This window comes from Bradyrhizobium genosp. A, assembly GCF_049949275.1.
In the GTDB taxonomy this organism is placed as follows: Bacteria; Pseudomonadota; Alphaproteobacteria; order Rhizobiales; family Xanthobacteraceae; genus Bradyrhizobium.
Genome location: NZ_CP188196.1, coordinates 4,288,625 through 4,346,295, shown reverse-complemented (window position 1 = coordinate 4,346,295; position 57,671 = coordinate 4,288,625). Strand labels below are relative to the sequence as shown.

Annotated in this window: 41 protein-coding genes (2 of these 41 running past the window's edge); 16 read left to right on the top strand and 25 right to left on the bottom strand. The window is 62.9% G+C overall.

Going from position 1 to position 57,671, the window contains the following annotated elements:
- The 4 genes from ACP2YP_RS20095 to ACP2YP_RS20080 all read left to right on the top strand — a co-directional run.
- Nucleotides 1-433 carry the 3' portion of an MBL fold metallo-hydrolase gene (locus ACP2YP_RS20095; RefSeq protein WP_426418107.1) on the top strand. The gene continues 365 nt to the left of window position 1, outside the view, so 433 of the gene's 798 nt are visible here — the last part of the coding sequence; its start codon lies beyond the left edge, outside the window; the stop codon is at nucleotides 431-433.
- Nucleotides 434-595: 162 nt separating this feature from the next.
- Nucleotides 596-1,195, top strand: a complete 600-nt coding sequence (locus tag ACP2YP_RS20090; protein WP_426418106.1) for a TRAP transporter small permease — start codon at nucleotides 596-598, stop codon at nucleotides 1,193-1,195.
- Nucleotides 1,196-1,197: 2 nt separating this feature from the next.
- Complete coding sequence (locus ACP2YP_RS20085; RefSeq protein WP_426418105.1) at nucleotides 1,198-2,511, top strand: TRAP transporter large permease; 1,314 nt, start codon at nucleotides 1,198-1,200, stop codon at nucleotides 2,509-2,511.
- A gap of 39 nt (nucleotides 2,512-2,550) precedes the next feature.
- Nucleotides 2,551-3,528, top strand: coding sequence for a TRAP transporter substrate-binding protein (locus tag ACP2YP_RS20080; protein ID WP_426418104.1), 978 nt, complete (start codon nucleotides 2,551-2,553; stop codon nucleotides 3,526-3,528).
- A 338-nt stretch (nucleotides 3,529-3,866) separates the two neighbouring features.
- Here the strand turns inward: ACP2YP_RS20080 and ACP2YP_RS20075 are convergent, their stop codons facing one another.
- Genes ACP2YP_RS20075 through ACP2YP_RS20065 form a run of 3 tightly spaced genes read right to left on the bottom strand, consistent with a single transcriptional unit; the run spans nucleotide 3,867 to nucleotide 8,477 of the window.
- Nucleotides 3,867-5,528, bottom strand: a complete 1,662-nt coding sequence (locus tag ACP2YP_RS20075) for an acyl-CoA synthetase (protein ID WP_426418103.1) — start codon at nucleotides 5,526-5,528, stop codon at nucleotides 3,867-3,869.
- A gap of 24 nt (nucleotides 5,529-5,552) precedes the next feature.
- Nucleotides 5,553-7,442, bottom strand: a complete 1,890-nt coding sequence (locus ACP2YP_RS20070) for a TRAP transporter large permease subunit (protein WP_426418102.1) — start codon at nucleotides 7,440-7,442, stop codon at nucleotides 5,553-5,555.
- A gap of 15 nt (nucleotides 7,443-7,457) precedes the next feature.
- Nucleotides 7,458-8,477 (bottom strand): TRAP transporter substrate-binding protein, encoded by a 1,020-nt coding sequence (locus ACP2YP_RS20065; RefSeq protein WP_426418101.1) that lies wholly within the window; start codon nucleotides 8,475-8,477, stop codon nucleotides 7,458-7,460.
- 600 nt (nucleotides 8,478-9,077) lie between these two features.
- Between ACP2YP_RS20065 and ACP2YP_RS20060 the strand changes: the two genes are divergently transcribed.
- The 3 genes from ACP2YP_RS20060 to ACP2YP_RS20050 are packed head-to-tail and all read left to right on the top strand — an operon-like array spanning nucleotide 9,078 to nucleotide 11,936.
- Nucleotides 9,078-10,106 (top strand): TniB family NTP-binding protein, encoded by a 1,029-nt coding sequence (locus ACP2YP_RS20060; RefSeq protein WP_426418100.1) that lies wholly within the window; start codon nucleotides 9,078-9,080, stop codon nucleotides 10,104-10,106.
- A 7-nt stretch (nucleotides 10,107-10,113) separates the two neighbouring features.
- The gene (locus tag ACP2YP_RS20055; protein WP_426418099.1) at nucleotides 10,114-11,040 is read left to right on the top strand and encodes a hypothetical protein; all 927 of its coding nucleotides are present in this window, start codon (nucleotides 10,114-10,116) and stop codon (nucleotides 11,038-11,040) included.
- A complete protein-coding gene (locus tag ACP2YP_RS20050; protein ID WP_426418098.1) occupies nucleotides 11,037-11,936 on the top strand; it encodes a tyrosine-type recombinase/integrase in 900 nt (299 codons plus the stop codon). Before ACP2YP_RS20055 ends, ACP2YP_RS20050 begins: the two co-directional genes overlap by 4 nt.
- A 215-nt stretch (nucleotides 11,937-12,151) precedes the next feature.
- Here the strand turns inward: ACP2YP_RS20050 and ACP2YP_RS20045 are convergent, their stop codons facing one another.
- Nucleotides 12,152-18,076, bottom strand: a complete 5,925-nt coding sequence (locus ACP2YP_RS20045; protein ID WP_426418097.1) for a hypothetical protein — start codon at nucleotides 18,074-18,076, stop codon at nucleotides 12,152-12,154.
- The gene (locus ACP2YP_RS20040) at nucleotides 18,073-26,634 is read right to left on the bottom strand and encodes a hypothetical protein (RefSeq protein ID WP_426418096.1); all 8,562 of its coding nucleotides are present in this window, start codon (nucleotides 26,632-26,634) and stop codon (nucleotides 18,073-18,075) included. The genes ACP2YP_RS20045 and ACP2YP_RS20040 overlap by 4 nt, the downstream gene beginning before the upstream one ends.
- Nucleotides 26,635-27,382: 748 nt before the next feature.
- Here ACP2YP_RS20040 and ACP2YP_RS20035 point away from each other — a divergent pair.
- The gene (locus ACP2YP_RS20035; RefSeq protein ID WP_426418095.1) at nucleotides 27,383-28,009 is read left to right on the top strand and encodes a hypothetical protein; all 627 of its coding nucleotides are present in this window, start codon (nucleotides 27,383-27,385) and stop codon (nucleotides 28,007-28,009) included.
- A 361-nt stretch (nucleotides 28,010-28,370) separates the two neighbouring features.
- On the opposite strand, the gene ACP2YP_RS20030 is transcribed toward ACP2YP_RS20035, so the two are convergent.
- The 5 genes from ACP2YP_RS20030 to ACP2YP_RS20010 all read right to left on the bottom strand — a co-directional run bounded on the left by ACP2YP_RS20030 (nucleotide 28,371) and on the right by ACP2YP_RS20010 (nucleotide 31,778).
- Nucleotides 28,371-28,901, bottom strand: coding sequence for a hypothetical protein (locus ACP2YP_RS20030; protein ID WP_426418094.1), 531 nt, complete (start codon nucleotides 28,899-28,901; stop codon nucleotides 28,371-28,373).
- A 631-nt stretch (nucleotides 28,902-29,532) separates the two neighbouring features.
- Complete coding sequence (locus tag ACP2YP_RS20025; protein WP_426418093.1) at nucleotides 29,533-29,742, bottom strand: hypothetical protein; 210 nt, start codon at nucleotides 29,740-29,742, stop codon at nucleotides 29,533-29,535.
- Nucleotides 29,743-30,056: 314 nt separating this feature from the next.
- Complete coding sequence (locus ACP2YP_RS20020; protein WP_426418092.1) at nucleotides 30,057-30,656, bottom strand: TorD/DmsD family molecular chaperone; 600 nt, start codon at nucleotides 30,654-30,656, stop codon at nucleotides 30,057-30,059.
- Between the two features lie 26 nt (nucleotides 30,657-30,682).
- Nucleotides 30,683-31,315 (bottom strand): DUF3306 domain-containing protein, encoded by a 633-nt coding sequence (locus tag ACP2YP_RS20015; protein ID WP_426418091.1) that lies wholly within the window; start codon nucleotides 31,313-31,315, stop codon nucleotides 30,683-30,685.
- Nucleotides 31,308-31,778 (bottom strand): DUF3305 domain-containing protein, encoded by a 471-nt coding sequence (locus tag ACP2YP_RS20010; RefSeq protein ID WP_426426207.1) that lies wholly within the window; start codon nucleotides 31,776-31,778, stop codon nucleotides 31,308-31,310. The genes ACP2YP_RS20015 and ACP2YP_RS20010 overlap by 8 nt, the downstream gene beginning before the upstream one ends.
- A gap of 204 nt (nucleotides 31,779-31,982) precedes the next feature.
- Here ACP2YP_RS20010 and ACP2YP_RS20005 point away from each other — a divergent pair, with 204 nt between their 5' ends.
- The gene (locus tag ACP2YP_RS20005; RefSeq protein ID WP_426418090.1) at nucleotides 31,983-33,977 is read left to right on the top strand and encodes a 4Fe-4S dicluster domain-containing protein; all 1,995 of its coding nucleotides are present in this window, start codon (nucleotides 31,983-31,985) and stop codon (nucleotides 33,975-33,977) included.
- Nucleotides 33,978-34,025: 48 nt separating this feature from the next.
- On the opposite strand, the gene ACP2YP_RS20000 is transcribed toward ACP2YP_RS20005, so the two are convergent.
- From ACP2YP_RS20000 to ACP2YP_RS19980, 5 genes are all read right to left on the bottom strand, one after another.
- Nucleotides 34,026-35,024: a formate dehydrogenase subunit gamma gene (locus ACP2YP_RS20000; RefSeq protein WP_426418089.1), complete on the bottom strand. Its 999-nt coding sequence runs from the start codon at nucleotides 35,022-35,024 to the stop codon at nucleotides 34,026-34,028.
- 58 nt (nucleotides 35,025-35,082) lie between these two features.
- On the bottom strand, nucleotides 35,083-35,685 hold the full coding sequence (gene fdh3B / locus ACP2YP_RS19995; RefSeq protein WP_426418088.1) for a formate dehydrogenase FDH3 subunit beta: 603 nt from the start codon (nucleotides 35,683-35,685) through the stop codon (nucleotides 35,083-35,085).
- Nucleotides 35,686-35,697: 12 nt separating this feature from the next.
- Nucleotides 35,698-38,649: a formate dehydrogenase subunit alpha gene (locus ACP2YP_RS19990; RefSeq protein ID WP_426418087.1), complete on the bottom strand. Its 2,952-nt coding sequence runs from the start codon at nucleotides 38,647-38,649 to the stop codon at nucleotides 35,698-35,700.
- Between the two features lie 12 nt (nucleotides 38,650-38,661).
- Complete coding sequence (locus tag ACP2YP_RS19985; protein WP_426418086.1) at nucleotides 38,662-38,865, bottom strand: formate dehydrogenase; 204 nt, start codon at nucleotides 38,863-38,865, stop codon at nucleotides 38,662-38,664.
- 176 nt (nucleotides 38,866-39,041) lie between these two features.
- Nucleotides 39,042-39,869 (bottom strand): hypothetical protein, encoded by an 828-nt coding sequence (locus ACP2YP_RS19980; protein WP_426418085.1) that lies wholly within the window; start codon nucleotides 39,867-39,869, stop codon nucleotides 39,042-39,044.
- Between the two features lie 199 nt (nucleotides 39,870-40,068).
- Here ACP2YP_RS19980 and ACP2YP_RS19975 point away from each other — a divergent pair, with 199 nt between their 5' ends.
- Nucleotides 40,069-40,641 (top strand): helix-turn-helix domain-containing protein, encoded by a 573-nt coding sequence (locus ACP2YP_RS19975; protein WP_426418084.1) that lies wholly within the window; start codon nucleotides 40,069-40,071, stop codon nucleotides 40,639-40,641.
- Here the strand turns inward: ACP2YP_RS19975 and ACP2YP_RS19970 are convergent.
- Together ACP2YP_RS19970 and ACP2YP_RS19965 are read right to left on the bottom strand one after the other, a co-directional pair.
- Nucleotides 40,638-42,632 carry a primary-amine oxidase gene (locus ACP2YP_RS19970; RefSeq protein ID WP_426418083.1) on the bottom strand — a complete coding sequence of 665 codons (1,995 nt, stop codon included), beginning with the start codon at nucleotides 42,630-42,632 and terminating at the stop codon, nucleotides 40,638-40,640. The two genes, ACP2YP_RS19975 and ACP2YP_RS19970, sit on opposite strands and share 4 nt — an antisense overlap.
- 15 nt (nucleotides 42,633-42,647) lie before the next feature.
- Entirely contained in the window at nucleotides 42,648-43,844 is a 1,197-nt protein-coding gene (locus tag ACP2YP_RS19965) for a serine hydrolase domain-containing protein (RefSeq protein WP_426418082.1), read from the bottom strand.
- 179 nt (nucleotides 43,845-44,023) lie between these two features.
- Between ACP2YP_RS19965 and ACP2YP_RS19960 the strand changes: the two genes are divergently transcribed.
- Nucleotides 44,024-45,007 (top strand): helix-turn-helix domain-containing protein, encoded by a 984-nt coding sequence (locus ACP2YP_RS19960; protein ID WP_426418081.1) that lies wholly within the window; start codon nucleotides 44,024-44,026, stop codon nucleotides 45,005-45,007.
- Nucleotides 45,008-45,013: 6 nt separating this feature from the next.
- Here the strand turns inward: ACP2YP_RS19960 and ACP2YP_RS19955 are convergent, their stop codons facing one another.
- The 3 genes from ACP2YP_RS19955 to ACP2YP_RS19945 form a co-directional block, all read right to left on the bottom strand.
- Nucleotides 45,014-45,679: a methionine ABC transporter permease gene (locus ACP2YP_RS19955; RefSeq protein ID WP_426418080.1), complete on the bottom strand. Its 666-nt coding sequence runs from the start codon at nucleotides 45,677-45,679 to the stop codon at nucleotides 45,014-45,016.
- The gene (locus tag ACP2YP_RS19950; protein WP_426418079.1) at nucleotides 45,669-46,790 is read right to left on the bottom strand and encodes a methionine ABC transporter ATP-binding protein; all 1,122 of its coding nucleotides are present in this window, start codon (nucleotides 46,788-46,790) and stop codon (nucleotides 45,669-45,671) included. The genes ACP2YP_RS19955 and ACP2YP_RS19950 overlap by 11 nt, the downstream gene beginning before the upstream one ends.
- Before the next feature lie 230 nt (nucleotides 46,791-47,020).
- Complete coding sequence (locus tag ACP2YP_RS19945; RefSeq protein WP_426418078.1) at nucleotides 47,021-48,496, bottom strand: DASS family sodium-coupled anion symporter; 1,476 nt, start codon at nucleotides 48,494-48,496, stop codon at nucleotides 47,021-47,023.
- Nucleotides 48,497-48,711: 215 nt separating this feature from the next.
- Here ACP2YP_RS19945 and nthA point away from each other — a divergent pair, with 215 nt between their 5' ends.
- From nthA to ACP2YP_RS19930, 3 genes are read left to right on the top strand one after another with little or no spacing between them, the layout of a single operon-like run.
- Nucleotides 48,712-49,341, top strand: a complete 630-nt coding sequence (gene nthA / locus ACP2YP_RS19940; protein ID WP_426418077.1) for a nitrile hydratase subunit alpha — start codon at nucleotides 48,712-48,714, stop codon at nucleotides 49,339-49,341.
- On the top strand, nucleotides 49,338-49,997 hold the full coding sequence (nthB, locus tag ACP2YP_RS19935) for a nitrile hydratase subunit beta (protein WP_426418076.1): 660 nt from the start codon (nucleotides 49,338-49,340) through the stop codon (nucleotides 49,995-49,997). The genes nthA and nthB overlap by 4 nt, the downstream gene beginning before the upstream one ends.
- Nucleotides 49,997-50,374 carry a nitrile hydratase accessory protein gene (locus ACP2YP_RS19930; protein ID WP_426418075.1) on the top strand — a complete coding sequence of 126 codons (378 nt, stop codon included), beginning with the start codon at nucleotides 49,997-49,999 and terminating at the stop codon, nucleotides 50,372-50,374. The genes nthB and ACP2YP_RS19930 overlap by 1 nt, the downstream gene beginning before the upstream one ends.
- Nucleotides 50,375-50,476: 102 nt before the next feature.
- Here ACP2YP_RS19930 and queC read toward each other — a convergent pair whose 3' ends face one another.
- Complete coding sequence (gene queC / locus ACP2YP_RS19925; RefSeq protein ID WP_426418074.1) at nucleotides 50,477-51,190, bottom strand: 7-cyano-7-deazaguanine synthase QueC; 714 nt, start codon at nucleotides 51,188-51,190, stop codon at nucleotides 50,477-50,479.
- Nucleotides 51,191-51,316: 126 nt separating this feature from the next.
- Between queC and mazG the strand changes: the two genes are divergently transcribed.
- Both mazG and ACP2YP_RS19915 read left to right on the top strand, forming a co-directional pair.
- The gene (mazG, locus tag ACP2YP_RS19920; RefSeq protein WP_426418073.1) at nucleotides 51,317-52,174 is read left to right on the top strand and encodes a nucleoside triphosphate pyrophosphohydrolase; all 858 of its coding nucleotides are present in this window, start codon (nucleotides 51,317-51,319) and stop codon (nucleotides 52,172-52,174) included.
- A gap of 1 nt (nucleotide 52,175) precedes the next feature.
- Entirely contained in the window at nucleotides 52,176-52,634 is a 459-nt protein-coding gene (locus ACP2YP_RS19915; RefSeq protein ID WP_426418072.1) for a GNAT family N-acetyltransferase, read from the top strand.
- A gap of 10 nt (nucleotides 52,635-52,644) precedes the next feature.
- Here the strand turns inward: ACP2YP_RS19915 and hflX are convergent, their stop codons facing one another.
- The 4 genes from hflX to ACP2YP_RS19895 form a co-directional block, all read right to left on the bottom strand.
- Nucleotides 52,645-54,027, bottom strand: a complete 1,383-nt coding sequence (gene hflX, locus ACP2YP_RS19910) for a GTPase HflX (RefSeq protein ID WP_426418071.1) — start codon at nucleotides 54,025-54,027, stop codon at nucleotides 52,645-52,647.
- Between the two features lie 11 nt (nucleotides 54,028-54,038).
- On the bottom strand, nucleotides 54,039-54,287 hold the full coding sequence (gene hfq, locus ACP2YP_RS19905) for an RNA chaperone Hfq (RefSeq protein ID WP_007591126.1): 249 nt from the start codon (nucleotides 54,285-54,287) through the stop codon (nucleotides 54,039-54,041).
- A gap of 247 nt (nucleotides 54,288-54,534) precedes the next feature.
- On the bottom strand, nucleotides 54,535-55,905 hold the full coding sequence (locus ACP2YP_RS19900) for a sigma-54-dependent transcriptional regulator (RefSeq protein WP_426418070.1): 1,371 nt from the start codon (nucleotides 55,903-55,905) through the stop codon (nucleotides 54,535-54,537).
- 17 nt (nucleotides 55,906-55,922) lie between these two features.
- Nucleotides 55,923-57,671 carry the 3' portion of an ATP-binding protein gene (locus ACP2YP_RS19895; protein WP_426418069.1) on the bottom strand. Its footprint extends 696 nt past the window's final position, so the window shows 1,749 of its 2,445 coding nt (coding positions 697-2,445); the start codon falls outside the window, past its right edge — the gene reads right to left on this strand; its stop codon occupies nucleotides 55,923-55,925.

Below are 57,671 nucleotides of genomic sequence, written 5' to 3'. Positions count from 1 at the left end.
CTTCATCTCGCCGGAGGGCAGCGACTACCCGCCGATCCTCAACAGGCATTCGATCGAGGCCGGCCATAGCCAGACTATTGGCGGCAAGGGCGGGGAGGTGACGATGACCGCGTTCCTGGTCCAGCACGGCCAGATCCCGGCGCTCGGCTATCGCATCGGCAACGCCGCCTACACGCCCGACCTCAACGACATCCCGCCGGAGAGTTTTGGCGCCCTAGAAAACCTCGATCTCTGGATCGTCGATGGCCTGCGCTACACCGGCCATCCCAGCCATTTCAGCATCAACGACGCGCTGTCCTGGATCGAGCGCTTCAAGCCGAAGCGTGCCGTCATCACCAACATGACGGCGGACGTCGATTACGAGGTGATCCGGCAGAAGCTGCCCGCGGGCGTGGTGCCGGCCTATGACGGCATGCGGCTCGATACGGTGTAAAATACCCGGGGGGCACCGACGCAGACCGGCATGGTCCTTGCCTGCATGGTCGCGATCGTGTTGGTCTAACGTCTCAAAGACAGCCGTGGAACGGCAGCGATAATCAGCCAGCACCAACTGGCTCAGAAGTCGTGTGGTCCGGTTGAGCTGTGGCGCGTGAGGATGGGGGCCGCATTGGCGGAGCATGACGATGATGTGGCGGCGCCGGGATTGCTCCGGCGCGCTCTCGACCTTCTCTACCTCGGCGCGGGCTACGCAGCCGGCGCCTTCCTGGTTGCGATCTTCGCGATCATGATGGTCATGTCGGTCGGCCGGCAATTTGCCATCAACATTCCGGCAGGCGATGATTTCGCGTCCTGGTGCATGGCCGCGATGGCCTTCCTCGGCCTCGCTCACACATTCAAGCGTGGTGAGATGATCCGCGTCGGTCTGCTGCTCGAGCGCCTGCATGGGCGAGCTCGGCAGTATGCCGAGATCGTGGCGCTCGGGATTGCGACAGCCTTCATTCTCTACTTCAGCCGATATGCGGCGCAGATGGCTTACGATTCCTGGCGTTTCAACGACGTTGCACAAGGCGTCGTCGCCGTTCCGCTCTGGATTCCGCAACTGGGTTTTGCCGGCGGCCTCGTGATCCTGGGGATCGCGGTCATCGATGAAATGGTCAATGTCCTGCGCGGTCGTCGGCCAAGCTACGAGAAGGGATCGCCGGAAGAAACGCCGGACGAATTCATCGAGCGCATCTCGCAGGGCGGCGGGGGCTGACGATGGCCAGTCTCGGCATGATCGAACTGTCGTTCATTCTGCTCGGCGTCATGATCCTGCTGCTGGCGAGCGGCGTATGGATCGCGGTCTCGCTTGGGCTCGTCGGCTTCGTGGCGATGGCGCTGACCACGAGCCTGCCCCTTGGGAGCGTACTCGCGACCACGACCTGGAGCGCGAGTGCGTCGTGGACGCTGGCGGCATTGCCGCTGTTCATCTGGATGGGAGAAATCCTCTTTCGCACCAGATTGTCGGAAGAGATGTTCCGCGGCCTGTCGCCCTGGGTGCAATGGTTGCCCGGACGGCTGACCCATGTGAACGTCATCGGCTGCGGCATCTTTGCGGCGGTGTCGGGCTCGTCGGCTGCGACTTGTGCGACCATCGGCAAGATCGCATTGCCCGAACTCGACAAGCGCGGCTACGACAAGGGCCTCAGCCTCGGTTCACTGGCGGGATCCGGCACGCTCGGCCTGCTGATTCCACCGTCCATTCCGATGGTGGTTTACGCGGTCACGGCGAATGTTTCCGTGCTCCAGGTGTTCCTTGGCGGCTTCCTGCCGGGTGTGCTCGTGATGGTACTTTATTCCGGCTACATCATCATCTGGTCGCTGCTGAACCCTGCGAAAGTCCCGCCGCGCGACCCGCCGATGCCGTTCCGGCAGAAGCTGCGCGAGTCCGCCAAGCTCGCACCGTGCATGCTGCTGATCCTTGCGGTCTTCCTCTCACTGGTGCTCGGGTTTGCGACCGCTACCGAATGCGCCGCATGGGGCGTCGCCGGCGCGCTGATCCTGGCGTGGTGGAGCGGCACGCTTTCGCGCAAGCACTTCCTCGAAAGCATCATGAGCGCGACGCGGCTGACCTGCATGATCATGCTGATCCTGGCCGGCGCCGCCTACACCACAGCCGCGATGGCCTACACCGGTATTCCCGCGGCGCTCGCCAGCTGGGTTCAGGGACAGCAACTCACGCCAGGCATGCTCGCGCTCTATTTGAGCATCATGTACATCATCCTTGGATGCCTGATCGATGGCATCTCGATGATCGTGCTGACCGCGGTGATCGTGTTGCCGATGGTGAAGCAGGCCGGGCTCGATCTCGTCTGGTTCGGCGTCTACCTTATCATCCACGTCGAAATGGCGCAGATCACGCCACCGGTCGGTTTTAACCTGTTCGTGCTGCAGAACATGAGCGGTCGCGACACGTTGACGGTCGCCCGTGCCGCGTTCCCGTTCTTTGTGCTGCTGTTGGCCGCAGTTTTCATCATCACTCAATATCCGCAAATCGTTCTGGTTCTACCCAAGCTCGCTTTCCCCGACTGATCGCGCCGGGTATTCCACCTTACCGTGAGGAGAAGTTCGATGACGTCTCGTTTGCTGTTCTCAGGACTGATCGCCGGCGCGCTGCTGGCCGCCACGCCGGCCCTGGCCCAGACCAAATGGAATTTGCCAGCCGCATATCCCATCGACAACCCGCACTCGGAGAATCTGGTCGCCTTCGCCAAGGACGTCGAAGCTGCGACTTCCGGCAAGCTCGTGATCACGGTTCATCCGAATGCCTCGCTGTTCAAGGCGCCAGACATCAAACGTGCAGTCGTCACCGGGCAGGCGCAAATTGGCGAATTGCTGCTGTCGATCCACGAAAACGAAGATCCGGTGTTCGGGATCGATGTCGTGCCGTTCCTTGCGACCAGCTTTCCTCAGTCAATGAAACTGTACCAGGCGTCAAAGCCCCTCATTGAGAAGAAGCTGGATGCACAAGGTCTCAAGCTCTTGTTCGCCGTGCCGTGGGGGCCGCAGGGCGTCTACGTCAACAAGCCACTTGCCTCTATTGAGGACATGAAGGGTCTGAAATGGCGCGCCTACAATGTCGGAACCGCGCGTATCGGTGACTTGGTCGGCGCCCAATCGGTGACGATCCAGGCTGCCGAACTGCCGCAGGCGCTCGCCACCGGCGTTGTGAATTCGTTCATGTCCTCGGGCGGCACGGGCTACGATTCAAAGGCCTGGGAGTCGCTGAAATACTTCTATGACGTGCAGGCCTGGATCCCGAAGGACTATACTTTCGTGAACAAGGCCGCGTTCGAGGCGCTCGACAAGCCGACCCAGGAGGCCATCCTCAAGGCCGCTGCCACGGCCGAAACCCGCGGCTGGAAGGCCTGGGAGGAAAAGGCCAATTGGTACATCGATCAGCTTAAGGCAAAGGGCATGACGGTCGAACCACCGAGCCCGGCGCTGAAAGCCGGCTTCGAGAAAATAGGTCAGCAGCTTACCGCTGACTGGCTCAAAAAGGCCGGTGCGGACGGTCAGGCGGTGATTGACGCCTACAAGAAGATGTAACGGGAAGATCGCGGCACGAATGGGTGAGGGCGCGCGAGCAGCGCCGGGCAGCCAGAGTCCTGCCGTCAATAGCGGCAGCGTCAGACGCGCACGCACGTCTGTGCTCACGATACGAACCGCATGAAGCGCCCCAACCGTGCCGGTCGCCGGCCGCGCTGCCTGCGCGGCGAATCAGGTGGAAGGAGCGAATCCGACGGGAGAGAAACGTAAATGCGTCTCTAACGTTTTCCAATCTTTTCCTGTGATGTCTTGATGTCGTCGAACGTACACAATCGTTTCACGACGACGCGCGATCGTAACGGCCCGTGTTTCCAAGTGTGTCTGAAACTGGAACGCACTCAGGCTGTAATCGCCTTGGCCGAGCCGACCTCGTTGCGCAGCAGGAATTTCTGGATCTTCCCCGTCGACGTCTTCGGGATCGGTCCGAACACCACGGCCTTAGGCGTCTTGAAGTCGCTCATATGCGTGCGGCAGAAGGCGATGATGTCGGCCTCGCTCGCGCTCGCGCCGACCTTCAGCTCGACAAAGGCGCAGGGCACTTCGCCCCATTTCGGATCGGGCTTTGCGACCACGGCCGCGAACAGCACGGCCGGGTGCTTGTAGAGGATGTCCTCGACCTCCACGGACGAGATGTTCTCGCCGCCGGAGATGATGATGTCCTTGGAGCGATCCTTGATGGTGACGTAGCCGTGCTCGTCGAGCACGCCGAGATCGCCGGTGTGAAACCAGCCGCCCTCGAAGGCTTCCTTCGTCGCCTTCTCGTTCTTGAGGTAACCTTTCATCACGATGTTGCCGCGGAACATGACCTCGCCGATGGTCTCGCCGTCGCGCGGCACTTGCCTCATGGTTTGCGGATCGATGACGGTGACGCCTTCCTCAAGCGGGTAGGGCACGCCCTGCCGGCGCTTCATGCGAGCGCGCTCGGACGCCGGAAGCTCGTCCCAGCCGGGCTGCTCGGCGCAGACGGAGGCGGGGCCGTAGACCTCGGTCAGGCCATAGACGTGCGTCAACTTGATGCCGATGTTTTCGGCGCCTTCGAGCACGGCGACCGGCGGCGCAGCGCCTGCGATCAGGCCGACGACGCGGCGGGCGGCGTTACCGGTTGACGTTTCTTTGGGCGCATCGGGCGCATTGATCAACGTGTTGTAGACGATCGGCGCGCCGCACATGTGGGTGACGCCGTGCTGCTTGATCAGCTCGAAGATTTTGGTCGGCTCGACCTTGCGCAGGCAGACGTTGATTCCGGCGGCGGCCGCGATGGTCCAGGGGAAGCACCAGCCGTTGCAATGGAACATCGGCAACGTCCAGAGATAGACCGGGTGCTGGCCGAGATTGCCGGCAAGGATGTTGCTGACGGCATTCAGATAGGCGCCGCGATGATGGGTGACGACGCCCTTGGGATTGCCCGTGGTGCCCGAGGTGTAGCTCAGCGCAATCGCGTCCCACTCATCCTGCGGCGGGATCGCCGCAAAGTTCGGATCGCCTTGCGCGACGGCGGCTTCATATTCGATCTCGCCGATGCGCTTGCCGCCTTTGAAAGCGGCATCGTCGACGTCGATCACGAACGGCTTTGGCCCGCTCATCTGCGCCAGCGCATCGGTGATCACGCCGGAAAATTCGGGATCGACCAGAATGATTTTTGCGCCGCCATGGTCGAGCTGAAACGCAATCGAGGGCGCATCGAGGCGGATGTTGAGCGCGTTGAGCACGGCACCCGTCATGGGCACCGCGAAGTGCGCCTCGTTCATCGCGGGAATGTTCGGCAGCATCGTAGCGACAGTGTCGCCGACGCCGATGCCCTTGCTGGCGAGCCAGGACGCAAAGCGCTTGCAGCGCTCATGCGTCTCAGCCCACGTGAAGCTGCGGCCTTCGTAGACCGTGCTGACGTGATCGAGATAGACGGCGGCGCTGCGCGCGAGGAAGCTCAGCGGCGACAGCGGCACGTAATTGGCGGGGGTCTTGTCGAGGCCGATATTGTACTGGTTCTGCCGGTCACTCATCGACACCCTCCTTGACGCCGCGCCTTACAGGAATCCGATCGATATCCAGGGGAAGACCGCGACGATGATCAATCCCACCAGCAGCGCCAGCAGATAGCCCCAGATCGGCCTGATGCCCTCGGCCGGATCGACGCGTCCGATGGCGCAGGCGGCATAATAGCCGACGCCGAACGGCGGGGCGAATAGCCCGATACCCATCGCCAGAATGATCACCATGGCGTAGTGCACTTCATGCACGCCGACGGCGCGGGCAATCGGAAACAGCAGCGGCCCGAACAGCACAATCGCAGGGATGCCCTCCAGCACGCTGCCGAGGATGGTGAAGGCCAGGATGGACACGGCGATGAAGGTTGCAGGTCCGCCGGGCAATCCGGTCATAGCGGATGCCAGCGAGCGCGAGAAGCCGGACTGGGTCAGGCCCCAGGCCATGCCGGTGGCCGTGCCGATGATCAGCAGGATCGCGCCCGACAGCGCCGCGGTCTCGACCAGCATCGGGAATAGCCGCCGCCAGTCGAAATGGCGGTAGACGATCAGGCCGACGAGGGCGCCATAGACAATGCCGATAGTGGAGACTTCGGTGGCGGTCGCAATGCCTTCGACCACAGCGTAACGGATCACGAAGGGCAGCGCGAGCGCGGGTAGGGCGACGACGAAGGTTTTGCCGATCTCGGACGCAGTGGCGCGGCGGACATGGCTCATGTCCTCGTGGCGGTAGCGCCACCACACCAGCATGCAGAGCGTGACCGCGAGCACGACGCCGGGCAGCAGGCCGCCGGTGAACAGCGCCGCGATCGAGACGCCGGTGACTGAGCCGATCGTGATCAGCACGAGGCTCGGCGGAATGGTTTCGGTCTGCGCGCCGGTTGCCGCAAGCAGCGCGACGAGATCGCCGGGCTTGGCGCCGCGCTGCTTCATCTCCGGGAACAGCACGGGCGCGACAGCGGCCATGTCGGCGGCCTTGGCGCCGGAAATGCCGGAGACCAGATACATGGCGCCGACCAGAACGTAATGCAGGCCGCCGCGGACATGGCCGAGCAGGCTCGCCAGGAATGCCACCATGGCCCGCGCCATGCCGGTCATTTCGATCAGCAGCCCCAGGAACACGAACAGCGGCACCGAGAGCAGGATGAGATGGCTCATGCCCTCGTCCATCCGCCCGACCAGCACCATGACGGGCGTGCGCGTGGTCAGCGCCAGATAGCCGAAGATCGCAAGGCCAAAGCCGAACGCAATGGGAATGCCGGCGAAGACGCAGAAGCCGGCGACGCCGACGAAGAAGATGACGAGGTTGAGATTGCCGAGCGGCCGCAGGTAAGGCTGCGCCAGCCAGAACAGGCCGACGACGACGACAACGGCGATCGCGGCCGTCAGCACCATCCGGTAATCAGCGGTGCGTAGCAGCCGCAGCAGTCCAAACAACGCCATCAGGCAGATGCCGATCGGCAGTGCCGCGGCGCGCCACATGTTGGAGATCTGGAGCGCGGGCGTGGTGATGAAGCTCTCTTCGTAGGCGTAGTCGTAGGCCGGCCAGATGATCATCGCGAGGAACGCCAGCGCGGCAGAGACCGCCACGAGATCGAGCCAGGCTCGCATCGCGGGTCGTGCGCTCGCAACGATCGCGGTCATGCGCATGTGCTCGGAACGGCGGAATGCCACCGCCGCGCCGAGCATGGCCAGCCACAGGAACAGAATCGAGGCCAGCTCGTCCGACCAGATCAGCGGCCGGTGCACGACGTAGCGCGCGACCACGCCGGCAAACAGGATCACGATCTCGGCGACGACCAGGATCGCCGCGGGGATCTCGACGGCGAGGCCGAGAATGCGCTCCAGCGAGGCCAGCCATGAAGGTCGGCGAGGGGACTGAACAGCCGCCTCGCCCACTATTTCGATCACCTGAACCTCGACATGAGCCATGACGGCTCCAATGCGTTACGACAGCTTGCCGACGGCCTTCTCCAGGAGGTCCCAGGCCTGGTCGCCATACTTGCCCTTCCACTCGGCATAGAAGCCGGCAGCCCGCAGCTTGTCGCGGAACGGCGCCACTGCGGGCTGGTTGAAGGTCAGGCCCTTGCCCGCGAGCTCCTGCTGGAGATTCGCGTTGAGCTTGGCGGTATCCTCGCGCTCCCTAACGGCGGCGGCGTTGATGTTCTTGGCGACGATTGTGCGCACGTCTTGTGGGAGCTTTTCCCAGGCGCGGCGGTTGGCGAGGAACCAGAAGCCGTCCCACATGTGGTTGGTCAGCGAGCAGTATTTCTGCACCTCGTAGAGCTTTGCCGTCGAGATGATCGCCAGCGGGTTCTCCTGGCCCTCGACGATCTTGGTCTGGAGCGCGGAATAGACCTCGGCGAAATTGATCGAGGCGGGGGCGGCGTCGAACGCCTTGAACATCGAGGTCCACAGCGGCGACACCGGCACACGGATCTTGAAGCCCTTGAAATCGTCGGGGCTCGTGATCGCCTTGGTCGACGACGTGGTCTGGCGGAAGCCGTTGTCCCAGATCTTGTCCATGACCTCGAGGCCGGCCTTCTTGATTTCGCCGCGCACGAAGGCGCCGAGGTCGCCGTCCATTGCCTTCCAGACCGTGTCATAGTCCGGGAACGCGAAGCCGATGCCGTTTATGGCGGCCGTCGGGACCAGCGTCGCCAGGATCAGGCCGGAGAGCGTGAAGAACTCGACGCCGCCGGAGCGGATCTGGCTCAGCATGTCGGTGTCCGAACCGAGCTGGTTGTTCGGAAAGATCTGGAGGTCGAACTTGCCGTTGGTCTCGCTCTTGATCGCAGCCGCCATTTCCTTGGCGCGGGCGTTCATCGGGTGCGAGTCAGGCAGGTTGTTGGCGTATTTGTAGGTGAACTCGGCAGCCTGGGCCCGGGCCACTGAGGGCGCGCCGACGCCGCCGAAAACGGCGGTCGCGGCGGAGGCCTTGAGAAGCGTGCGGCGGGAAAAACTCATGGGTCTGCTTCCTCGGAAGTTTGTTCTTGTTGTGAGACGCAAACCTATACGGATGGAAGGCTCGAACGTCATCTGCGATCTCGCGGAGCTCGCTTATTGCAGTCCGATAAGGTCGCGGCAATATCGGCTTTCGGCAGATGGGCCAGATTCAAAAACTGAAAAACAACCCCATGCACAGTAGCCGTCAAGAGCTGAGGCAATGGTCGATGGTCAGCCCGAAAACGCGCCGGCAGCGAAGGCGTGGTGGTAGGAGCTTCACCTAAATAACTGATCCAATTGGATATAAATATATTCCATAATATACCTTATGCGAACTACGGATATGGCTGGGCACGCGTTCCGACTGTGCCCGCAAAGCTGAATCGAGTCATTTAAAGCGAACTTGGAGTCAGCCTGCTGCAACCTGCCCGTCGCGACGACTGTCGGCCTCAGTCGGTTCAAAGCAGGAATAAAGGCGGTAGCGCCCCGGCACTCCTGAAGGTGGTCGTCTGGGCGCGTCCTGTCCGAAATCGACGGTCGTAAGCTGCGACGAACCCGAGCGCTGCTCCTGACCAGCAATCCGATCGCCGCATTCGACCCGAACCGGGAGCTTGGCTGACCATGGTCGCCGAATCCGTCTCCTCCGAAAGCACGCTGCCTATCGCCTCGTCCGACGGCCGGGGCTGGCGCCAGCTGAGCATTCCGGAGCGCATCAGCTCGATATCTGGCATCTACCTGTACCACCCCCAGGCCAAAACTCTCCTGGAGCGACTGATGCACTCGTTCCACGCGGCCCGGTCCGGCCCGGGCATGGGAATCGCGATATATGGCCCCCCGAATACAGGCATTACGTCGCTCGTAAGAGAGTTCAGCCGACAGCACCCCATGCAGGAGCGCAAGCCCGTTGCCTTTCAGCCGGTTATCGTAAGCACTCCAACCGCCAACCTCAGTTCGGGTGGCCTGGCGGAATCCATCGCATGTGATGCCAGGTGGCCTACGTTCACCCGCAACATGGGGCAAAAGCTCCCGGAGTTTCAGGTAGAGCACCTGTTGCGCCAGAGCGGAACGCGCATGCTGTTTTTGGTCCGCGCGTCCCTGTTGGCGAACGGGCGTTCCGGTATCGCCCCCGAGAGCATCCCATTCCTTATCAACTTATTTGATCGGGGTGCAGCGACGTTCGTACTTGCAGGCGGGGGTGATCTCCCGGATCTTCTCAAGAAGTGCCCGGATCTTGACGGTAGGTTCTTCAAACGCATGCAGCTCGAACCGCTCGCGATGGACGATCACTGGCGCGCGATGATTAAAACCCTGTCGAGCCAACTTCCATTCGAAGAGACGGAGCTCAACAAGGACGACATGCCGGAGCGCCTTCACAACGCAAGCGAAGGCAAGCCCCCGATGCTCACGCGCCTCACGGAAGAGGCAGCCACCGTCGCATATTACAGCGAGCGGTCTAAAATTCTGCGTGTCGAGCATTTCAGGACCGCCTTCGAGCGCAACCGGCCGGGAGAAATCAATCCTTTCGCGCCGGCGCTCGCCGTGTCCCGCCTTCGCTCCCGCCAAACTCAGGCTGCCGAAACCGCCAAGCACGATGCGCTGCGGATCGCGAACAGGTCGTTAGACAAGGCCGGATTTGCAAATCTGATGTAGGTGCGAAGTGATCGACGCAACTGCCATCTCGCTAGTGCCAATGGAGGGGGAATCCGCATCTTCTCTAGTGCTGCGCGCGGCAACGGTCGTCAGTCCTTTCCCGGGACTGGTGGTCGAGTCTCTGTTCGGCGACGCGGAGGCCATCGCGTCGGCAGTACACCGCCATGACGTGGCGAATGATATAGCTTCGAGCTTTGGCCTTGAGGAGACCGCGCTCCGGGAGATGATGGTGCTCCACTCCGAGAATGGACTAAAGATTGGTCCCTTCACCGTCCGGCCGCGCGACATCGATCAGGCCCGTCGCAGAGTTTGTCCGGAAGTGCTCAGGGCAGATCGGGTTGCCGGCATTCCGGCACATCAACGCTTGAGCTGGGCAATCGCGCCCCTGCGCCATGATCCGGAAACAGGAGAGCAAATCGTCGACCGTTGTGGCTGCGGACGCGAGCTCCTCTGGTCGCAGACCATTCAGATCGATGAGTGCCCCGGATGCGGCTCGCTTCTTTGGGAAACCACTATTGGCAAACGGCCACCACAAGATCTCGAGGCGGTCCAGTTTCTGGCGGAGCTCTTCAGTAGCTCCGAGGCCCAGCGGCAGCGATTCCGATTGCTCCTACCAACCCGGATCGCGCAGTGGACCGAAGGCGATCTCCTGGAGCTATTCGAGACGATTGGGTTGTTCTCGCAGCTCGAGGTACTCATTCGGCTACCTCGTGAAGACAGCGAAATTTGGACGCGCGCCGTCGGAATTCGCGCGGCATTGGAAGGAATGGATGGACTTCGATCGTTGATCGGTCACGCATTCGATGATCCACCTACCCAAGCCGATCGGCTTTGGTCCGCTCGCCGGATCGGGTTCGCAAACCTGGCAATTAATCGATGCCCCTCCGCCCCGGTTCGGGCGCTGCTAAGCGATCTGCTCAGGAGCTACATTTGAAAGTTCCCGACACGTATGAGTGGATAGTGACTTCGATCGGGAAGACGCGCCCGACCGAGGCTGGACAGGTTCGCCTCGTCATTGCTTGGCTTGTTGCGTTTCTCGTCCCTCTTGGGCTGGTCTTGGAAACAGCAGACAAAGCCACTCTCGATCAGTTCTGCGGCCTCGCCTCGCTGCAGCGCTCCGACGTCTCCATGAACCGCTTGGTCTACACGATCCGAAATGTTTATGCGGAACTGCACACGAAAGCATGGATCAAGGTCAATCCCGCGGACGATCTGCGTTGGACTTTTCGCGCTGAGCGGCGGGCTGCGTTCGATGTCGATCTAGTCGCCGTGGAAGAGCTGCTCGACCACATCCAGAGCAGCCAGAGTAAGGCTGCTTCGGAAGAAGAATTGCGAAATATGTGCTGTGTCCAGGTTGCAGTCGACGCAGGCACTTCGTGCGGCGAGCTGGCAGCTCTGAACATTTCGCATCTCGATAGGCGCGGCGCCATTTTAATTGCTAGAGGCGAGCGTCGTGAACGCATCGCTCGCCTCTCTCCCGCGGCCATTAAGGATCTATCTCGCTACCTGGAGCTGCGCCGCGATCTATTTGGATTCGGCGCTGAAGCTCTGTTCGTGAGCAGCACAGGGGCGTGCGACCGGCTTCCATTACGCTCTATCGCCTGTGGAATTCAGATCCAGATCGAGGACGCGGGTTTGCAAGGACGGATCTCTCCCTCCGATCTCGGCCGATACCTCGCGGCGAAACTCATATCGGAAGGAGTACCCCCGCACGAGGCCGTTTTGATGTTGGGCTACAAGCGAGTACCAGGAGTATCAAGAGGCAACACGGAGACGCTGCCGTCCAGCGCGCTGAAAGAGTTTCATCCGTTGCATTCTGAGAATGCGTGATAACTGGAATTATGAAGGAAGATCGACTGCAATTCTCAAGTAGAAAGCCCAAAACATGAGCATAGCACAAATGAATGGTGCTATCTCAAGACTACTAACGAGCAACGGCGTTAAACCCCGTAATCTTCAATCAAGGACATCTACCGATCCAACAACTCTTTTGGGGTTCTATTGCAGCGTGCACCCCCTATGCACGCCGGCAGGAATGAGAGCAGTTAACTGCGCAATTCGACGAGCTCTAGCCTTGCCGCAAAGCGTGGGCCGGTCTCTGCGAATTCAGAATCATTTTTGGTGCCATAACGGGGTTCATCGGGATAGCTGGCGGGCCGTAATCGCTCGACTTCCTCGACGAACACTGACCAACTCACCCCTTCCTGACCGAATTCTCTCTTTGTGAGTTTAAATTGTTGCTTCCAGACGAGGCCGCCCGGAGCAATATCGGAGACCGCCTCGAGCATCTCTTTGACTGTTTCGATTTCCGGCCCATCCTCGCTTTTCCCGCGCCGTAGCAGTGCCATACGCACGAGCGGTCTTTGGGCTGACGAAGACTCAGGCATCGCTTCATGCGCGCCGCGCTTGGACCCAGGACCTTTCGCTGTAATGCTCAACACAACCTCGTCCGCCCTTGTTTCGGCGGAGGCCGTCACCGTACGCTCGGGCATGACCTGAATCCATTCGACAATCGGCTCCGAGACCTGAAGTCTCCGCGGCGCATGCGGCTGATACCTGACCAACCCTACGCGAACGAACGGCCAGGATACGTCGAGCGCGTCGATTCCGATGTCCGCGTACCAAAGTTCCTGTTCCGGGTCGAAGCGCGCCTCATACGTGGCCAGAGCCACATTCATGAAACCGCTGGCAGGATCGGCCGCAAGGGATTCCGGGGCGTCTTCGCCGGCAGGCACCGGCATCAGAGCGTTCTCTACGACGAGAGAATCCGGTAAGCGTGCTTCCGGCGGAGCATTCCAGATTTCCTGCGTTGCTACCGTGGTGCCGGGAAAGTTCGCCGGCGAGAGCAGCCAGCCCTGGACCGGATAGCCAGGCCTAATTGGGTCCGCTCCCCAACGGGTGACCCACGCTCCCCCGAGCCCAAGATCGGCGTCTTGCAATTCCAGAACCGCGCTGGTGTTTTTGGGATCGTCCGAGGGAAGCTGGGTCAGATTGATCGCCGCACGGCCAGGTGCGAGGTCTCGAATCACGTCGCCCTGAATGTCCTCGGATTTGAGTTGAAAAAGATTGGGCGGCCAAAGCACGACGCCGATCCGCTCGCCTTCGCCCGAACTGAACCAGGGCCGCCGCATGCGTGCGCGCACGAACATCTTGCGTTTGATACTGACCTCCTTTTTCTTGGACGGTCCGTTTTTTAAAACGCGGCTGTTATCATCGCCGTAGCGCCAAAGGAAGGAAGGGATCAGGCTTTGCGGGGCGACGCGGGCCGGACGGACAGTCGCCGGCAGCCACTGCCGCGCGAGTGGTCGGTCCGCATGGAGAAGCGATGGCTTTGTCTGGTTGTCCAGCAGTTCGTCATAGCGTGTGCGCAGAAGTCCCGCGTGGCGAGAAACCGCAACGGCGTAAAGATCTAGATGGCGCGCCCGAGCGTCCAGGATGGCGGCAGCGCGGACGGCGCGTAAGGTAGCGTTTTCGTCATCGACCGGCGTAGTGGCCAGCCTGTCCTTCTCGGCTTTCGCAGCTGCTCGCTGCGCCTCCAAGAGATTGATCTTGCTCTTGTCAGGCGTGAAGCCCTCGACACGGAGCAACGTGACCGTCTCGCGCAGGTGCGTGACCCGCCCATCGGAGGATGGCACGAAACCAAAAAGGTCCTTCGGGGCGATCGGGTCGCCCTCCGGCTTGTTCGGCCAAAGGCCGCGGACGCGGTCGTCGCGGCTGCGGCCGCGGTCGGGGTCGTCGAAGCGTCCGCGCGCCGCCGCTGCCGCGGAAGCGTAGATTTCCACCGCGCCCGTTGTCGGACCGTGCAGGGTGACATTGCCATCAAGCAGCACTCCGGTCGCCCCGGCCCGCTGGGCCTCGATGGTCCAATTCTTGGGATCAGACAGCGGCGACGGAGAGCCAGGATCCGGGAAGAGAAGTCCTTTCACGTCATCCCCATCCGCTCGAAGCAGCGGCAGCGGCGCTCCGGGAGGATCAAACCGCGGCTCATCGTGCGGAAGATCGATCGCGTGCACAGCATCGATCTCAAGGTAAGCCGAAATCTCCGGCAGCGGTGCCTTCCCCATGAATTTGTAGATGGCCTTGGCGATCGCTTCGATCTGGGTCAGCGAGGGTGCTGGAAGCCCACCGACGGCGGGGCCCGACGGTGCACCCGGCGGATCGGCCGGCAAGTTTTGTCCGCACATGGCCGCGAAGCCCGCGCGGCAAGCCTCGTCGACCGCCGCATCATCCTTTAGGGCCGCAAGCGAAAGGCAGCCGCAACTCACCGCGAACGCGGCTACAGCCTCGGTGCCCTCGTACATATGCTTGATGAACGTCAAAGTCGGAAGACACCAGGCGCGGACAGTCGCCTCCTCGCCCGGCGCCAGCGTTATGATGACATGGCGAACCTGGATCGGCGCTGGCGACGCGGGCGACGGTACGGCAAGTCCGCTTAGGCCCGAATAAGTAGCGTTGCCGTTCTCGCCGCCAGTCCCGAACTCGATAAGGGGCTCACTACCCGAAACGCCGCGCACCACGTCGAGCACGACCGGCAGGGCATCGGGATAGCCGGCCGGAACGGGATCATTCTTCGGCTCAGCCGCATAGACCTTCGCAACGCGGATCCCCGTGCGCAGCGGCGTGTTCTTGTCTTTGCCCCTAACCGAGACCGAGACAACAATCGCCGCCGTCGCGGGGTCGGGATAGTACGGAACGCGCTCCTTCTCTTTTGCGCGCGCTGCGGGGAGCGGGCGAAACACCGCGTCGCCGGCAGGAACTCCTGCCACGGCATACCAATCGATGGATTGGGTACGCGAATGCCCCGGTGCCGGTGGGTTCTTGAACGTAACGGGCTCAGCTTGCATCCGGTTGACGACTTCGCCCAGATCGGTGACCACCTCCTCCGAGCGAGAGACCGGCTGGTCCTTCTTCGGCTTTGCCCCGGCAGCCACTACGGGTTGCATGCGGAAGATGGGAAAGCCGCCCCACGCCGCGTGGTGATCGATGCCCTTGAGCCCGCCGCGCGGGCGGCTCTTCACCACCTGGGCCTGCCAAGCCACCTTCACTTCGCGCCAGAAGCTTCCGCGTTCGCCGTCTTTACTGCCCGCCACCAGCTCCGTTCGGAGCCCCTCGTCCGGCGCCGGATCCGTCTCGTCGTCCTGCATCACCCGCGGCAAGAAGAGAATCGGCAGGTCCTTGTCGTCGATTTCCGAATCCCTGAACGCGTCGTGCAACCCGGCAAAGTCGAGCGAGACGGAAGGAACCATCAGCACGCGGCGCGCGATGGAGAGACCAGGGACGCCGGTGTCCTTGCGGCGTTTCAGATCCGCAAGCGTAGGCAGCGTGCCCTTTTTCTGCTCTGGCTTTTGCTCCGGCAAGTCGAGCATCTGCCGATTCTCGCCATCTTTCACCGTTCGCACGATCATGCGAAGCGCTTGTGGCGCCCCGAACCGGTTGCGCAGCCGAATCGTTTTCGCGAGCGCCGCCGGAGCGGTCTCGTCCTCACCCAGCACTTCTTCCGGAATGGCAATCCGTGGAGCGTCGATCCGCTCGTGGCGGCGGAACGAGCGACCGGGCCGTGTGACGGCCGGTATCACAAGGCCGCCGTCATGGCTCTTTTCGTAGTGGCCAAGGGCGCGCTCGAGCGGCATCGACACGCCGCCGGCAAATACCGCGCGCAGACCGAAATGATAACGCCAGCCGAACCGCAGAGGCGGCGGCGCGAAGTCGTCCGCGTCGGCGCCGCCGTTCTTCCGCGACGGCAGATCGAAGGTCATGTTGATGCGGAGATCGCTGCTGTCGAGGCGGTACTTCACCGTCCCGCAAGCAAGACCGAGCGGATCGCCCCGCCATGCGCCAATGATCTCCTCGGCGAAGCCCGTCTTGTTGGCCCCATTGTCCGAGAGCGCGGCCGGGACCGTGAGGATGCCATCGTCGGCCCGCAGGCGCGTCAACCGGTCGCGATAAAGTGCGTTGATGGTGGCATCGAGCGAGCCTCCCCCCGTCCATTTGTAATGGGGGTCGCTCGCATCTTCGTTGAAGAACACAGTGCGACGCATCAAGGTGTGCCAGCGCCGACGGGCCGTTGCCGCTTCCCGGCGTGACTTGACACCAACGTCGAGCTTGTAGCCGACGGTAACGTCGGAGGCGTCGAGCAGGACTGCGGGAACATGTGGATCGGCTCCCGGTACGCGAGTGGGATACTGGCGAAGGGCGGCGACGTGGCGCGCGATTGCATGGTTCTGGCGCCAGCGGTCGGCCAGGGCGAGGCCCCCGGTTCGCAACGTGGCGCGGCGCAGGTCCGCGCCTTCGTCCACTACGTCGGGCGGGAGTCTTTCTCCATCCTTGTCATGGCGCCTTTTCACCGTGACCTGTTGCGTCCGGACCGTCTCCAAATGGATGTCGGCGGCGGTGGCGGTAATCGCGTCAAGCGTGAGAACATCGAAGCGCGGTTCCACGTCGCCATCGCATCGCGCTTGTTGTCCGAGATCGACAAGGCCGTCGATCTGCTCGGCGATGGCGAGGGCGCGCAAGTCCGTTTGGGCCGCTCGTGCGTCGATCTCCTCCCGCGTGCACGGATAGAAGTGACCGGCACGGGCACCCTGCTTCCAGCGCAATTTCGCAGTGGTCCAGATGTTCGACAGGCGCGGATGTGCGGCCTGCTTTTGGGGCAAGCGCAGGCCCAACAGAAGAAACCGGGCCGTTACATCGCCAGGCGGATCAGGCAGAGGCAGATCGGTCTGGACGGCGCTTCCGGTCGCATCGAAATCAAGCGCGTTGTCAGGATAATCGGTAGCCTGCGCGGCCTTGCCAAACAGCTCGTTCGCCGGACATTGGACGTCGACCACGAAACGGAAAAGTCGAGCAAGCGACGGATTCGCCTGCAGGGCGAAGAACCGGCGGCGAGCAATTTCCAACTCCCGCGTTTGCACGGGAGGGGCGCTCTTAATTCCCGGCGTATTGGACGCGAGACGATGCTCGGCGTGCGCTTCGCCGAGATCGGGAGCTTTCGCATTGTCGCGCAATTTGGCAGCCATGGCCGCGGGCGCGCTGCGACCGGCATGGCAATCGGATGCGGCAACGAGTGCCGCAATGGCGTCGCCCGAAGAGGACGTGGTGGTGTCATACTTATTCCGCGCCGCAGCGGCAGCGTCGGCGCGCTTGCGGCTCTCCTCCAGAGCAGCGTGAGCGTCCTCGTCCGTCAGCTGTTGCCGCGCGAAATCCGCCACCAGCCCATTGATTCGTATCTCCTTGTCCTGATCGCGCGGCGGCGAGCGTTGGAGCCCGGCTTGAACCCATTTCCCGAGATCCGTATTTGGATCCATCGCTTGTGGCTTCAGCACCGCCACGCGCTCGCCGATCCTGGCGAGCATCGCGTCGTCGGCGTCGGGTCGCGTGGATCGCGGGTTTCCGGCCAGGCGATCGAGGATTTGTTTCGCGCGCTCCAGCGACAGAGCTACCGCGACTTCGCTGCGTCCCGTGCCGTGGATGTCCGGCGTCGTCCCTCGGAGGACCTCCTTCAGGCTCCCCTCGCCGGTTCCGAGCGCGCCTTTGAGCGATTTCACATCGCCGATCACCTGCCGCCAATACGCAGTCAATATATCATTGGCCACCGGATGCGGTTGCACGGTCATTTTGAGAGTGGTGACGGTCGGCGGCGCGTCGAGATTCATGCCCCGCCCGCCTTTCTGAACGGGAACGAGGTCGACGTCGACAGTACTCCCAGGCACCAGAAGTGCGCCGATCTGGGCCGGCCAGTCCGCTAGATCGATCGTAAAATCGTCGGCTGAGGGCGAATTCACCGGCGTCAGAATGAGGGTCGCACGCGCCAGGTGCGCTGGTTCGCCATTTCTGACCACCGGTTTTCCTGTCGCATCGAACTCCGGTGCGATGCCGGCCGCGACAACACGCACAGCCATATAGACCGGCACAGATTGAGCCGCGTGCGTCCCAGCATTCGACGTCGTGGTGGCCTCGGCGAAAATTGTCATGCGGGAAATCCGTCGATATCGTTGGCAAAATAAGACCGGTATCGCCTCCAGTCGGCGACCTGGGAAACCGTGAGCGCCTCAAGGGTGGCGCCTTTCCGATCCGACTCGTGCGGTACGGTCGCGGCCGCTGCATCCGAAATCGCGGAGGCGGCATAGCGCGTCCGCCCGAGTGGGAGGGCGCTGCTCTTGCTGCCGGAAAATCCCTTTCCTTCCGACTTCTTGACCCCGATCCGGAACTCGATGTCCGTGATACCGAGCGAGAACGAAAAAGTGAATTCCGCCGACCCCTGCATCGACCCGCCGGGTTGCTGCGAAACGCGGACGACGAAAGTCGAACTGACGCAGAAGCAGGTAACGTGCGCCTCGCCGCCGGCGTAGAAGAATCCCTCGATGAGCGTTCCCTGCTCACCTCCATCGTCGGGGCTTTCCACCTGGCTGACGTAGAATCCACAACTAATGCGGCCCTGGCCCTCGATGATTCCCAGCTTGAAGGCGCCGCCGCCGCCGAATTCAAAGGATGCCTCGAAGCCGATGATGCGCTTGCTCGTCGCCAGCAGTCCCAAGAACCCACCGCCGGTATAGGGTAAGCAACTGATGAGGAATGGCTTGTCGCGCCGGCCGATCGAAGTGGTGAAGATCGCCTGCCGATTGTCGAATGGAAGCCGGCAAGCGGCATTCAACGAAACGTTGGCAAACGACAAGCTGCCGATCATGATCGTTCCGAGATCGAGGCTGTAGCCCGCCTCGATGCCCGGCGCCCCGCGCATCGCGACCACATAGGGGCCGCTGCCGCCGGGATTCAGGAACGACTCGAGCGGCTTGATGAATTCCGCCTTCGGGCCGAGCTTGAAGTCATTGTAGAACAACTTGAAGTCCGAGCCCTGTCGACTGTCGTTGACGAAGCGCGCGCCGTCGAACATCAAGGTCACGACGTCGAAAAGGTTGACGTCGAAGGCGCCGAGCCTAGCAACCGCGGTGAACAGCGGCGGACTGCTCGCGTTCAGGAGGTCGTAGGAGGCCTTCGCATCGATCGTCAGTTGGCTGTTCGGCCTCGGTATGAAGATCGGCTCCAATGGGGCGAGTTCCGCGCTGATGCCGTAACCCAACGACACCTTGGAGGGCACCATTTCCTTCAGCTTGCCTTCGATACGCCGCCGCGCGCCTTCGAGGTCGACAAGACGCGCCAAGTCGCCGCTCAGCACCGCGGCGGCCGCTTCCTGAAGCTGGCCCTTCAGGATCACGGCGGAGGCGCGGCCCTTGCTCCAATCATCGAACAGAGCCACGACTGCGCTCACGTCCCCATCTTTCGGCTCGCTGGCAGTCGCCAACACGGCACTTAACGCCTCGAGTTCGGCCGCCTCTGCCACGAGGTAGTCGTCCTCGGGTTTGTCGACGGGTGCCTGCCCTTTGCCTGGCCGCGCGCCGGCCGGACGAGCAACGACCAGCAGCTGAAGGCCCTTGATTAGGCTTCCAGCTTCGCTGAGAAGATTCTTGAGATCCAAGCTCTTGAAAGCTTGGTCGCGCTGGGTCACGAGACCCCGCTGCGTGACGGCAAGCGCATCGATCACAGGCTGGAGCACGGTCTTCAGCAACGCGATTGCCCTGGCACGATAGGGCTCGCCGGCGATCAAACCCTGAGCGGCCAGCTGCAACAGCGCCTGTTCTCCGTTCGCGACCAACGTGTCGGCAATGGATTGCAGTGTCCCCTTGGCTCTGGCGAGTTCCGCGTTGAGATCGATGAAATACTGCTGCGTTGCCGCGATGTTGGCGACGGTCCGGTCGCGCAATGCCTGTAGTGCGGCGAACCTGACCGCCTGTTCGGTCGCGAGATTTCCGGCAGCGGCGACGATCTCCGCTATTTTGGCCTTCAGCGGATCCGTGATCTGCGCCGCTCGCGGTGCCGACAGAACGGCGGCCAGCCTCGTATTGAAGTCGGTTACGGCGGCAGAGGTCGCAGCGAGAGTGCCGGACGGAACGGTCTTGAGAGACGTGACATCAAGCGCCATCTTGGTGGCCGCTGCGGCGGTGTCCGCCATCTTCTTGGAGACGACGACCAGTGCATTGAGCGCCTGCGCGTCGCCTTGCAGGATGTTGGCCCAATTGGGAAACGTTGGTGCTCCTCCGGCAAGTGCGCCGGCGAAGGCAGCCGCGACGCTACTTGAGGCGTCGAGCAGCGCCTTCTGCGGAGCGCCGAGTCCGGCGAGCACGTCGAGTGGCAGGGTGGCGACGGTGCGGGGATCGAGACTCTTGCACACCTGATCGTCGAAATCCGCCATCTTGTCGCGAAACGTTCCGGACGCGCGTCGCAGTTCGCCAATCGCAGCGACGACTTTGTTGACACGCGCGACCAAGTCGTCGCCGAAAGCCTTCACCGAGCCGGAAATCCCGCTTGGGTCGCCGAGGTCATTGATCCTGCCCACAAGAGTGTCGAACGATGTCTTCAGTTCGGCTGCCGCCTGGATGAACGGCGGATCCGCAGACCAATCCGGCGTGATGTCGGTGAGCACATTCTTGACGACGTTGGCGGCACCGGAGCAAAGCGCGCTGGCTCCCGCCGCTGCCCCTTCAACGACTGGTCTCGCGAAGTCTCCGAGTGCGCTACCTAGCGCCTCAAGATCGGCGATCAGCTCCTCGTTCTTGACTCCCACGTCCCCCGCAATCTTCCGCGTACTGGCCAACAGCACCGACAGCAGATGCATTGCGTTCTCAAACAGCAGGCCCTTGATGCGCTCTCCGACGGGAAGAGCCGCAGCGCTCCAGTCCGCGATCGAATCTTGCAGCCGCTGTGCCAGTACGTTGTGGCCCTGACTGATCGCGTTCTGAACCGCCGCGTCGAGCTGACTTCTAAACTCTGTCTCCAAAGCGTCAGCGGGCGTCAGTCCCTTGGCGAGCTGGTTGAGCCAATCGCTTTTGGCAATTGCGGCAGCAAAGGCCGAGTCGATCGCGGTCTCCACCTCGATTTGCACGCCCGGCCTGCTCGCTGCCCGGGCGCCGGGAAGGGCAAACACGACCCGTCGCCATGCGATCAAAGAAGGATCCAAAAACAGCAGGTCGATTTGCTGCCGTGCGCTATCATCAATCGCTCGCAGCTTATCCTTGAGATCCCCGGCTATCTGACCGAGCACTTTGTCGGCCAACCCGATGACATCCGCAATGGTGGTATTGAAGGCATCACGCAGCGCGGCGCGCACCGGAGCGACCGGATCCGCCGCCACGCGCGCGATTGCGGCAAGGAAACGGCGGCCGGCGGCGTAGATGCCGGCAAAATGGTCGAGCAAATCGGCAAGGTCGCGGATTGCGGTGCTGGCCTCGATCGCGCCGTCTAGCGCGGATCTGAGGTCATCATAGGCGCGCCCGACGTCGGGATAGAGGCGGGACAGCCGGCCTAACGCACGCTTTTCGTCGAATGCTTCGCCGGCTTTTGCTACCGCGGCATCGAACTCCTTTGCTAGCGTGGTCAATGCGTTGCGCAACGGAATGAGCAGCGCATCGCGCAGCTTGGCGACGACGGCACCGACATCCTGCTCAGCATGCCCAGCCGCGCCCTGCGCGTCGGAGATCAGCGCCGACGCATATTGCGTGACCTCCTTGAACTCGGGCGTTTGCGAGATGCCGCGGCCGATGAATTTCAACGCCTCGCCGAACGTGAGAATTCCGAGGATTTTGGCGTCGAGATCGAAGAATTGCTTGGGGTCGGGTTTGTCGAACCCGGTCGAGGCTGCCGGCAATGGCGAGGCGGCTACGCCCGGTTTCGCGGCCGGGGGCGCCGGGATCAATGCCTTATCGTCCCGCGAGCCGACCGGCCCACGCGCCCGCGACAATGCGACGAACCTCGTGTTCGGCCGCGCGGCCCCTCCGGTGCGGTCTCCGGACGACTTTGGATCGAGTTGAACCGGCGCTTCGAAGTCAAGATAGACGTCGGTTTTCGCGTTTCGCTCCAGTTCATTGCCGGATGACTCTTGGGAGAGCCGCTCATCGGGCGGAAAACCGAATGCCTGATACTCGGGATCGAAATGTACCTGGATCGGAGCGGTGGACGAGCCGGCGAGCCGGTCGACCTGCGCGATCCGAAGCGTCGCTTGCGACATGGCCGGATAGAACGGCGGCTGATCGGCGCCCTGCTGCAGCGAAGTGAAGTCGTACGAATGATTGTCAAACACGAAGCGGCGGTCGGCCGACAGGGCCACGGGCCTATTCTGGCGTCCTTCGCCTTCCAGCGTCCATCTCTGCGTCTCGAAGCTGGTGCCGTCTGGCTCCTTCTCAGGCGCGTAGCGCCGCTTCGCGCCGCCATGTTCCATGACCCGCCGTTCATCCGGTTTCGCGGGTTCGCCGAGGCGATTATAGTACGCGGTGAGCGCCGTCATGGCGCCGACGTCGTTGGCCGCCGTGTTGTCGACGAAGATCAGCGGCATGCGCACGCGCGTGCCGCGCTTGTCGATCTGTAACTCGAACTTGGCTTCCCCACCCTTGCGCGAGCGGACGGACGGCCAGAAGACGAGACCCGGGCGAACTTTGCCTTCGACGCGAAGAAAAAGACGGCCGTTGTCGCTTTCCGGCGTGAGCGTAGCGGAGCCGGGGTCCAGCGCGTCCGTCGGGTCGACAAGGTCGGGCGTGGTCCGGGTCAAGATTTCCAGCTGCTCGACTGGCCAGCGTCGCCCCCCGTTGGGTTGCCCGATCGCGGGGTACCGCTTCTCCGGTAACCCGATGCGCACGAACATGCGTTGAATGAGAAAAGCAACCGGCGGACGCGTTTGTGGATGAGCGGGATCGGCAAAGAAGCGTCGCTCCGTTACTTTCACGAGCGAGGCGCGATGGCCAAGCGGATAGAGAAAGCCCTTGTAGACAACTTCGACCTTCACGTCGCGGCCGAGCACCGCGTTGTGGCGCCAGCGCTCGATCGAGAGGGCATCGAAGAGGTTCTGGCCGGGATTGTCTGCCAGGTACGCGGCCGAAAACGGCACCACCGCGGCAGAGGTCGGCAATGTCTTGGCCGATGCCGGAGGGACGAAATCGGTGTCGGACTCGAGGGTGCCACCGAGGGCGGTCAGTGTCAGTTCCGTGGCACCGAGCGTCTGCGGCCGATAGATCGCGGAGAGATCCTTTGGATCGACCTGGCCATCAAGGGATTCAGGACGGGCATCGCGGAGGCGAAATCCCGACGGTGGATTGAGCTGGCTGTTGTCTGCGAGCGCTCCGTCGTCGCGGCGGCGACCGCGCGCCGGCAGGCCGTGCAGCGACGTAAGCGAGACCAGTTCGTGCCGGTCGTAGGCGTCGAGACTCGTGCGAAAACGCTCGATCTGATCCTTTTCCCCAACGACGTAGGGATCGCGCGAGGTGACACTGCGCGGCATGGCCCAGGGCGCCCACGGCCCGCGCGGAGGGCCACCGATCTCGGGATCGAGCAGCGCCTCGGGCCGGAAATCCGGCGACCACACGGCGCGCAGGCTGGAGGCGCCCGGCGGCTCATCCAATTGGGCGAACCAAAGGGCGGCAGGTTGCTCCTCGCCAGGGGTCAGTTTCAGTCCGGCCGGTAGCGTCAGTGGCGTGCGCCACGGCGCGTCCTGGGCCGGCGACAGCATTAGCCGGAACGGCATCTCGATCGAGGTTTCGTACCAGCGCGGTGCCTCGCGTGCCGAAGCCGCGATCTCGGCCATGCGCTGCCGGCCCGTGACGCCGCCTAGCAGCGGCCGCAGCAATGGGCCACAGGCGCCGGTTCGCCCTTCGTCGAGGCGAATCGACCAAGCGTCGCCTCGTGTGAGCCCTTGATACAAAAGCTTCTCAGCTTCGTCGCGGGTCTCGCTACGCGCCCAGCGCTGCGGCGCTCGCCCGTTGGGGGGAGCGCCGGTCAATGCATCAGATTTGCTCCAGCCGGCCAGCGGCTCGAACAATTTCTCCGCCCGACGCATGACCGCGAGATCAAAGGATCCCCAGTTGGTGAGTGCCGCCAGCGTGAACGGGAAGGCGCCGGCCGGCCGGCCGGATTCTGCATCTGGCCGCCCGCCGGCAAAATCGTCGGCCGGAATACGGAACGCCAGGCGCGAACGGCCCGACACCCGCGCCTCGGCTGGAATCGTGAAGGGTTCCTTGGCTGCACTGTCCGAGCGTCCATCGAACGCCTTAGCCAGTCCCAGAATCGCGTCGATGGCGGGTTGCTGCGCAGCGGCCGGCAGCGTCTCGATGAAAGTGATGTAGGTGGCGCGCCCGGGGTAGCCGTCGTCGGGTTTGGAAGCGCCGGTCGGCCAGCTGCTGCTTAGATAGAATCGGCGGAATTCTGAGTAGTCGGCATCGCGACGATCCTTCAGGTCTTCGCGCGCGAGAATGAAGGCCTTTATTTTGCTTTCCAGAGGGTCTCCCGCGGGCGGCCATCGGTCCTGGAAATCCTTGGGTAGACCTGCGGCCGTCCGCAGGTCTACCAGATCGACCGCACTTAGCTCCACGTCCGGCAACTCACGCAGCTGGTAGGCATGCGACTCCGGCGTGTTCTGACCGGGACCACCCGTGTTTGTTCTTGCCTCGATGTCGCGCGCAACTCTCCGCGCGACGCGGGCCGCCTCCGGATCGAGAAATGCGGGCCCTATGTAAATTTGCTGATCCGGCGGCAGTTTCCGTCCGTTAGGCGGGGCGATGTCTTGACTGGCCGCCGGGCCGAATCTAGCGACGAATTCCTTGAAATAGTGCCTTTCTCTTCCGAACGCGTCTTTTACTGCCGGATCGTGTTCGACCTGAGCGTTGTTGATCTGGGTGCGTACGTCCACGCGCGCTTTGAGAGCATCGCTCAGTTCTTGCGCCGTGGGAGCACGATTTTCCTTGGCGAGTTTGGCGAGCAGCTCGCGACTTTCCAGTATCGCGACCTGCGCCTCGTTCGCTTCGAAGCCCTGGGGAGGTGAAGGAAGAGTCGGTTCGGCCGGAAGCTGCCGGAAGAACGCCTGTTCGGCGAGATGCTGCGGCGGAAACTCGACCACCATCAGCGGGCGTGGATCCCATCCCGCATCGTACCGCGAGGGTGCATGCTCGCCGGGCGGCGGATCCTCGCAGGCCGGCTTCACGTCTGGCGTCTTAGGCGGGCGATGCGCTACGAACGCTGCCAAGCGCCGATCCGGCATGACCCACCACCGTTGACCGTCGCGCTCCAGGACCAGATCCTGGAATCTGTAGTTAAGCGACAGCAGATCACGCGGGCGCTTGACCTGGAGCAGGGCGCGGCTGAGCGAGATCCGAACCGGGGAACCGGTTTGCGGAAGAGCCCCGATGTGGACGATGCCTTCCGCCCGCGGCGGATCTGTCGCAGGTGGTGTGGGGCCGATCCAAGGATGACTGAGCGGCGTGCCCTCGATACGGAACAAGCACTCCGATTGCATAAACGTGAGTGTGCTGAAGACCTCAGCTGCTTCGCCGAGCCCAATGGCAGCATCCTCCAGCGCAAGCGGGGCCGCAAAATGAGTGAGCCTACGGTCATTGTTCGGACCAATGCCGCCCGAAACAATCGCAGGCACCCGCATCTTCGCGTCCGGCCGCTCCGCGGTCACGGGAAGCGGAGAGACGATGAACGGCCCGAATCGCGTTGTGATCGAGAGCTTCACCTGTTGGGGCTCGAGCGCAGCGGCGAGCCTCAGCGCGCCCGAGTCCGTCGGTGCGTGCCACAACACCCCTCTCAGTCCGGTGAACGAGGTAGGCTTTGAGCCTTTGGCCGTGCGCTCGACATGCAGCGACATGCCGGCATCGAGAGCGCAGATCGGCTTGCCGTCTCCAGAATTGCGCCATGCTAAGTATGATGGACCGCTCGCCGCACGCTCGGCCGTTGACACACCGACGCGCTCAAGTTCCAGCCGTACCTTCGTCTCGAGCCCCGCTCCCAGGGTCAAGTCCCTTTCGAGCTCCGTTGGCAGCGCGAGCCCATAAAGCACCCGCGCAAGCTTTTTCGTCCCGATTTCCTCGGGCGGGCCTCCCGGACCTGTGAACAGGGCACGTACGTCATCGCCTCGACCTTTCAAACTGAAAACATTGGAGAGAGCTTCAGGAACGCCACTCTGTGCGGTCGCGACAGCACCCGTCCGTGAGGTCAGCACGGCGAATTGAACGGCTGGAAAGACGACGCGCACACCTTGCTCGGCCAGCGCGGTGAACCGGCCCGCCGTCGCAGCGAGTGTCCAATGGCCCGCACGATTGAAAGCGAAGCTGATCGACTGCGACTCTTTCAAATCAAAACTATTGCCGAAAAGCGCATTCGCAAGCGCCCACGCTTGTTGCGCATCCAGGGGCCCGCCGACTTGATGGACTGTCGCCCCGTCGTCCAGCACCAGAGCGAACAGATCCGGTGCTATGAGTGTTATCGTCTTCAACCCAGGCTTGGCCAACTTGAATGCTAGCGAGGCGGTTGGCGGCTTCCCGCCGTTACTCAACGTCCAATTAATTCCAATCTCGATCGCAAAATTGAACCCGCCCGGAAAACCGCCGTTGCGAATTGAGGCAAGCCATCCATCCGCGGTGCTTTTCAGGACGAACCTGCCTGCACCGCCCGGCCCATCCGGATCAGCGAACGCTGAAGCGGGAAGACGCAAGTGGCCCGTCGTTCCGTTAGGCCCGTAGCAAGTGATGATTAACGCGCGCCGCGTCGGGTCCTCATAATTCACCTCAACGCGGCGTAGGTCTTGCGCCGCCAACGCCGGTCCAACCACAAGAGCCGCTGCGCCACCGATTAAAACACCACGCCGAGTCGGGCCAGCTCTCGACACTTGGCCCGTGCCATCGCCCCCTGTCCTCGACTCCTCCGAGGCCTCGCTGGCTCGGTCGTCGTACGAAAATTCGTGCTCCTCGTTGGACATCAGCTCGATCGCCCCCGCGATTGTTGAGAACTGGATCCGGAACGTTTCGTTAGAGGGCGGGCATCAATATCGAGTAGGTTGCCCTCGCCCGGAAAATACATCTTGAAATCGAGCGAAAACAAAATAACGCGAAAACAAAAAGAAACCGCCGAAGCACCCTCGCCCTAAAGAGCCACGGCCTCGCCCCGAACTCAACTCTACGGTGCACCACAATCGCCCTTTGCACAAGATGCTTTACTGAGACGATTTGCGCCGCAGCATCGATTCACCTTTCAAAAATGGCCTCCTTGGAGACCGAGAAGCCATGCGCCATCCAACGGCAAGATCGCGCGCGCATCGAACGACAAACAACCTAACGGGCCTTCAATTTTTAGTTGACCTGGGGTCGATCTTAGAGAGAAGATGAGTGACACCACTTTAAGTCGCAATAGATTTTCCGAATTGCACTCCGCTTACGCCTAGATTTCGACAACGGATGTTTCCTATGAATTTTGGAAGAATCGTCCTGGCTTTTTGGACTTGGCTCGCGCTTGGTGCTGTTGCTGCTGCCGGTTGCATGGATACGGACAACAAGTTCTGGATCAACGCGCCCGGACAGCAAGCAACTTATGATAAGTTGATGCAGCTCATGAGTTGCCCTGCTGATGTCGACGACGATGAAGGTCGGCAGATCGATGCAGTGGCCTGTAATTGGTTCGTGGCAAAAGGCCTCAAAGAACTGTATGACGTGGCGGACTTCACGCCCGACACGCAGGGCAAATGGCTTAGCGCAAATGAAATCGCAGCATGGGTTAGAAGTCATCCTGACCAATGGACCAAGTTAGGCCAAGCCAACGAACAGTCCACGTTAAACGATGCGGCGAATGGTGCCTCAAATCAGCAACCGATCTTAGCCGTTATGGAAGGCGACCCTCACGGTCACGTTGCGCTCGTTTTGCAGGGAACACTTCAGGCATCTTCGACTTGGAAAGACTCGGCCGGAACTAGGCTCAAGGTACCTAACTCAGCAGCTTTCAGCCTGAACAACGTCAGCAAAGCATATGTGTTCTGCCGCCTATCTGCTGCCTTCTCGGACCCGTCGAAAGTCGAACTCTATTTCCGGGTTAAATGACTCTTCCGGATGGATGAGATAACCGCGCTGGACGTCCTCGGTGGGTCTTGCCCTTCGCTGACAGTCGGTATTCACCCGCCTGCGCCTAACCGTAATATTTACTCGCGAACAACGGTACTTTTTGCCGCAACATTGAACGGTGACGTCCTGTGTACTCGCCAACACTCCGCTAGGCTGCGCCACGTTCTATGACTTGCTCAGGAGAAATGAGCTCCGATGCAATTGCTCACGCGCGATGGCGGTCCGCGCACACCCTACCAAACGGTTGCATTGCGAGCGCCGGCAGTATTTGGCGTTAGGCTGACAAAGACGAGACCGACCTCGAGATCGTAATCCTGCTCATCTTCTCTGGCAGGTAGATCTACCTGATCCCAATTGACTTTAAGGGAGCGCCTAAAGTCTCGGTGGCGGTTTTTTCTGGTTGTTTGATGGCGTCTTCGACTTTCTTATCACCTTGCTGCTTCACGTTCTCTAGAGCTTTGTCTACGGCCTGAAGACTTCCTGAAGGCGATGCGGGTAATGAGGACGCCGAAGGTAACTGAGGGAGAGAAGGCAGGGAGGGCGCCGAAGGCAGTGGAGGCAGCGAGGACAGTGAAGGGGGTGACGGCAAAGACGGTGGTGAAGGTAGGTTCGGTGCACGGGGAAGCTTGCCAACTATATCTTTGGCAAGTTCGAGAGAGGCTTTGAGGGGTTCCATCAATGCGCTAGCCGTCTTTTCCGCTTCTTTCGTTGTGTCCGCCAGATGATCCGTGGTGTCCTTGATATCACTAATCAGCTTCGCCCAATCCTTCGGCGGAGCTGGAAAGAGCTCAAATCTACCCCCAACATTTGCGGCCAAGATTACGGCAAGAAAAAATAGAAATGACTTTAGGAAAAACCGCACGAAATCCATACTACCCTCCCACCAATCATCAGGCGAATGCTACGAAGCTCGCAACAATAAGATGAGCGCATCAAATCTGTCACGGACATCCCGTGGTTTTTTTTGAGCTAGTGGCTGGCTATCCGAGCAGGACCGTTCAGTTCCCGCAGGTTGATGGTTATATCGAATGGTGACCGGGGGAGATGGCAAGCGCGATCGGCTCGCAGTTGGTACACGGCCCTTGTCGGCGTCAGTTGCAAAGGCCATCAGATTCAGGAAGTTGAGGATCCGCCAAACCCCAACGCCCCCATAACATTTGATCATGAGGCCTTGGGTGATTTTAGCGGTCTCCCGGGACTCGGATTTCGATTGGGCTATCAGCTCGGGACTCGCAACTCACTTAAACCGACTCGTTTCGGTATTTATGCACGACATTGATTTGATTTAACTATTTGTCGCGGGAGACTCGCAGTTCGATTTAGGGCTCACCGACGCTGCTCATTATCCCGATGGTCCCCGGCATCCCGCTCGGCCGTGACGGCTCACGGGGCGGTCATCGGCGATCGCGACTAGATGGTGCTTTACGCGCTCCAGATGATCCCCTGAGCCGCCCCGGTCTCGCCGATCGTGTCGTCGAGAGGCCTGATCGCGTGGCTCTCTCTCACTGGTTCGGCGGCGTGGGATAAACCAGAGACTGGTCGTGTATCTCTTGGCTCGACAAGCTCTCGACGCCGGCCATCTTGTGCAATTCCTGCAACGATGGCATCGCGGCGGTCGAAAATTCGACCGCCTGGGGTCGCGCGTGGAGCATCCAGGCGGCGGCACTGCCGATCAGAGCTGCTATGGCGAACACGTAAGCCGTCTTGCGCATGGTTGGCCCTCCGTAGCGAAGCCCTCAAATTAGGTCTGAGACGGACGGTGGCTGGTTCAGCCCCACCGGCAAATTAAACTCTCGCACTGGGTTCGGCGAACGCGACGGAAGCCGGCTCCTGCACGAAATAGTCAAGGACAGCGGCGGCTCCGGCGGCGACAACGGCAGCAGTCAGGCAAGCGAATAGGAATGGGCGCATTGTCTTTATCCAGGCTCGCGAGCCTTTTATCACAATCCAGGCTGGCTGGAAATTCCAGGCTGGAACGGTTGCTCCAGCTCCGCAACACAAGGCCGTGTTTCACCAAGGCCGTGTTTCACGCTGGCAATTCGAAGGCATGCGCTTCGATTTCGATGAATGTCCGCCCAAGCGTGCCGACAGACGCGTAGAAGTCGACAAATTTCGACCTTTCGAGATCGACGAAGAAACGCCGAATCCACGGTGACATGTGCCGCATGAAGAATGAGCGTTCGGTACCTTCGTCAGCGGAAATTCCACCGCCGGCAAGTCCCGCCATGATCTCGCAGAGAAAGGCGACATGGTCTTCCGGCTCCGTTCGCCCCGGCGTTCTTTCGATCGCGAGCTGCTGCAATGTCTCTCGCAGCCGCGCAAGCGGGCGCCCATAGAACGTCTCGGACAGATAATGCGAGGCGTAGGGCAACAGCGCACCGTCGCCCAATCCGCCGAACAGGGTGAAATACTCTCGCGACGCGCCCTCTTCGCTCGTCCGCTGAGCCGAATTGGCCAACGCGGTGTGAGCCAAGCCTATCGGGCTGGTATCGCCGCGCAAGTCGGCCAGGCGAGACAGCAGTTGCGAGCGTGGGCTATTGGCAAGCAACGTCGCCAACAGGGCGTATTCCTGAGCGCGAGCCTGGTCGATCTCATCGACGATGCGCCCGGAGGATTGGATAATCATCGTTGTTCGAGCCGTCCTATCCATCCCTATCGCGGCAAAGCCCCGCCGTGGCGGCGGCGTGTCCCAGGCGCATGATAATCTTCGGGCAGCCTGTCCTCACCCTGCTGCGGGTTCGTCGCCGGCATTTCGTTGGGGATTTGCTCGGGGATTTCCTTGGGGTCCGGGCCCCTTACCTCGGCAGCGTTTAGAGATGGATAGGTTTCCGGCGGGGATACGGAATCGCCAGGCGGCGCCAACTCCGACAGCGCCTTCTCAAACCTCGCGGAGATCTGCGCCAAGGCATCGGCGCCGTCTTCCATCGGGGCTAACGGTCCGAAACCCGGGATCGCACCTGGATCGTTAAAATCCCACTGGTTCTCGGCAATTCCGATGAAATCACGGATGGAAGGATCGCTGGCCCAGGCCCGCCGCAGAGCGGTCCGTGTGAGTTCGGCCGGAACCTCGGAGCGCAAAAATGCGACGATGTCAGTATCGGCCGTAATCGATTCAATCGACGGCAGGCTCGCCAGATCAAACGCTCCGTTGTCGGCGGTCTCGGTATCTGTCTGCGCGACCACCGCGTCAGTGCGGTCCGGGGCACCGTCTGCTGTGCGCGCGACTTTCGACGCCTGTTGTTTCAGTCGCGCCCAGCGCAGGAATACGTTGTCCGCTTCAGTCACCGACCGCCTCGCCTCCCTGTCGTCCGGCTGAACCGCCTGGTTCTTGATGGCGTCGCCGCTTGACGAACGGACGCTCGACATGGTGCCGGGCGACAAAGCGCTCGACGATCGCCGCGATATCCTGGGGCATCGGCACGGCGTCGACCAAATTGCTGCCTGCATCGGTGCAAGCCTCGCCCTCGGCCGGATCCACAGTCACCGCGAGCAATTCATAGGGAGGATTCGACGCTGTCGGCCGCATGATCACCCATATGCTCGGCCGCTCGGAGGTCAGATTGTCCCGATAATTGCTGGTCTCGGTGCGATGCAGTTCGATCACGGCCTCGCCGGCATAAAACAGCGCCACGCCGGCCTCCTCACTGAGTGGTGTCCACGGCGCGGCCGACGGCTTGCCGGACAATATCGAAACGGGCCTCCAGAGGAAGTCGGCCCACGCGCTCCTGGCTTCCCGCCGCTCGGCCACGACGCCGACGACGATGCGCTCGAGGACTGTCGATCTCAATGCACCGCCTCCACATGGCAAACACAAGCATCGTCACGCGCGACGGAAAGAGTATATACTTTTCGGGGGCCACGGCCAGTGCACCGGCCGCACCAACGAGTTGCAGAAAAGAGCGATATGCCCGATTCCGCCAGACGGTTAGTGATCTGTTCGTGCGAAATGACAATGCCGCTCGACGTCGATGCCGTTGGCCGCGGCTGCCGCCAGGAGACAACAGCGGCGACGCAACTATGTGGCGCCGAGCTTGACCGCTTTCGAACGATCGCCGCCGGGGATGGCCCGCTCACGATCGGGTGTACGCAGCAGTCCACCCTGTTCACGGAGGTTGCCGCCGAAAGTGGTCGTGCGAATACGATACAGTTTGCCAACCTCCGCGAGACCGCCGGATGGTCGAGCGAGGCGGATCGCGCCGGACCCAAGATGGCGGCATTGCTGGCGGCCGCCGCCGAGCCCGTGCCGGCAACGGCGGTGGTCAGGCAGGAAAGCAGCGGGGTCATCCTGATTTGCGGGCGCGATGAGAGCGCTGTCGAGGCTGGCAATCTGCTTAGGGATCATCTCGACGTGACGGTTCTGATTGAACCGCCCGCCTCCATCGCGCCGCCGCGCGGCGGCGTTTTTCCAGTCGCGAAAGGCAGGGTAACCGGTGCGACGGGCCATTTCGGCGCATTCGAGGTCGTGGTGGATGATTTTGCAGAGGCCGCGCCGTCCTCGCGTCGGGTCCTGACTTTCGGGCCAGCGCGCAACAACGCCCGCTCGAACTGCGACATCATCCTCGATCTGACCGGCGGCGCGCCGCTGTTTGCCGCTGCGGACCTCCGCGACGGCTATTTGAGAGCCGACCCCGCCAGCCCCACGGCGATGCTGCAGGCGGTGATCAAGGCGCGCGATCTTGTCGGCAGCTTCGAGAAGCCGCGCTACATCAATTTCGAGGCGAAGCTGTGCGCCCACTCGCGCTCGCGACGCACCGGCTGCACCAGGTGCCTCGACCTGTGTCCGGCTGGCGCGATCACGCCCGCAGGTGATCACGTGGCCATCGACGCGGATATCTGCGCCGGCTGCGGTCAGTGCGCAGCGGTCTGCCCCACGGGCGCGGCCTCCTATGCACTTCCGCCCGAGGATGCATTGATGCGTCGGTTGCGGGCGCTGCTGATCGCCTATCGCGAAGCCGGTGGCGAACAGGCTGTCGTGGTGCTGCATGACGAGGCCCACGGCGCCCCGCTTATCGATGCGCTTGCGCGCTTTGGCGACGGGCTGCCGGCCAACGTGCTGCCATTTGCGATCAACGAGATCACGCAGGTTGGGCTCGAAAGCATCGCGGCCGCCCTCGCCTATGGTGCTTGCGCATTGCGTTTCCTGCTCCGCGCCAAGCCCCGTCATGATGTCTCGGGTTTGATGCGGACGATCTCGCTGGCCGAGCCGATCCTCGCCGGACTTGGCTTTGGATCGGGCCGGATCGCGACCATCGACACCGATGATCCGGACGTCCTGCTTACAGAGCTTCGCGCGATGCCGCCATTCCCGACCGCGCCGAGGCCCGCCAGCTTTCGCGCCATTGGAGAGAAGCGCGACGTGCTTCGATTTGCGCTTGCCGAGCTGCATCGCGCTGCGCCGACGCCGGTCGACGTGCTCGCGTTGCCCACAGGCGCACCTTTCGGCGCCGTGGAGATCGACAGCGGCGGCTGTACGCTGTGCTTGTCCTGCGTTTCGGTATGTCCGACCAGCGCCCTCCGCGACGATCCGGAGCGGCCGGCGTTGCGCTTCGTTGAAGATTCCTGCGTGCAGTGCGGCCTATGCCAGGCGACCTGCCCGGAGCACGTCATCACATTGGTGCCGCGGATTAACTTCGATACGGCGAAGGCCCCTTCCCGCATCCTCAAGGAGGAGGAGCCGTTCTGCTGCATCCGCTGCGGGAAGCCTTTCGGCGTGAAGAGCAGCATCGAGCGCGTGGTCGCCAAGCTCGAAGGCAAGCACTGGATGTACACGGGCTCGCCTAGCCGCCTCGACGTCGTCAAGATGTGCGACAACTGCCGCGTCGGATTCGTCGCCGAGCAAGGTTTCGAATCCTACGGCGCCTCGCGCCCCGCCGTCCGCACAACGGACGATTATTTGCGCGAGCGCGAAACCGAGGCAACACGCCGTCCAGGCACGAAGCACGAGTAGCCGGTTTCGCGGACGCCGATCCGTGGTACGGCTACGACCTGCCCTCCATCACTCCGCAGGCGTCGCCGAAGGTTGAGCGCGCTCCTCCAGCTTCTCGGCAAGCCAGCGGTCATGATGTTCCCTGGCCCAGTTGAGATCGACTTCGCCCGTACCCATCGCCTCGAACGCGCCCTCCATCCCGAGCGTGCCGATATAGATGTGCGCCAGGATCAGGGCGATGAACAGAACGGCGATGATGGCGTGGGCCGCCTGTGCAAGCTGCATATCGGCGATGTCGGTACCGTAGAACGGAAACAGCAGCAGGAAGCCCGATGTCGAGACGGCGATGCCGGCGAGAACCGACAACCAATAAACCATCTTCTCGCCGGGATTGAAGCGTCCGGCCGGTGCGTGCTTCGATTTGATGAAGCCACCGCCCTGCTTCACCCAGTCGATATCGACTCTCGCGAAAAGATTGTCCCGGAAAAAGATCGCCGTGATGAGGATCAGTCCTGCGACGAAGCCGAAGCTGACAAAATTGTGCACGTACTTTGCAATCTGGGATATCTCCGAGAACGCCGTCGGGCCGACGAGAGGCAGAAGCAGGAGCTTGCCGAAAGTGATGTTCAGGCCAGTCAGGCCGAGGATGACGAAGGAGACAGCCGTCAGCCAATGTGAAAATCGCTCAAAGGCTTTGAAACGAACCACCTTCTGCCCGGAACGGCCTGCGGCAATCCGGATGCGACCGAGGATCAGATAGGCGAGCGCCAGTAATGCAATCGTCCCGACGATGACGATGGCGCCGCCCCAATGCAGTAACACCTCGTGGAAGTACTCCCATGTTCGTCCCGCCGGCTGAATCAGAACGCTGGCTTTCACGTCGGGTATGTCGATACGCCCCTGAATGCGCGGCATCTGCTCCAGCAGCGCGCGCTGGTTGACGGCACTCGCGTCCGGATTCGGCGCGCCATCAGGACCAAGCTTCTGCGCAAGTGCAGGCGCCGCGGCGACGACACTGAGCAGCAGCAGGGTTAAGGTCGCGAGGCGAAAGCGCGCAATGAACGTCATGAACCACCTCCGTCGCCGTCGAGTGCCGCCGTCGAACGGCTGATCCACGTCCGTCAGCTCAAGTCTCGACATCTTCGTGATACGCGGTCTTCCAACCCCACGCGCCGGAACCGTAGCCGCGCGTGTGGACCCGCTCCTCATAAATCTGCGCGATGATGTCGCCGTCGCCAGCCAGCAGGGATTTGGTCGAGCACATTTCGGCGCACATCGGCAGTTTCCCTTCGCCGAAACGGTTCGACCCGTACTTCGCGTATTCCTCTGCACTGCCAGGCGCTTCGGGCCCGCCACCACCGGCGCAGTAGGTGCATTTATCCATTTTGCCTCGCGAGCCGAAATTACCGACCTGGGGATATTGCGGGGCTCCAAACGGACAGGCGTAGAAACAATAACCGCAGCCGATGCAGACATCCTTGTCGTGCAATACGATTCCATCCTCTGTCGGATAGATGCACTTCACCGGACACACCGAGGCGCAGGGCGCATCCGTGCAATGCATGCAGGCCATTGACACCGATCGTTCGCCGGGCTTGCCGTCATTGATGGTGACGACGCGGCGGCGATTGATGCCCCAGGGCACCTCGTTCTCGTTCTTGCAGGCCGTAACGCAGGCGTTGCAGTCGATGCAACGTTCCGCGTCGCACAGAAACTTCATACGTGCCATCGAGTCATCCTCTCACGCGGTCCTGATCTGGCACAGGGTGGCCTTCGGTTCCTGCATCCCTGTTGCCGGATCATAGCCATAGGTTGTCAACGAATTCACGCTTTCGCCGAGCACGATCGGATCCGATCCCTTCGGATATTTCGGGCGTAGATCGGTCCCTTCGTACCAGCCGGCGAAATGGAATGGCATCCAGGCGACGCCCTTGCCAACGCGCTCGGTGACGAGCGCCTTCATTCGCGCCCGCGACCTGTTCTCCGGTCCGGTCACCCACACCCAGCCGCCGTCCTTGATGCCGCGTTCGGCAGCATCGGCCGGGTTGATCTCGACGAACATGTGCTGCTTGAGTTCGGCAAGCCACCTGTTGGAGCGTGTCTCCTCGCCGCCGCCCTCATATTCCACCAAACGGCCAGAACTCAGGATCAATGGAAACTGCTTGGCGATGCCACGGTCGACGGCAGCCTTTTGCACCGAGAAGCCGATATTGGGCACGCGGAACTGCTTGGCGTCCGGTAGCGTCGGATAATCGCGGACGAGATCCGGACGCGGTGTGTAGATAGGCTCGCGATGCATGGGAATGGGATCGGGGAGATTCCAGGCGATCATGCGCGCCTTGGCGTTACCATAGGGCGAGCAGCCGTGCTCGATCGCCACGCGCTGGATACCGCCGGAGAGGTCGAGCGACCACGAGACCTTGTCGGGATCAGCGGAATTGACACGCCGGATCACATCCAGTTCCTGCGGCGTGAGATCCTTATCCCAGCCGAGCTTCTTCAGCACACCGAGCGTGAACTCGGGATATCCGTCCTTCAGCTCGGAGCCGGCCGAATACGATCCCTCGGCAAGGAGGTTGTCGTGGTCTTCCCGCTCGATCTCCTGCCCGTTCACCATCACCTTGCGCTTGACGACGCGCTCGACGCCGAACCGGGCACGGAACGTTCCGCCGCCCTCCTTGACCGGCAGATTGGTGTTGTAAAGGATCGGCGTTCCGGGATGCTTGAACTCCGGCGTGCCCCAACACGGCCAGGGCAAGCCGTAATAATCACCACCGACTTCCGGATCGTCCTTCGGCGCGCGCATCGTCACCAGATCGAACTTGGCCTGGTTTCGCATGTGCGCCTTGAGCCGCTCCGGCGATTGGCCGCAATAGCCGGTCGACCATCCGCCCCGATTGATCTCGCGAAGGATATCCTCTGCCGAGACGGCACCATTCTCCACCTTGATGTTCTTGAACATCAATTCGGCGAAGCCGAGCTTGCGGGCGAGCATATACATCGTGTCGTAGTCGTTTTTCGATTCGAAGACCGGATCGACGATTTTCTCGCCCCACTGCAAGGATCGGTTGGACGCGGTGCGCGAACCGTCCATCTCGAAGCTGGTGCAGGCCGGCAACAGATAGGTGCCGTTCTTGCGCTCTGACAAAACCGACCATGCCGTCGGATAGGGATCGCAGACAACCAGCAGCTCGAGCTTCTCGATGCCACGGACCGCTTCCGGCATCCGTGTGATGGTGTTGACGCCGTGCCCCATGATGAACATGGCCTGCACGGGATTGGGCTGGTTGACCTGATCCTTGGGCAGCAGGGTCGCGTCAAACCAGCGCGTGCTCGGAATGCCCGGTGTTTCCATCAACGTCTTGCTTGGGAAACGCGACCTTATCCAATCATAGTCGATTTCCCACACCCGGCACCAATGCCGCCAGGCCTCTTCGGCAAGCCCGTAGTAAAGCGGAAGCGACGTCACATCGAGGCCGAGATCGGTCGCGCCCTGCACGTTGGTGTGGCCGCGGAAAATGTTGGCTCCGGCACCGGGCTGGCCCACATTGCCGGTGACGAGCAGCAGAAGGCAACTGGCGCGCACATTGGCCGTGCCGGTGGTGAATTGGGTCTGGCCCATCGCCCAGATCAGCGTCGCCGGCTTCTGCTTGGCGAACACCTCAGCGATGTGCTTGACCTGCGCCTCGGGCAGACCGGTGACGCGCTCGACTTCCTTCGGATTCCACTTCGCGGCCTGCTTGCGGATCTCGTCGACGCCATACACGCGCTGACTCAGGAATTCCTTGTCTTCCCAGCCGTTCTCGAAAATGTGCCACAACATGCCGTAGATCGTGGCGATGTGCGTCCCCGGACGGACGCGGACGTACTCGGTCGCATGCGCAGCGGTCCGCGTCATTCGCGGATCCACCACGATCATGTTGGCGCGGTTGAGCTCCTTGCCCTCGAGAATGTGCTGCAGGGAGACGGGATGCGCCTCGGCGGGGTTTCCTCCCATGAGCAAGATGGTCTTGGCGTTGCGGATATCGTTGTAGCTGTTCGTCATCGCGCCATAGCCCCATGTGTTGGCTACGCCGGTGACGGTCGTAGAGTGGCAGATGCGCGCCTGGTGGTCGGAATTGTTGGTTCCCCAGAATGCAGCCAATTTACGGTTCAGATAGGCGGCCTCGTTGGTGAATTTGGCCGAGCCGAGCCAATAGACGGAGTCAGGTCCTGACGCCTGTCTGATGTCGAGCAGCTTGTCGCCGATCTCGTTGAAGGCGACTTCCCAGGAGATGCGCTTCCACTGACCGTCGACGAGCTTGACGGGATAGCGCAACCGGCGCTGGTTCAGGACGTCGTCGCGGACCGCGGCGCCCTTGCAGCAGTGCGAACCGCGATTGATCGGACTGTCATAGTCCGGCTCTTGTCCGATCCAGACGCCGTTCGAGACCTTGGCAAGAACCGAACATCCGACCGAGCAGTGCGTACAGACGTTCTTGCGCGTCGTGACCGTTGCCCCCGCCTCGGGCGGCGGACCGGCTTGCGCTGTGCGCAGCCCGCCCAGTGGCAGCACGCCAAGTGCTCCCAATGCTCCCGCAGCAAGTCCGGAACGTCTCAGGAAGGCACGGCGGTCGAGTTCGCCATCTCCGCCGGATCGGCCGCCGGTCGACTTGTAAGTCTTGCGATGATCATCCGACTTCTTAATCAGCATCCGCGTCTCTCGTTAACGGGCAGGATAACTGTTGACGCGATAGAAGTTGCGTACCTCGACGGAATCCGCCCGATAGCGGGCCCGTCGCTTGTTCTTGAGGTCGACCGCCGCGGCCTGGGCCGGCTCAGGAAACTGCGAGCCGGTCACCGCAGCGCCGGCAATTGCCAAGCGCAAGAAGTCGCGCCGCAGGAACTTTCTTTCGAGATCTGCTTTCATCGACCCGCTCTCACGCCAGGCAGGCTCACAGCCTACCCAAGGCAACGGCCGCCCTCAACCGCAATCGACAGCGAGCGGGTCTGACTTTTTTCGAAATAGCACGACCGCTTTTGATGGAAAACCTTGCGCAACCCATGATATTTTCGTCGAGGCCGCGGCTGGAAGCCCGGCCGGCTCTACCGCGCCAGCAGCAGTTCCAGCTGACCCTGCGCCTTCTTCACGGCCGCAGCGAACCAGCCCTGGCTTGGCGCTTCGTTGGCGAAACACTTGGTGTATGCGTCCATCGCCTGGTCTTCGCGGGCCATGTCGCCCCGCGGGTCATTCTTGTTGACCCTTTTGGCCATCATCTGCTTCCAGACCTTTTCGCAAGCCGGGATCTCCGCGGTCTTGACGGCGTTGGTTGCAGCGAGGAAGTAGACCTTGTCGCCCTGGATCGCGACCACGTCGATCTCGTGCGGCGGCCCCTTCAAATCGCCATTGCCGCGCACGCCCAGCACGGCCACGGCGGCACTCGCGGATGCGGGCTTGGTGATCGGCAATGCTGCATATTTGGCGAAGGCTGAGTCCTGGATCGCCTGATAGTAGAAGCGGTCCGACCGGAACGCCGCATCGATCGCCTGCGGCATGCCGTCCTTGCTGTGCTCCTGCAGCCAGTGCTTAAGCAGCGATGTCGTGGTCACCACGGCCTGCTGCTTGTCGCCTTCCGTGGCGAAAGCGAGCCCGTCGAGATGGCCGAAGCCCGAGTCGCCCTTGAACAGCGTGTCGACGTTCGACTTGCCGTCGGCCGGCAGCCCCTTGATCGTGACGGGCCCCACCAAGCCACGCAGCACCCCGGTCAGTTCGTTAAGCGCCGCGTCGTGCTGCTTGTACGTCTGGTCGCTCTCCTTGGTCTTCGAGAATTTGGCGATGTAGCGGTCGCGCAGATCGAGATAGTGCTGCTCGGACGTAGCCGCGTGTGCGGGTGTGACGAAGGCGAGCAGGCAGAGCAAGGCAAGCAATCTCATTGCGACGTCCGGAAGGTTGGGGCGACACCGGTCTTGGTGGCGCTGCCGGGCTGGAAGGTTCATCCCCGGCGGCCTTCCCTGCTCCGCCGAGAACCAATCCTTCACCATGGCTTGCGGGTTCGATTGAGCCCTGGGAACCCGACAGGTAAAATCGGCGGCAGATTTTTCAGCAAGTGCTGGGCATCCGGGGGCGACGTCCATGAGCGAATTGCGCGCTGCGAGCAGGCAATCCACGGCGAGGACCGGGATCATCGAATTTGACGGCGCCAGGGGCACGGTGAGCATCCCCTGCACCATCGCTGATGTCTCCGGCACCGGCGCACGGCTGAAGCTCGACTGGTCGCTGGCGTTTCCGAAAGAGGCCGCGCTGGTCTTTGCCGACGGCTTGCGAAAGACCTGCCGCGTGGCCTGGCAGAAGCGCCGGCTGCTCGGCGTCGCGTTCGCCGATGGCGTCGCGAGCGCGGATGAGCAGGCGCTCATGATGACCGAGGAAGAGCAAGCCTTGCACAGGCAGCACATTGGCGCGCAGGTCAGGGGCGCGCGCGAGGCGCGTGGCTATACCGAGGCCCAGATTGCGAACCTCGTCGGCGTCTCGCCCGAATTCGTCGCGCGCGCCGAGAGCGGTGAGATCAGCATCCCGATTCACCAGCTCACCCACATGGCCGACCTGCTGCTGGTCGATCTCGATAGCCTCGTTGCAGGCCCGGCGTCGATTGCATTGCCTCCGGCTGAGCCAGGCGTGGACGCTTCTGCCGAGGCCCTCCTCCGCTAGCCCTTGTGGCAGCACGACCCGCTGCCGGCGCTCTTGGGATCGCCGGCGAGCACGCTGCGGCTGTTGCGGTCCGGCGGAATGTCGCCGGCGGCATTGGCCGCGAAGAAGCCGGTCGGCTTCAGCGTGAAGCCGGCATACTCGACCGGCATGATCGGAAAATCCTCGGGCTTGCAGATATGGGTGTGGCCGAAGGAGTGCCACACCACAAGATCGGTGTTCTCGATGTTGCGGTTCTGCGCGGCATAGCGCGGCAAGCCATCGCCGCCGGCATGGTTGTTGGGATAATCGCCGCTGGCGTACTTTTCGTCCCGATCGAACGCCGTGACCCAGACATGCTTGGTCGCAAAGCCGCCGCGCTTGCGCACGTAGCTGCCCTCCTGCGCCAGCATCAGCGGGCTCGGATTGACGACCAGCTTGTAGGCGGGCGCATTGCCGACCGAATTGGTCTCGTTCGGATTGCTGATCTTCCAGAACCGGCCGGTCTCGCCATTGGCAATGGCTGCGGCATCGCGCTCGCGTGACAGCACGCGCGTCGTGGTGTCGAACACATTGCCATGTGGATTGTCGCGGCCCCAGGGCCGCGGCACGAAATCGTGCTCGCTGACGGTGTTGCCGCCGCCGTCGAGATCCATGTGCAGGCGCACGTTGAAGAAATGCTGGTGCGTGGGGCCGCCGAGATTGTCGTCGACCATGCCGCCCCATTTGTATTTTTCGCCCGGCTGGACGGCGGCAGTCTGGATGATGCCGGTGAGTTTTGTTTCCAGCTGGATCGTGCCGTCCTGGTAGAGGTACCAGTAGAAGCCGTAATCGTAATTGCCGACGGTGGCGAAGAACGAGATCACGAGCCGGCGCGAGCGCCGCACCTCGAACAGGCCGTTGCGGAATTCGTAGTGTTTCCAGGCAATTCCATAGTCTTCTTCATGCATGCAGATGGCGTTCTGCATGACGAAGGGTTTTCCATTGTTGTCGGCGGCCGGCACGTCGAAATAATGGATGTTGCCGAGGCAATCGCAGCCGAGCTCGAGCGCGTTGGCGAGCATGCCGAGCCCGTACTCGCCGGCGTCGAACGCCGACTTCCAGAAATGGTTCGCGGTCGGATCGGCGTAGGGCACCACCATCTCGGTGACGCTGGCGCGATGGATCAGCGAACGTTTGCGCTCGCCGTCCTGATAGCCGAGCTGATGCAGCACCAGGCCCTCGCGCGGCGTGAAGCCGACACGAAAGCTCCATTTCTGCCAGTCCACCTTCCAGCCATCGACCCGAAAGCTCGCACCCTCGGGCTGCTCGATATGCAGCGGCTTGATGTCGGTGCGCGGGTTCGTGACTTCGTGCGCGCCGTAGTTCCGCTTCTTGCGCGGGATCGGCACGATCGGATCCTCGTCGGTGAGGTCGATGACCTTGCCGCCGATCAGGTCAACGACGGCGACGACGCCCTCGATCGGATGGGCGTAGCCGTTATCCTGAAGATGCTCGCGAAAGAAGCTGACGGCGCGAACGATGCGCGCGCCGCGCTCATACTCGAAATCGAAAAAGCCCGAGGAGAATGGGTCGACCTGGACCAGCTCGATATCCTTGTCGGCGAGGCCACGCCGATGCATCGCCGCGCGCCAGCCGGGATCGGCCTTGACCACGGCTTCGCACTTGAAGAATTCCTCCAGCATCACCGATGGCTGCCCGTAGGGCGCCTCGCTGTTCGGAATGACTTTTCGGGCGACGATCTCATCGCGGGCGAGATCGACGATGTGCTCGATCGCCTCGCCGGTCACCACGTCGAGCGTCAGCGCGAAGGCGCGGCGCGGCGTCCCGCCGGCCGCCAGCTCCTGCTTGGTCGGCTCCTCCAGCCGCACGGTCGGGAAGCGGCAGTTTTCAGGCGAGGTCGCAGCGGCGCACACCAGGGCGCAGGCCGCGGCAATCTCTTCGGCTGTCAGCGGATCGAGCGGGTGCGGCGTCGCAGCTTGCGTCGGCGATTTGGCTTTGACAGGGTCGAGCATGATGATGTCCAGACGTCAGCGCGGAGCGAGATGCGCGGTGATGGCGCGGAAGCCGGCGAGCCAGCGGAGGTCGATCGGTACGTCCATGGCCTTCGGCTGCGTCGCGAGCTTGACGATGACGGTGTCCGCATCAGGGTCGACCAGCATCAGCTGGCCGTGAATGCCGATCGCGGTCAGCGCGTTGCGCAACGGATCGATCGTGAACCATTTGCTGCGGTAGCGCGCGCCCGGGAAGAACTCGGCGAGGTCGCCGTCGGCCCAGGCTTTGGGATCGCCATTCTCGTGGATGTCGTCGATCCACCAGCCCGGCACCACCTGCCGCCCCTCGACCACGCCGCGGCAGCGGATCATCTCGCCGAAACGCAGCAGGTCTCGCGCGGTGACGGAGAGCCCACCGGCGATGCGGCCCATGCCGTGGCTGTCCAGCGTGAGCGAGCCATCCTCCTCGGCGCCTATCGGCTGCCACAGATATTCGGAGAGGATGCGATGGTAGGGCATGCCGCAGGCGCGCTCATAGACCCAGCCGAGCACCTCGGTGTTGGTCGAAACGTAGTGAAACACCTTGCCGTGCGGCTTGCCGGTGCCGCGCAACGTCGCGAGATAGGCCCGCTGATGGCCAGGCTCGACGCCGGGCGGTGGCACGTCCCATCCTGACGAGAAGCGGTAGCGCGCGACGTCCCCATTCGGGTCCTCGTAGTCCTCCTCGAACTTGATGGCGACCGCCATGTCGAGGAGATTGCGCACCGTGCAGCCGCCATAGACCGAGGTCTCGAGCTCCGGCACGTAGCGCACCACCCTCGCCTCCGGATCGACCAGGCCGCGCGCGGCCAGCACACCGCCGAGCGTGCCGGCGATCGACTTGCTGATCGAGCAGATCAGGTGCGGCGTGGTCACGCTCATCCCGTCGCCGTACCATTCGTGGACCAGGGTGCCCCGATGCATCACGAGCAGCGCATCGGCGAAGGTCTCGCGCAGCGTCGCCTCGATCGTGGTCGCCGTTCCATCGGGCGCGGTGAAGCCGAGCTTTGCCAGCTCGCGCGGCGCGCTCGGCATCGGTGTTGGACGAGCCGAGCGGCGCACCTCGGCGGTCGGTAGCACTTCGCGAACATGCGTAAAGCCCCACCGGATCGCAGGAGCGCTGCGCCAGTTGGCGCGCGTCACCTGCGCCTCGAGCGCGGGCGGGCTGCCGCGCATGATCTCGGTCGGTCGCATCTCGATCCTCCGCAGGCGATCCCGGCCCCGATGCCGGGAACGGCAATGGGGAAGACTGCACACCGGTCGCGTCGGGCGTTATCGAGATCCGGCAATATTTTGCTGGACAGCGCCCATGGTCGTGCCAGTCTGGCGTGGTTCTTGCCAGCTATTCGGCTCAAAGATTCCGGCGTCCTGTCATGGCGTTAAGCGCAATTCCTCCGATTCAAGACTCGGCTGCTAACCTGTTCCAGGCAAGCAGCACGGACGTCGACGAGCATTGCGCTTCGCTCGGACGCTGGCGCCTGAGCTACGACCAGATCAGTGCCGGCGCCTTCACGGGCAGCTTCACCCAGCTTTCGCTGCCCCGCCTCGAGGTATTCCGCGAGGTCACCAGCCAACAGGTCCGCCAATATGGTCAGCTCGGTGCCGACAGCTTTGGCATCGGCCTGCCCTGGCACGGCGAGGGCGAGGTCAATTGCAACGGCGCCAGCGTCGCAGGCGCCCAGGTGATCGTCTGCATCGACGCCGAGGTCGACATGTGCACGCCGAAGGCGTTCGAGTTCCGCGGTGTCGTCACCAGCGCAGCGCTGATCGAGGAGCTGGCTGCGCGCCTTGATATCGAACTCCCGCGCAGCGCCTGGCATCAGTTGCAGGTGATTGAAATGGCAGAGACGCCGGTCGCGCGGCTGCGCGCGCATCTGGCGGCGATCCAGGAGACCATTACGACCGCGCCAAAACGTTTCGACGATCCGGCGGCGAGGCAGGCGCTGGAGGATGCCCTCCTCGTCGAAATCATGGACATGCTGCCGACGGCGCGCCCTGCCGATCCCGGCCGCAGCGCCGTGGCGCGCAAGCGCACCGTCGACCGCGCCCGCGCGCTGATGCATGGCAGCGGCGACCGCTCGCTCTCGCTGCTGGAGGTCTGCAAGGCGGTCGGCGCCAGCCCGCGCAAGCTCGGCTATTGCTTCCAGGAGGTTTTGGGGACGAGCCCGATGCATTATTGGCGCGCGATGCGGCTGAACCGCGCCCGTCGCGACCTCAAGCGCGGCGCCGAGACGTCAGTCTATGACGTCGCCGTGCAGCACGGCTTCTGGCACTTCAGCCAGTTCTCGCTGGACTACAAGCGCCATTTCTCCGAGCTGCCTTCGGAGACGCTGCGGCGCGCCAGGCTGGCTGCCTGACGGTCGTCAGCGGTGCCGCAGCCGGCGGTTGACCCGGCGCGCCAGATAATCGCCGGCGCTCTGGACCAGCTGCACCAGGGCGATCAGCACGACCACGACGGCCAGCATCATCTCCGGCATGAAGCGCTGGTAGCCGTAGCGGATGCCGAGATCGCCAAGCCCGCCGCCACCGACGGCGCCGACCATGGCGCAGTAGCCGAGCAGGCTGACGACTGCGAGCGTCAGCGCAAGCAGCAGACCGGGCAGAGCCTCGGGGATCAGCACCTTGAACACGATCTGGATTGGGGAAGCCCCGAACGAGGACGCGGTCTCGATCAGGCCGCTGTCGACCTCGCGGATCGCGGCTTCGACCAGGCGCGCGATGAACGGCGCCGAGGCAATGGTCAGTGGCACGATCGCTGCCGTCGAGCCGATCGAGGTGCCGGCGACCAGCCGCGTGAACGGGATGATGGCGACGACGAGAATGATAAAGGGCGTCGAGCGCGTCGCATTGACGACAATGCCGAGCAAGCGATTGACCGTGGGAGCCGCGAACAGCTCGCCCTTCCGGCTGGTGGCAAGGAAGACGCCGAGCGGCAGGCCGAAGGCGGTGCCGAGCAGCGCCGCGATGCCGACCATGTACAGGCTCTCGCCGGTGGCCTGGATGATCAGATTGATGAGTTCAGGCGACATAGCCGAGACGCTCCGCCGAGACTTGATATTGAGACAGCCAGGCCAGCGTGCGTGTCGCCGCGCCCTCGCCGCCGGGAATGCCGAGCACCAGCGAGCCCACATGCTGGCCGCCGATCTCGTCGATGCGCGCCGAGAGCAGCGAGACGTCGAGGCCGAGCTCGCGAGCAAGCCGCGCGATCAGCGTGTCGCCGGCCCCTGCCCCGCGCACCTGGACGCGGATCACGGCGTGGCTGCCCGGCTCCTGCACGATCCGGCTGGCCAGCGAGACCGGCAAGCTGTCGCCGGTCACCTCGGCCAGGAATGACTGCGTGATCGGATGCTTCGGATCCGTGAAGATATCAGCGACATGGCCGCTCTCGACGACATGGCCGGCATCTAACACGACGACTTCCTTGGCGAGCTGGCGCACCACGGACATTTCATGGGTGATCAGCACGATGGTCACCCCAAGCTCGCGGTTGATGTTGGCGAGCAGATCGAGGATGGCGCGCGTGGTCTGCGGATCGAGCGCAGACGTCGCCTCATCCGACAGCAGCACGCTCAGTCGCGTTGCCAGCGCGCGGGCAATGCCAACGCGCTGCTTCTGACCGCCGGAGAGCTCGGAGGGGTAACGGTCGTGCTTGTCGGCGATCCCGACCAGTTCAAGCAGTTCGGTCACGCGCGCGCGGATATCGGCTTTCGACCAGCCGGCGATCTCCAGCGGCAGCGCGATGTTGTCGGCGGCGGTGCGCGACGACAGCAGGTTGAAGTGCTGGAAGATCATGCCGATCGAGCGCTGCGCGAGCCGTAACTCCCGTCCCGTGAGCGCCGAGATGTCTCTGTTATCGACGATCACACGGCCGATGGTGGGCTTCTCCAGCCCGTTGATCAGCCGAACCAGGCTCGACTTGCCGGCGCCGGAGCGGCCGATCACGCCGGTGATGGAACCGCGCGCGATCGCGAAGTCGATGCCCTGCAGCGCGTTGACGCCGGGCTTGCCGCGATAGGCCGGATAGGTCTTCGAGATGTTCTCGAAACGGACCATCGCCTCCGGCTCCGCCGCGGCGTCTCGGATCTCGACCGGCTCTCCGATCACCAGCGACAGGTGCGCATTCATGGCAGCGGCTTTCATGCAGATACTTAGCTCGCCCGCCCGAAAGACGCGCGAGAACCAGGTCGCCATCCAAGCGACGGAGGGTGGAACAATGGCAGGCGCCCAACGGCGACGCTGCACTGCAGCACACCATCGCCTTTTCCGGTCTTTCTTGCAATTTCAGATATTTGCAGGGAGTTGGGCGAAGTTTTCCCAATCCCCCGTGCCAGAAGAAAATTCGTCTGCGGGGATGTCAGCCTGCGGCAGGCTCACCGGACGATTGCTAGCCAGGGCAGCACGATCACCAATAGCCCCGCGAAATAGAGCACCCCGAAGGTCAGGCCAAAGCCCCAGAACTGTCCCTTCCCGATATAGCCGCTGCCGTAATACATCGGCGCCGGCCCCGTGGCGTAGGGCGAGATCACGCCCATCAGGCCGAGCGAATACATGCAGAGCATCGCAAGCGTCGTCACCGGCAGATCGGGGATGCCGGAGCCGACCGCGAGCACGACCGGCAGAACGGCGGCGGCATGTGAAGTGATGCTCGAGAAGAAATAGTGGATCCAGAAGAACAGTGCGACCAGCAGGATCATCGCAGTCGACGGTGACAGCCCCGTGAGCGGCTTGGCGAATTCATTGGCGAACCATTTGATGAAGCCGATCTCGTTCAATCCCGAAGCCAGCGTCAACAGCGAAGTAAAATAGAAGAACACCTCCCAGGCGCCCTTCTCGCTGACGATGTCGGCAAACTCGATCACGCCGGTGACCAGCATCAGCGAGATCACGATAAAGACGACGGTCGTGGCATTGACGAAGTTCGAGCCGAGCAGCGGCACGTGAATGTCCGGGCTCGAGCCGGCGATCCACAGGAACATCGCGAGCACGATCAGCGCCAGCATGATCCACTCGTTGCGCGACATCGGGCCCATTTCCGCGAGCTCTTTTGCCGCCCATTCGGAGATTTCCGGGCTGCGCTTCACCTCGGGCCGGCAAATCGCGTAGCTGAGCAATGGAACGAGGATCATCAGCAACAGGCCGAGCGGGGCAAAGCCGATGAACCATTGGCCCCAGCTCACATCAACGCCGACCGTCTTCTTGGCGATTGCCAGCGCGGCCGCGTTCGGCGCCAGTGCGGTGAAGAACAGCGAGCTCGTGATCGCGGTCGCTGCGAACGCGGTCCACATCACGTAAGTGCCGATCTTGCCCGCGGTCGGCCCCGGCTCGGAGCCGTAGATGCGCGGGATGTTGCTGATGATGGGATAGACGATGCCGCCGCTGCGCGCCGTGTTGGACGGCGTCGCCGGCGCGAGCAGGAAGTCCGACATCGCCACCGCATAGCCGAGGCCGAGCGTGTTGGTGCCGAGGCGCCGCACCAGCACCAGCGCGATACGCCGGCCAAGCTGACTCTTGCGATAGCCGATCGAGAACACGAAGGCGCCGACGATCAGCCACACCGTGCTCTCGGCGAATCCCGCCAGCATCCAGCGCAGCGATTTGTTGGGATCGGCATCGATATAGCCGCCGACGCCCGCGACCGTCAGCCCGATCAGCCCGACCGCACCGACCGGCATCGATTCCAGGATCAGCCCGGTGATGACAGCCGCGAACACGGCGAAATAGTGCCACTGATTGACGTTGAGCCCTGCCGGCACCGGCCAGAGGTAGATCGCCAGCCACACCACGAGCGGTGCGATCAGCTTCCAGCCAAATCTTTTCGCCTCAGGTCCGTTCGAGCTCGCGGTCATGGGCCCTCCCCTCGATTATTGTCGCAGGCGACCGGCCGTTTGGCGGCCACTTTGTCCCCGCGCGGCGTATACGGATTGTCCGCGGCGCGTCAATGGCTGACGCGTTCGAGCGGCCCGCCCGGGCCACGCTGGTGTACTGCGGCACAAACCCGTGAAGAGATTGCAGCCCAAGGAGCGCTCGACAGGTCCGCACCATCCGCTTAATCTTCCACACCATGAGCCAAGATCACGACCACCATCATCACCACGATCATGCGGAATTGTCGGAGACTGAGCTGCGGGTGCGCGCGCTCGAGACGATTCTGACCGAAAAAGGCTACGTCGAGCCGGCCGCGCTCGACGCCATCATCCAGGCCTACGAGACCAAGATCGGTCCGCATAACGGCGCGCGCGTCGTTGCCAAGGCCTGGACGGATCCCGCGTTCAAGACCGCGCTGCTGGAGGACGGCAGCAAGGCGATCGGCACGCTCGGCCATGTCAGCCGCGTCGGCGATCATCTCGTCGTGGTCGAGAACACGCCTGAGCGACACAACATGGTCGTGTGCACGCTGTGCTCCTGTTACCCCTGGGAAATGCTCGGGCTGCCGCCGGTCTGGTACAAGGCCTCGCCCTACCGCTCGCGCGCGGTGAAAGATCCGCGCGGCGTGCTCGCCGATTTCGACGTGACGCTGCCGCAGGACATGGAAATCCGGGTCTGGGATTCCACCGCAGAGACGCGCTTCCTGGTGCTGCCGATGCGCCCCGCGGGCACGGAGGGCTGGAGCGAGGAGCAACTCGCCGAGCTGGTCACGCGCGATTCGATGATCGGCACGGGATTCGCCAAAACGCCCGGAGCCCCGTCGTGAACGGCGTCCACGACATGGGCGGCATGGACGGGTTCGGCAAGGTCGAGCCCGAGCCGAACGAGCCTGTATTCCACGAGGAATGGGAGTCTCGTGTGCTGGCCATGGTGCGTGCGATGGGCGCGGCCGGCGCCTTCAATATCGACACCTCGCGCTTCTATCGCGAGACGCTGCCGCCGCATGTCTATCTCTCCAGCTCCTACTACAAAAAGTGGTTTCTCGGTCTCGAGGAGATGCTGATCGAGAAGGGCTACCTCACTCGCGAGGAAGTCGCAGCCGGCCATGCAATGAAGCCCGGTAAGGCGCTGAAGCACGGTAAGTTCGACCTCGCCAATGTCGAGCGCATCATGGTGCGCGGCAAGTTCGCCCGCCCAGCGCCTGCGCCCGCCAAATTTAATATCGGCGACCGCGTGCGTGCGAAAAACATCCATCCGGCCACGCACACGCGGTTGCCGCGCTATGTGCGGGGCCATGTCGGCGTGGTCGAGCTGAACCACGGCTGCCACGTGTTTCCGGATTCCGCGGCGATGGAGCTCGGCGAGAATCCGCAATGGCTCTACACGGTCGTGTTCGAAGGCCGCGATCTCTGGGGCGCAGACGGTGATCCGACGTTAAAGGTCTCGATCGACGCGTTCGAGCCGTATCTGGACCCGGCGTGATGAGCAGCAATGCTGCTGCCGCCGCGACGGCAGCTGTTCCGAGCATTCCACGCGACGACGACGGCCCGGTGTTCCGAGCGCCTTGGGAAGCGCACGCCTTTGCGATGGCGCTGACGCTGCATGATCGCGGCGTATTCACCTGGCCGGAATGGGCCGCGGCCTTGGCCGATGAGATCAAGCGCGCGCAGGCCGCCGGCGATCCTGACACGGGCGAGACCTACTATTTGCACTGGCTTGCCGCGCTGGAAGGGTTGGTCGCACGCAAGGGCGTCGCGTCCACGGACACGCTGCATCGCTACCGCGACGCCTGGGACCACGCGGCGGATCGCACGCCGCACGGCAAGCCGATCGAGCTGCGGCCGGAGGATTTTGGGTAGTTCCCCACCCGTCATTGCGAGCGTAGCGAAGCAATCTAGAATCTCTCCGCGGCGGCAGTCTGGATTGCTTCGTCGCAAGAGCTCCGCGCAATGACAGCGGAGCTACCTCCCCGCCACAAACTCCCGCCACCCCTTCGCCCGCAGGCTGCACGCCGGGCACTCGCCGCAGCCATAACCCCAATCATGCTGCGCTCCGCGCTCGCCGAGATAGCAGGTGTGCGACTGCTCGCGGATGAGATCGACCAACCCCGTGCCGCCCAAATCGTGCGCCAGTTTCCACGTCGCCGCCTTGTCGATCCACATCAGCGGCGTGTGCAGCTCGAACTTGCGGGCCATGCCGAGCGAGAGTGCGGCCTGCATGGCGCGGATGGTGTCGTCGCGGCAATCGGGATAGCCGGAATAGTCGGTCTCGCACATGCCGCCGACGATGTGGGTGATGCCGCGCCGGTAGGCCAGCGCTGCGGCGAAAGTCAGAAACACCAGATTGCGGCCGGGCACAAAGGTGTTCGGCAGGCCGTCAGCTCCCATCTCGATCGCCACATCGCGCGTCAGCGCGGTCTCGGAGACAGCGGCCAGCGTCGGGATCGACAGCGTATGGCTCTCGCCGAGCTTTGCGGCCCAATCGTCGCGCAAGCCTTTGATGCCCTCGAACAGCCGGTCGCGGCAGTCGAGCTCGACGGCGTGGCGCTGGCCGTACGCGAAGCCAAGCGTCTCCACGCGCGCGAAGCGGCTCAGCGCCCAGGCGAGGCAGGTGGTGGAATCCTGGCCGCCGGAGAACAGCACCAGCGCGGTTTGTGATGAAAATGCGTCACTCATGGCCCGCGCTTTAGCACTGTGGAACGTATCAGCCAATCGGTGGAAATCGGCCTGTTCCGCATGCCACCGCTGGGAACGGCGGCCCGCTTTTGGCATAAGGTTTTGGACCCAGGAGACTGCCCCGCAATGACCCCTTCCCGCGATATTTCCCGCCTGATCGAGATCATGGCGGCGCTGCGCACGCCGGTGACGGGCTGCCCCTGGGACCTCGAGCAGAATTTCGCGACGATCGCGCCCTACACGATCGAGGAAGCCCATGAGGTGGTCGATGCCATCGACCGCGGCGATCTCGACGATCTGCGCGAGGAGCTCGGCGACCTCCTGCTCCAGGTGGTGTTCCACGCCCAGATGGCTGAGGAGCAGAACGCGTTTGCGTTCGGCGACGTCGTCGAGGCCATCACGCGAAAAATGATCCGGCGCCATCCGCATGTCTTTGCCGACAAGGACGGCAATCTCGCCTCCTCCCACGTCAAGGAGGTCTGGGACCGCATCAAGGCCGAAGAGAAAGCCGAGCGCGCCGCGCGCCGGCCGCCGGAGGCGACGCCGCCGCACAAATCGCTGCTGTCGGGCGTCAAGGCCGGCCAGCCCGCGCTGACCCGCGCCATGGAGCTGCAGCGCAAGGCCTCCACCGTCGGCTTCGACTGGAACGACCCGCGCGCGGTGCTGCAAAAGATCCGCGAGGAAGCCGACGAGATCGAAGCCGCGCTCGATCGCAACGACAAACAGGAGATCGCGGAAGAGACCGGCGACCTGATGTTCGCCCTCGTCAACCTCGCCCGCCATGTCGACGCCGATCCCGAAGCCGCACTCCGCGCGACGAACGCGAAATTCGAGCGGCGCTTTGCCTATATCGAGCGAGCGCTGGAGGCGCAGGGACGGACGCTTGAACAGGCGTCGCTCGCGGAGATGGATGCGTTGTGGAATGCGGCGAAGGGTGCGCCCGGACCTGCTCAAACGCGGACCGATACAACGGCGAGGACGTGACGTGGACATCAGGCAGGACGATCCGACAGCCCCCTATGTCGCCGACTTGCTGGCGTATCATCTGCGAGAGCTGCAGAGCGTCATGGGCGAGCACGCGCAGGCACTCGACGCGAGCGGTCTTTCAGCTTCGGAAGTGACGTTCTGGACGGCATGGCAGGCCGGCTTGCTGCTCGGATTTGGCGCTCTGAAGCAGCTGGACGCGACACATGGCGAAGTGAAGTCGATGCGCGCTGCGCCCACGGCGCGGCGGACCGGAGCGGGGCGCGCCATTCTGAACCACATCATCGCCGAAGGCCGTAAGCGCGGATATGCGCGTCTCAGCCTCGAGACGGGCACGGCGCCGCTGCACGTTCCGGCCGTCGCGCTCTACCGCAGCGCCGGCTTCATTTCTTGCGCGGCGTTCGCCGACTATCAGGCGAGTCCGCACAACCAGTTCATGCGCCTCGACCTGTCCACGTGATTTTCCCGGTTTACGCCGAGAGACGCGGCACGGCGTCGAACCGGTTCACCACGATATCCCGCTTGGTCTCATCCACCCGCACCGTCATGTCGAAACGGCCGTCGTGCAGCTCCTTCGCCAGCACCTCGGAATTCCGATGCAGCCAGCTGATGCCGGCGCCGTCGGCGGCGTCGATCGAGAGGTCGAGCGTGGTGCGTTTTGCGGCGAGCCGCTCCTCGATCGCGGCGAGGAGCGCATCGATCCCCTCACCCGACACGGCGGAGACCAGCATGGCCGGATGATCCTCCGGCCTGCGGGCCGCGATGTTCAGGAGCTCTTCGCGCTGTTCGGAATCGTAGCGGTCGATCTTGTTCCAGACCTCGATGATGCGGCCTGAGTCATCTGGATTGATACCGAGCTGGCGCAGCACCGCGTCGACATCGCTCTGCTGTGCTTCGGCATCCTCGTGCGAGATGTCGCGGACATGCAGGATGACGTCGGCCTCCAGCACCTCCTCCAGCGTGGCGCGGAAGGCGGCGACGAGCTGCGTTGGCAGATTGGAGATGAAGCCGACGGTGTCGGACAACATCGCCTTGCCGCCATGCGGCAGCGTCAGCGCGCGCAAGGTCGGATCGAGCGTTGCGAACAGCATGTCGGCAGCCTGCACGTCGGCACGGGTCAGGCGGTTGAACAGCGTCGACTTGCCGGCATTGGTGTAGCCGACCAGCGCGACGACGCGATACGGCACGCGCTGGCGGCCGGCGCGATGCAGCCGCCGCGTCGCCTGCACCTTCTTCAGCTCGCTTTCGAGCTTGGAGATGCGCTCCTGGATCAGGCGGCGGTCGGCTTCGATCTGGGTCTCGCCGGGACCGCCCATGAATCCGAAGCCGCCGCGCTGGCGTTCGAGATGGGTCCACGAGCGCACCAGGCGCGAGCGCTGATAGTTGAGATGCGCGAGTTCGACCTGAAGCGAGCCTTCCCTGGTCTTGGCGCGGCGGCCGAAGATTTCCAGAATGAGCCCGGTGCGGTCCAGCACCTTGGCGTGCAATTCCTTCTCGAGATTGCGCTGCTGGATCGGCGCCAGCGCGCAATCCATCACCACGAGCTCGACATCGAGGCTCTTGGCCAGCGCGGCGATCTCCTCGACCTTGCCCTTGCCGATATAGGTCGCGGGCCGAATCTGGCTGATCGGCGTGATGATGGCGTCGGCAATGACGAGGTCGATCGCGCGCGCAAGGCCGGCGGCTTCGTCGAGCCGGGCCTCGGCGTTGCGCTGGATATGACTCTCCGATTGCGCATCGGCACCGCCCGCGCGCACGCGCAAATAGGGGCCGATGACAAGCACCCGCCCCGTCTGCTTGGCCCCTGCCGGCCGCGAGCGGTCGGCATCCCCGTTGAAATTCCGGGGTTCCAATCAGATTACTCTCAAGCCGGCTGATCCTCGCCGCCTTCGAATAGCTGGATCGGAGCGCCCGGCATGATGGTCGAGATCGCATGCTTGTAGACGAGCTGCGAATGACCGTCGCGCCGAAGCAGCAAGCAGAAATTGTCGAACCAGGTCACGATGCCCTGGAGCTTCACTCCGTTAACCAGAAAGATCGTCAGTGGCGTTTTGGTTTTGCGAACGTGATTGAGGAAGGTGTCCTGTAGGTTTTGTGCGCGGTCTGCCGCCATTGTTTTTTTCTCGCTTTGAGTTTCTTTTTATTGCGCCGGTCGTGACCCCGTTTTCAAAATTGAGGCCTTCTTCCGGTTACCGTCCCTCATGAGATCCCCCTCGGAGGCACAGCGGGTCGATTAGAGGGCAGGACGGCTTATTAGGCAAGCCGCTTCACGCGGCAGGCCATGCGGATTTGCCCCGAAAAACTACGGAAGTAGATGATTTTTCTCGCGTATCCCCGAGGTCCGGCCGCGACGTCGGGCGTTAGCCGACGCCGAGCGCCTTCAACTTTCGGTGCAGCGCCGAACGTTCCATGCCAACAAACTCGGCCGTACGAGAAATATTTCCTGAGAAACGGCTGATCTGTGCAATCAAATAGTCGCGCTCGAACACTTCGCGGGCCTCGCGCAGCGGCAGGCCCATGATGTGCTCGCCATTGTTGCTGGTCGGCATCGCCGGCACCATGGAGCCGACATCCTGCGGCAGCATATCGGCGGTGATGATCACCTCCGGTCCGCCCGCGGCCAGAATCATGACTCTCTCAACGTTGTTGCGGAGCTGGCGCACATTGCCCGGCCAGACATGCGATTGCAGCACCGCCATCGCGTCCTGTCCGATCTGCCGCCTGGGCAGGCCGCTGCCGGCCGAGATCTGCTCCATGAAATAGTCGATCAGCTCCGGAATGTCCTCGCGACGCTCGGAGAGCGCGGGCACGCGGATCGGCACCACCGAGAGCCGATGATAGAGGTCCTCGCGGAAATGGCCGGCCGCGATCTCCTCTTCGAGGTTGCGGGCGGTCGACGAGATGATGCGGACGTCGACCTGCACCCTGGCGGTGCCGCCGACGCGCTGGAACGACTGCTCGACCAGCACGCGCAAAATCTTGTTCTGGGTCTCGCGCGGCATGTCCGCGATCTCGTCGATGAACAGCGTGCCGCCATGGGCCTCTTCGAGCGCGCCGGGCTTGCGCGGCTGCTCGCCATTGGACTGTTCGACGCCGAACAGCTCGTGCTCCATGCGCTCGGGCGTGATCGCGGCCGCGTTGATGACGACGAAGGGACCGTCGGCGCGACCGGAGGCCGTATGCAACGTGCGCGCGGTCAATTCCTTGCCGGCGCCGGCGGGTCCGACGATCAGGATGCGGCTGTTCGCCTTCGCCGCGCGTTCGATGGTCTGGCGCAGCTGGTTCATGCTGGGCGAGCGGCCGACCAGCGAGCTTGCGCTCGGCGCGAGCTGCTTCAGCTCCTTGACCTCGCGCTTGAGCCGCGAGTTTTCCAGCGCGCGGTTGGCGACCAGGATGAGGCGATCGGCCTTGAACGGCTTCTCGATGAAATCATAGGCGCCGCGCTTGATCGCGGCGACCGCGGTCTCGATGTTGCCGTGGCCGGAGATCATCACGACCGGCAGATCGGCATTGTCCTTCTTGACCTGCTCGAGCAGCTGCAAGCCGTCGAGCTTGGAGCCCTGCAGCCAGATGTCGAGGAATACGAGGTGCGGCCTGCGATTGGCGATTTCGGCCAAGGCCGAGTCGCTGTCTCGTGCGGTCCTTGTGACAAAACCCTCGTCTTCGAGGATGCCCGCAACGAGATCCCGAATATCGGCCTCATCATCGACAATCAGAATTTCACTTGCCATGGGTCGCGCCTGTCTTGTCAGTTGCCTGTTGAGGCTTCGATCTTCGTTGAATCATTGGTCTTTTCAGCGGGCTCTTTGGTTTCGGCCGCCGGCTCTTTTGTTTCCGGCGACGTGACGGAATCCGCAGCAATTTCCTTGATATCCACCGTGGTTGCGTCCTTGACCGCCGCCTCGGCTGCTTCCTTCGCCGGTTCCTTGACTGCCGGGGCCTGCTCGGCCCCCTCGCCCTTCGCGGGAGCGCCGGAGATCGCAAAGCGCATCCGCATCCAGGCGCCGCGCTGGCCGTCGCGGAAGTCGGAGGCGTCCTTCAGCTCGATGCGGCCGCCATGGTCTTCCAGCACGCGGCCGACGATGGCAAGGCCAAGGCCGGTGCCCTTGGCGCGCGTCGTCACATAGGGCTCGAGCAGACGCGAGCGCGCGACCTTGGGCAGGCCAATGCCGTTGTCGATGACGTCGATCAGCACGTCCTCGCCCTCGCGCGACACCACGACATCGATGCGGCCCTTGCCACCGTCCTTGCCGAGCTCCTCCGGCGCCACCTGCTCGATCGCCTCGGTGGCGTTCTTGACGATGTTGGTGACCGCCTGCGAGATCAGCCGCCGGTCGAACTGCGCGCGCAGCGGATCCTCCCTGAACTCGGCTTCGATATCGAGCTCGGGATGGGCGACCTTCATCAGGAACACCGCCTGCCGCACGGTGTCGGCGACGTCCTCGCCTTCCATCACGGGCTTCGGCATCCGCGCAAAGCGCGAGAACTCGTCGACCATGCGGCGGATATCGTCGACCTGGCGCACGATGGTGTCGGTGCACTGCTCGAATATCTGCTTGTCCTTGGCCTCGGTGATGTCCTTGCCGAACTTGCGGCGGATGCGCTCGGCGGAGAGCTGGATCGGCGTCAGCGGATTCTTGATCTCGTGGGCGATGCGGCGCGCGACGTCGCCCCAGGCCGAGGTGCGCTGCGCCGACACCAGCTCGGTGATGTCGTCGAGCGTGATGATGTAGCTGTCGTGCGGCTGGTTCTTCTCGGCGCTGACGCGCACGGAAAGATTTCGCTCGGTGCCGTCGCGCGTGATCGTGATCTGGCCCTGCACCAGGCGCTGGGTCCCTTCCCGCGACGTCTTCATCATCTCGTCGAGCTCAGGCAGCACGTCGGAGAGCGGATGGCCCAGCGTCTCGGCCTCGGAATGCCCGATCAGCTTCTCGGCGGAGCGGTTGAGGATGCCGACGCTGCCGGAGGTGTCGACGCCGATGATGCCGGCGCTCGCAGAAGACAGCACGGCCTCGATGAAGCGGCGGCGGCTGTCGATGAGGTCGCTGGCGTTGACGAGCTCGTCACGCTGGCTGCGCAATTCCTGCGTCATCTTGTTGAAGGTCTCGCCGAGCTGGGCGAGATCGCCTTCCGACTGATGCACGGGCACCTTCACATGGAGGTCGCCGGTCGAGACGGTGTGGGCCGCGTTCATCAGCCGCCGGATCGGCGCCACCAGCGAGTTGGCGAAGTTGAGGCCGATCAGCACCGAGGCCATGAGGATGGTCAGCGCGATCACCGCAAACATCAGCGCAAACGCCACCTGGATGCCGAGCCGGCGCGATTCGATCTGGGCGTATTCGGCGACGCTGATCTCGGTCTGCTTGAGCTGATTAACGACCTTCGGATCGAGAGGCCGGGCGACGTACAGGAACGTGTCGCTGAAGGCGCGCAGGCGGATCACCGCCGCGACGAAGCTCGCATCCGGCAGCACCGCGATCTCGGGCTCGTTCTCGTT

Coding starts and splice junctions, on each gene's coding strand:
- ACP2YP_RS19960 (WP_426418081.1), top strand. CDS start 44,024: ATGGCGTTAAGCGCAATTCCTCCGATTCAAGACTCGGCTGCTAACCTG.
- ACP2YP_RS20020 (WP_426418092.1), bottom strand. CDS start 30,656: ATGATTATCCAATCCTCCGGGCGCATCGTCGATGAGATCGACCAGGCT.
- hfq (WP_007591126.1), bottom strand. CDS start 54,287: ATGGCGGCAGACCGCGCACAAAACCTACAGGACACCTTCCTCAATCAC.
- ACP2YP_RS19985 (WP_426418086.1), bottom strand. CDS start 38,865: ATGAAAGCAGATCTCGAAAGAAAGTTCCTGCGGCGCGACTTCTTGCGC.
- ACP2YP_RS19970 (WP_426418083.1), bottom strand. CDS start 42,632: ATGCTCGACCCTGTCAAAGCCAAATCGCCGACGCAAGCTGCGACGCCG.
- ACP2YP_RS20005 (WP_426418090.1), top strand. CDS start 31,983: ATGCCGCTCGACGTCGATGCCGTTGGCCGCGGCTGCCGCCAGGAGACA.
- ACP2YP_RS19900 (WP_426418070.1), bottom strand. CDS start 55,905: ATGGCAAGTGAAATTCTGATTGTCGATGATGAGGCCGATATTCGGGAT.
- ACP2YP_RS20060 (WP_426418100.1), top strand. CDS start 9,078: ATGGTCGCCGAATCCGTCTCCTCCGAAAGCACGCTGCCTATCGCCTCG.
- ACP2YP_RS20085 (WP_426418105.1), top strand. CDS start 1,198: ATGGCCAGTCTCGGCATGATCGAACTGTCGTTCATTCTGCTCGGCGTC.
- ACP2YP_RS19980 (WP_426418085.1), bottom strand. CDS start 39,869: ATGAGATTGCTTGCCTTGCTCTGCCTGCTCGCCTTCGTCACACCCGCA.
- ACP2YP_RS20030 (WP_426418094.1), bottom strand. CDS start 28,901: ATGGATTTCGTGCGGTTTTTCCTAAAGTCATTTCTATTTTTTCTTGCC.
- ACP2YP_RS20075 (WP_426418103.1), bottom strand. CDS start 5,528: ATGAGTGACCGGCAGAACCAGTACAATATCGGCCTCGACAAGACCCCC.
- queC (WP_426418074.1), bottom strand. CDS start 51,190: ATGAGTGACGCATTTTCATCACAAACCGCGCTGGTGCTGTTCTCCGGC.
- ACP2YP_RS19975 (WP_426418084.1), top strand. CDS start 40,069: ATGAGCGAATTGCGCGCTGCGAGCAGGCAATCCACGGCGAGGACCGGG.
- nthA (WP_426418077.1), top strand. CDS start 48,712: ATGAGCCAAGATCACGACCACCATCATCACCACGATCATGCGGAATTG.
- mazG (WP_426418073.1), top strand. CDS start 51,317: ATGACCCCTTCCCGCGATATTTCCCGCCTGATCGAGATCATGGCGGCG.
- ACP2YP_RS20000 (WP_426418089.1), bottom strand. CDS start 35,024: ATGACGTTCATTGCGCGCTTTCGCCTCGCGACCTTAACCCTGCTGCTG.
- ACP2YP_RS19930 (WP_426418075.1), top strand. CDS start 49,997: ATGAGCAGCAATGCTGCTGCCGCCGCGACGGCAGCTGTTCCGAGCATT.
- ACP2YP_RS20065 (WP_426418101.1), bottom strand. CDS start 8,477: ATGAGTTTTTCCCGCCGCACGCTTCTCAAGGCCTCCGCCGCGACCGCC.
- ACP2YP_RS20025 (WP_426418093.1), bottom strand. CDS start 29,742: ATGCGCAAGACGGCTTACGTGTTCGCCATAGCAGCTCTGATCGGCAGT.
- ACP2YP_RS20045 (WP_426418097.1), bottom strand. CDS start 18,076: ATGACAATTTTCGCCGAGGCCACCACGACGTCGAATGCTGGGACGCAC.
- ACP2YP_RS20070 (WP_426418102.1), bottom strand. CDS start 7,442: ATGGCTCATGTCGAGGTTCAGGTGATCGAAATAGTGGGCGAGGCGGCT.
- ACP2YP_RS19990 (WP_426418087.1), bottom strand. CDS start 38,649: ATGCTGATTAAGAAGTCGGATGATCATCGCAAGACTTACAAGTCGACC.
- ACP2YP_RS20035 (WP_426418095.1), top strand. CDS start 27,383: ATGAATTTTGGAAGAATCGTCCTGGCTTTTTGGACTTGGCTCGCGCTT.
- ACP2YP_RS19965 (WP_426418082.1), bottom strand. CDS start 43,844: ATGCGACCGACCGAGATCATGCGCGGCAGCCCGCCCGCGCTCGAGGCG.
- ACP2YP_RS20080 (WP_426418104.1), top strand. CDS start 2,551: ATGACGTCTCGTTTGCTGTTCTCAGGACTGATCGCCGGCGCGCTGCTG.
- ACP2YP_RS19945 (WP_426418078.1), bottom strand. CDS start 48,496: ATGACCGCGAGCTCGAACGGACCTGAGGCGAAAAGATTTGGCTGGAAG.
- ACP2YP_RS19955 (WP_426418080.1), bottom strand. CDS start 45,679: ATGTCGCCTGAACTCATCAATCTGATCATCCAGGCCACCGGCGAGAGC.
- ACP2YP_RS19950 (WP_426418079.1), bottom strand. CDS start 46,790: ATGAAAGCCGCTGCCATGAATGCGCACCTGTCGCTGGTGATCGGAGAG.
- ACP2YP_RS20090 (WP_426418106.1), top strand. CDS start 596: ATGGGGGCCGCATTGGCGGAGCATGACGATGATGTGGCGGCGCCGGGA.
- fdh3B (WP_426418088.1), bottom strand. CDS start 35,685: ATGGCACGTATGAAGTTTCTGTGCGACGCGGAACGTTGCATCGACTGC.